The following is a 41,218-nucleotide window of genomic DNA, read 5'->3' on the forward strand; positions in this document are numbered from 1 at the left end:
TTCCACAGTAGCTCAGTGGTAGAGCTATCGGCTGTTAACCGATCGGTCGCAGGTTCGAATCCTGCCTGTGGAGCCATTTGGAGAGTTGTCCGAGTGGTCGAAGGAGCACGATTGGAAATCGTGTAGGCGGTTAACACTGTCTCAAGGGTTCAAATCCCTTACTCTCCGCCACTTGGTTTATAAAATATAAATATTTGTGAATGTCAATTGGCCCGTTGGTCAAGTGGTTAAGACACCGCCCTTTCACGGCGGTAACACGGGTTCGAATCCCGTACGGGTCACCACGGAGGATTAGCTCAGCTGGGAGAGCACTTGCCTTACAAGCAAGGGGTCGGCGGTTCGATCCCGTCATCCTCCACCATAAAAAACATCTAAAATTTATATTATCGCGGGGTGGAGCACGATCGAATTCTCTTCCTTGAGGTAGCAACAGCGTACCGATTTATAAGCATTAAGAATAAGCTTGAAGAAATCGGGACGGAGGCGCAAACAATGCGCATAGAAAAATTAGTTAACTTCCCATTATCGCGGGGTGGAGCAGTCTGGTAGCTCGTCGGGCTCATAACCCGAAGGTCGCAGGTTCAAATCCTGTCCCCGCAACCAATGAATAAATGTGGTCCCGTGGTGTAGCGGTTAACATGCCTGCCTGTCACGCAGGAGATCGCGGGTTCGATTCCCGTCGGGACCGCCATAATTTAAAAAAATGGCTCGGTAGCTCAGTCGGTAGAGCAAAGGACTGAAAATCCTTGTGTCGGCGGTTCGATTCCGTCCCGAGCCACCATTTGTAAGATATATGCTATACAAAAGAATTAAGCCGGTGTAGCTCAACTGGTAGAGCAACTGACTTGTAATCAGTAGGTTGGGGGTTCAAGTCCTCTCGCCGGCACCATCTATAAACATATGGAGGGGTAGCGAAGTGGCTAAACGCGGCGGACTGTAAATCCGCTCCCTGAGGGTTCGGCGGTTCGAATCCGTCCCCCTCCACCATTTATAATTATAGGGGCATAGTTTAACGGTAGAACAGAGGTCTCCAAAACCTCCAGTGTGGGTTCGATTCCTACTGCCCCTGCCATTTATTTATTTATTTATTTATGGCGGCTGTGGCGAAGTGGTTAACGCATTGGATTGTGGCTCCGACATTCGTGGGTTCGATTCCCATCAGTCGCCCCATTTAAAATGAACATATTTTTAAATAGTGCATATATTTTATAGTAGATGGTTCTTTATTGGGCTATAGCCAAGCGGTAAGGCAACGGACTTTGACTCCGTCATGCGCTGGTTCGAATCCAGCTAGCCCAGCCATTTGCGGAAGTAGTTCAGTGGTAGAACACCACCTTGCCAAGGTGGGGGTCGCGGGTTCGAATCCCGTCTTCCGCTCCAAGTTTGGCGGCATAGCCAAGTGGTAAGGCAGAGGTCTGCAAAACCTTTATCACCGGTTCAAATCCGGTTGCCGCCTTTTTCATCCAGTCGCCGGGGTGGTGGAATTGGCAGACACACAGGACTTAAAATCCTGCGGTAGGTGACTACCGTGCCGGTTCAAGTCCGGCCCTCGGCACCATTTATTATTTTAGTAGTATTTGCCGGTGTGGCGGAATTGGCAGACGCGCACGACTCAAAATGCGAAATTCAATTTCCGTTAGCCGTAACGCTGATATGACGGGCGATGTACGATAGTACGTCGCTTTTTTGTGTTCTCATTGCGCACGACTCGGTTGTTTTACCGCGTAAGATTAAAATAACTGAGGAGGCAACAGATATGGCACGTAGAAAGAACGTTATTAATACAGAGATATTTGCAGATAGTACGCCAAAAATCGAAGTGGAACCCGAGGATTTTGACACGTCCCTACATATGTATTTACGCGATTGTAAAATTCGTAATCTTAGCGAATATACAATACAGTATTATCACTATGAATTAATCGCCTTTCGCGGAATGCTCGAAAAACAAGGTTTATCAACACGCCCAAATAAAGTCACGCTAAAAATTCTCAGAGAAAACGTTATATTATATATGATGGAAGTGATGGGGCGAAAAGAAACGTCAATTAATACACGCTTGCGTGCGATAAGAGCGTTTTTTAACTATCTTGAGCGTGAAGGTATGATCGCAGAGTTGGACAACCCTGTAAGCAAGTTGAAACTCGTTAAAGCGAAAAAGGAGATCGTGCAAACGTTCAATCGAGAGCAAATACACGATTTATTACGCCAGCCTAACCAAAATACATTTACGGGGTTCCGAGATTACACGATATTACTATTATTACTCGAAACGGGCGTAAGAGCTCGGGAGTTGTCAGATATTCGCGTATCAGATATTATTTGGGAAGATTCTCAAATTCGAATTAATGGTAAAGGTTATAAGGAGCGTTTAGTACCGATTCAAACAACGATGAAACGTCAGCTTAAGAAGTATTTAGCAATACGTGGAGATATGAACACCGGTTTTTTGTTCGTTACAATCGATGATGAAATACTATCTTCGCGTCAATTGCAGTGTAGAATTGCGAAATACGGTCGTATGGCAAACATTAAAGGCGTAAGATGTTCTCCTCATACATTTCGCCATACATTCGCTAAAATGGCCGTACAGAATGGCGCTGATGTGTTTTCTTTGCAAAAAATACTCGGACATACATCGCTTGAAATGGTGCGTAACTATGTAAATCTATTCAGTAGTGATGTGTTCGACGCTCACAAAAGATTTTCGCCGTTAGAGAAATTGTTATAAATAACGTAAGGACTGCGGCAATAGCAACAGTCCTTTTTACATACTCCAAAAATCGTCGTTAAATTAAACGTTGAGGTTTCCGAAGAAGTTGCCGGTTTAAAGGCGATTCAACGAAGCGAAGAAAGCAGCGCAGACATTTCGAGAGTCAGAGGTGACGAAAAAACGTCGTGTAACTCTCGAATACATAACTATTAAAATAGTGAAAACATAATTAATCTATAAATTTATTAAAATAGGTATTTTAATAATATTAAATAACAAATAAAATTTAGGGGGATTAATATTATGGGTTACCGGAGGTCAGTGAATGATAAAGTAAGGTTTAAATCTGTAAGCGAATTAAAAAAATCTAATGAGTTTAAGAATATCCTATTTAATGAAGATCATATAAAAAAGGTGGATTATATCCTTGCGGTACTTCAATCGTTTATGTCATCAAGAGGGGAAGATGTAGTAATTACGACGTCATTAAAAGGTATAAATTTCAACCGAGAGAAATCACCTGGACAATTCAGACATAAGTTTTTTACAATTACTGCAGATGGTAATAAAGTTATTTTTCATGTTCCTATTACTGAAAGGAATCAGGTATTTGAACATTATGAGAGAATAGGGTTACTGGTCTATCGGAAAAATACGGAGGCGGATAAGGAAGAGGATAAAGAAAAAAATCAAATAAACCTCAAGCTAGATGATTTTCCAATGTATAGAGATGAGGATATTATACAAGAGTTACTCCTTTTTGCTTACGAAAATAGAAAATAAGAAACTACAAAAAAAAACCGTTGTATTAACGGTTTTTTTTTATTTTGTAACAACGGAGGTGTCAGCGATAACTAACATTCTAGTAATCGATCGTTCAACAGGCGAAGAAGTTACAGCTGATTACGTTGTAACCAATCGCCGTCAAGCTGCAGCATATCGCAAGCGCAAGGAAGCCGAGCAATACGATATAACTGACGTAGGCAAGCGTTGGGTCGCCAGTTATCACGACCCGATTCGAAATATAATAAAAGATTTATCGTTAATTGAGGCGGGAGCAATCGTTAAGTTGCTGCCGTTTTTGCGTTTTAAGGGCGAGGGCAAATTAGCGTTGAAGCAAACCGAGATTCAGCGAATATTCAAGCGAGGCAGGGACGCCACTCGAGATATATTAGACCGGTTACATTCGCTGGGCGTTATTTCGATTCAGAAGGAAGGACGCTCGAACGTGTTTTACATTAGCGCTAACTTTCATACGATCGGCGACGTTCGGGAAGGCGAGCGATTTACGAAGTTGTACCAGGTGAAAACTAGTGAAATAGTTGATGGACTGGACTTAAGTACGACCGGCTTATTGTATAAGGCGCTGCCGTTCTTTCATTATTCCGAGTACTATTTATGCGCCAATCCCAACGAAGAGAATCCGGAAGTGATCGAGCATTTAAACCGTGAACAGTTGGCGGAAGCTATCGGGCATGACGTTCATACCGTTAGGGATGCGATTAATAAACTGCAAAGAAAACGAGCAATACTGACGACTAAGAGCGGTAAGAACGTTCGATATTTGATTCATCCGGACTTGTTGTTCCGCCAAAAAATCGAGACAGATTGGACGAAATCAGTGCGTAAAATGTTTGCGCAACATAAAATTCGATAAAAACGTAGGGTGAAAACCCGCCCTATTGAAAGTTAGTCAAACCGTTGGGGCAGTAAGGGTGAGGTCGGTTTTAGGTGATTTTCTTCTCTTTATCTTGTTACAAGCGTAGAAGTACATGGGCTCTTTTGAGCCCGCGACTCATTCCGTTTCACTTCATTCGTCGCTATCCCCTTTATCGCTGGTTATTAAATTATCGGCGAGAAAAGGTATTAATGGACAGTGACGACTTGAGCGAAGCGAAAGGCGGCACAATGGTTTTGACTTTACTAAATCGGTATATAATCGCAAAGTATTGCGGAAAGGAGAGCGTTAAGAATGGCGAAAAGATTACACGAAAGACAACTCGCTGCTATTGCGTTATTAGCAATTCCACAACGAGGCGGACTAACTTACGAACAAATTGCAGAAAAAGTAGGCGTAACTGATCGGACGATAAGAGAATGGCGTAACAATGACGCTTTTAACGAGGAATTAAAGAAGCAAGTTATGCGCAACAGCGTTGAACACTTACCGGATATAATGTGGTCGGTACCAAAGCATATTATTGATGACGGTAATGCTGCGATGTTTAGGACGTTCATGCAAAGTCTTGGCTTATTAACGGAAAAAGTAGAGGTCGAATCTAAGGACGTTAATAAGGGAGTTAGTGTGTCGGATATGAAAGCGAAGATCGAACGGTTTAAGCAATCGGAAGATGATGCATAAGGGAATATATAATAAGAAGCGATTAGGTTCGGGGATTCCGTTCTTTTCCGAAGAAGGTGAATTACGTCCAATCACTGATAAGGTTTACGGTATATAATATCGTATTAAAACCTGATAACGGAGGTAGAACGATGAGTCAGTATAAGAAAGTAAGTACTTGTTGCGGAAGTACTATCAAAGAAGATAAAACGTGTGATTGTCCGTGTCAATTAATTATCGCCCTTTTCAACTTACTTTATCGTGTAGACGCAGGAGTTACGCGGGTGCTTTATAACGGTAGACCGGTCGGGTTACACGGGGCTGTAGATTACGAGGACGGAGGAACAGCAACTGTAAAATTCACTGAAAACGGAATTGAACAAACGATAATAGTTGATTCAGCTAATGATAACGTATTGTATTCATTTGAAAATGTAACGAAAATAGAAGTGACATGTGTGGGGGATACGTGTGTAGGCAGTGTTGGTGTAAACGGAATGACAGAACCATGTAGATAAATCATCTGCAAGCCTAACTTAACGCGCGGTACCTATAACACTTTCGCCTTAAAACGGAAGGTTACCGTATGCACTATTTTAGCGTAATAAAGCACAGGCAACACGCTAGAAACACCGTCATATCAACGATGTATAAAGTAGTGTATATCTGATAAATTTACATGCGTTAGGAACGCTGTCATATCAACGCATGTGATCGTATGTTGGTTCCTATAGTTGCTATTATGTAAACTAGAAACGAATGACGTATACAGCGATATGCAGAAATCGGAGTGTGGTCGCAAGGGGAAAACGGCTTACCCCCAAGCGCCCCCATCCAAAAGCTCTTATCAGACGGAAAAACAATGCGGATTCAAAAAATCACTTTGCCTTTAACTCGCATACAATGTAAGAAACGAATTTAAGGAGGCCGTACAATGGTACTGGCTTACGTAGTAAATAGAATTGACACAGTGTCGGTGATCGACACGAAAACACACTCGGTCAGTTCTACAATATCTGTTGGAGATCAACTAAATAATATAGCAATCACGCCCAACGGTAAATTAGCTTATGTTCTGAAAGGCGATATTGATTTTATGGGCACTGTATCTGTAATAGATATCAAAACACATTCAGTTATTGCTACAATACCGATAAATAACAATGGTAACGCCCAAAATTCAATCGTTTTTACTCCCGATGGAAAATTAGCATATGTCACGAACCTTGGATCAGGTAACGTATCAGTTATCGACACTAAGACACACTCGGTCATTGCTACTGTTGCTGTTGAAATAGGGGCACGAAGTATTGTTATTTCACCTGACGGGAAACTAGCTTATGTTGCTTTCAGCGGGGGTGAGGGTGGTGTGTCAGTCATTGATACAAAGACTCACAATGTGATTGCTACTGTTCCTGTTGGAGATTTTCCTACGCTTCTAGCTATTGTACCTGGTGAGAAACTAGTCTATGTTTCAAATAGTTCTTCAGGAAATATGTCCGTCATAGATACGAATACTCACTCGGTAGTTGCTACTGTGACTGTTGGGGTGGGACCAGGCGAGATCGTATTTACACCAAATGGGAAAACGGCATATTTAATAAACGGAAACCAAAACGGTGTTGGTTTCGTATCGGTAATCGATGTTAAAACGCATTCTGTAATCGCTACAATTCCGGTTGGTAACGTGAACGACAGACCAAATGATATTGCTATCACACCAGAAGGGAAATTAGTGTATGTAACTACTATATTCGGAGACACAGTGACAGTTATTGATACGAAAACGCAATCAACTATTGCGACAGTTCAAGTAGGAGATACCCCAAGAGGTGTCACGTTCACACCCGACGGAAAACTCGCCTACGTAGTAAATAATGGCGATGCAACCGTATCCGTAATTGACGTAAAAACCCATTCCGTTATCGGAACCGTTACCGTCGGTACTAATCCGGTCGCTATCGCATTTACAGAGAACTAATATAACGCTAATTTATATGTTCAAAAAGCTCGCCATCCACGGCGGGCTTTTTCGCGTGCACTAAAACGGAAAGGAGGACGATTTCATGGCGTGGGAAAATGGCGAATGGCTAGATTATGATGAGCGCCAGCACAAAATTGAAGAAATAAACGAAATTATCACGTAATTGACGCTGAGTATAATTCAGCCGAAGATATGCCGGTCGAAATTGCGCAAGACTACTTTGAATTAATCGAAAAGCTAGAGCGTTTTAACCGAATTCACCGTGGCGAACGTGATTTGCTCTACTTTGCATACGAATATTTCGGCGAAGACTTGAACCCGGAAAACTCCGGTAACTGGATTCCGAGTTACGATTTCGATGGGGAAAACGAACCACCGAGCAATGTATTAGCAAACGCACCATCGTTTCACCATGAAATTTGCGGGCTAATGGACGAAGTATCATACGTCAAGCGCAATGATAAGGTCGGAGTCGCAGCGCCCCGATCTCACGCTAAATCGTCGTTTCTTTCAAAGGCGTACCCAATTCATGAGGTCGTGTATCGATTACGCAAATATATCATCATTATTTCGGAAACGCCGGACGTATCGAGCGCCAATATGGATTGGATTTCGAATCAGTTGAAATACAACGAAAAACTGCGCGCCGACTTCGGCCCATTGCTCGACCCCAAATTGCAAGGGAACGAAAAGGACAATTCGAGTGAGTTTATCGCATGGCATCCGATCGTTGGCGAACAACACAGACTTGAGCGAGTAGCGTTAGTTCAAGCAGCATCGACCGGTCAGCGTTTGCGTGGTCGTAACTGGGACGGAAATCGCCCTGATTTAGTTATTTGCGATGACCTAGAGGACGCAAACACCAACGCATCAACGCCGGAACTTCGAAAGAAACTTCGCGAGTGGTTCGCATCGGTTGTTATGCCACTCGGCGACCCGAAAGGCGAGTTAACAGCGTATGTTTACATGGGAACGACCGTACATCACGACGCATTACTAATGAACATTCTACATAAACGGTCGGACTTCCGGACGAAGATTTATCGTGCGATGATCGAGCAACCGAAGAATATGGCGTTATGGGAACAATGTCGCGAAATCTATCAAGATCGCAACAACACCAATCGCCGAGTAGTCGCCTTTCTTTTTACCCATCGCGAACCGAGCCGACCACGCACTCGCATTTTACGAAACCAATCGTGAGGAAATGGACGAAGGTTCCGACGTGCTTTGGTCGGACGTTCAGCCGTTGTACAAGCTAATGAAATGGAAGTGGGACAACGGGTCGAAAGCGTTCAACACCGAGTATCAAAATTTATTGATTCCTGGGGCGAACGCGTTAAGCCCGACGTATTTATGAAAAAGATCGTTGAAATGACGCTAAAATATCAGCCCCACGGTATAGCAGCCGAGGCACAAATGGCGCAAGAGTTTTTCGTTGATAAGCTGAAAGAGGCGTTAAGAAATGCGAATTACCCGGCACATTCACGCGTTCATAAAATTCAGCAACGCCAACGAAAAGAGCTTCGAATCGAGGCGATGTTGCCCGATATTGAAAGCGGCGGAATACAGTTTTCAAATAATCACGCCTTGTTGCTCGAACAATTTGAACGATATGGAACGGGTGAGCATGACGACTTAATTGACGCAATGGAGCAGGCGATTTCAATATCGAAGAAGTGACCCGAAGTATCCGGAATTGCTAATTTCAATTATCGAAAGATACGAGTTATATAAATACGATAAAGGGGTGGCGGTAGCGATGAAACCACTATTAATTATTGACGCAGGGCATGGCGGCAAAGACCCCGGCGGCGGGTCGAATCAACACTGGCTCGAAAAAGACCTCGTATTAAAAATATCGCTTTATCAATATGAACGATTTAAGGCGCTAGGCGTGCCGGTTGCTTTGACGCGAGATAGTGACGTGTATTTGTCGCCAAGCGAGCGAACATCGATCGTTAAATCTAGCGGGGCTAAATATTGTATATCGAATCATATAAACGCAGGCGGTGGCGATGGTGTTGAGACAATTCATTCGATTTACGCCGAAGCCGACTTGGCGAAGTTATTGGCGCAGGAAATCGTAAACGAAGGGCAGAACATGCGTCGAGTATTCACGCGAACATTACCGTACAACAGTAAACGGGACTACTATTATTTGCACCGTGACACTGGCGCAGTTGATACGACGATTGTAGAGTACGGATTCGCCGATTCCAAACAGGATGATGTTGCGCAATTACTTAACGATTGGCAAGATTACGCAGAGGCGGTTGTGCGGGCATTTTGTCGGCATATTGGACATACGTATAAGCCAGTTGAAACGGAACCAGCGCAAATAACCTACGAACAAGAATTAGCGGAAGCTGTTGCGTGGGCGAAAGCGATGGGGATTTCGAATGGTGAACGGTTAGACGAGGCGTGTACAAGGGCGCAAGTGGTGACGATGTTGTATCGGGCGTTGTCGAATAATAAATAGGTTAGCGGAGAATACTACGGCCGACAGTCTGTAAAACCCTCCGCGAAAAAAAGCCCCGTTCAAATGAGCGGGGCTAATTTGGTGTGAAGGCTAAATTAATCGGACGAGAACCAACTGGGATGGAGGCGATGATAGAGTGGGTTTTAACATCAACGGCTGTTACTGTGCCTGGAGTAGTATTGTTTGTGAAATAAGCGAGTTTTTCATCGGGAGAGAATGCCAAAAATATAAAATTACCGCCCGACACACCTGTGTTAATATTTGAAATGATCGCGTGTGTTTTGGTATCTATAACAAAGATTGTAATAGTGCTATTACTGGTAACAGATACATAAGCGAGTTTCCCATCCGATGTTATTGCTACATCAGAGGGATTGCCTCCAACGTTTATAGTAGCGATTACAATATGCGTTTTTACATCTATGACAGAAACAGTACTACTCATTATATTCGTTACATAAGCAACTTTCCCATCAGGGGTAAAGGCTGTTCTATGAGCCTGAATTCCTACGGGAATAGTAGCGATAACAGAGTGTGTCTTTACATCAATTACAGAAACTGTAGAAGGGCGGTCACTAGTAGAATTAATTACATAAGCTAATTTTCCATCAGGGGTAAATTTGAAATTTTGCGCAATTGCAATGTTTGCGTCGTCTACCTGAACAGTGGCAATCTGGCTATGCGTTTTTACATCGATGACGAAAACTATATCATCTAAGCCATTTCTCACATAAGCGAGTTTTCCATCAGGGGTAATCGCAACAAAAAAAGGCTCATTCACCTGAATAGTAGCGATTACACTGTGCGTTTTAACGTCAATCACGGATACACTACCACCGCCCAATCGATTAATCACATAAGCGAGTTTTCCGTCGGGTGTGAAAGCGAGATTCATTGGACTGGATCCGACCTGAACAGTAGCGATTACATTATGCCTTTTAACATCGATGACAGAAATGGTCTCACTTACTACATTCGTAACATAAGCGTGCTTTCCGTCGGGTGTGAAAGCGACAAAATTTGGTTGGAGACCAACATCAACAGTAGAAGTCACGCTATGTGTTTTTGCATCGATGACAGAAACTGTGTTGTCACCGACACCGAAATTCGCAACATAAGCCAGTACCATTTTGTACCGACCTCCTTAATTCGTTTATAACAGTCTATGCGGTAATTCCTATCGTGAGTATTAAAAAAGCCCCGTTCATAATTAAACGGGGTAAATTACTAGTTCAGCAAGGCGAAGTTTTCCTTCGCTACATATTATGTATGTGCGTAGGCTTGCCGTTGTTTGGAATAATAACTAATCATCGCAAATTCATCGAAACTCCCTCCTGTAAACCACACTCGCCTTCTTTTTTCCGTGCTCAATCACGTCCTTAATCGCATTCTTCGCCCACTGTCTCGCCAAATCATCCGTACCACCGGCTTTAAAATGGAAGTCCGCGATTAATTATGGATTTATAACGCAAATGATATAAGCGTCATTTAGATAGGGGTCGGCTCCATTTTTTACAATTCGATAGTTTAGTAAATTATTACGCATATATAATATGAAGGAACTCGTCATATCTCGTCTCATAATTGCTCTTACAACAGTATGTGTAAATTCCCTTTCGCCTTTTTGCATGTGTACAACCTCCGTTAATTTTATTGATATATTAATTCTGAATATTTCGCTAATAATATTGTGACGAATCGAACAGCTGAATAACAAACAAATGTTCGGTTATAATATCGTTATGGAGGCGATTAATGATGGCGATAAAAGACCGAGGAATCATTAAATGGGCGCCAGCATTTCAGACGCCCGAACAAGGAAAATTTAAGCGCGAGGCTGAACGGGCGTATTACCACGTTGAAAGACCGACAGTTGACGAATATATGTTAACCGAATGGGAAGAACGAATTTGCTTAGCGATGGAGTATCATTATACCGTTAAGTTCAAGACGTGGCATGACGGTGTTATTTCGACAGTAATTGGAGAAGTACATTTTATTGATGATAAGGCGAGGCAGTACGTTGTTGAAACGAGTACGGGATTTAAGCGAGTTAAATTTAGCGAAGTGGTGGGCGTTGAAGTGGACGTATATGACGAATGAAAAAAATTATAGCGAAATATGTTGACGGAAATAGCCGACCGTGATAATATATTACTCAGACGCGCACGACCAAGGTCGTGACGCAATGGCGTGCGATGATCGCTAGTACGACGTGGTCGTGCGAACATAGATCGAATCATACGCACATTAAGAGGGGCTAAAGCCCGTCATCATGCCGGTGTGGCGGAATTGGCAGACGCGCACGACTCAAAATCGTGTTCCTTCGGGAGTGTCGGTTCGACCCCGACCACCGGTATTACAACTTCATATGCGGGTGTAGTTTAGTGGTAAAACCTCAGCCTTCCAAGCTGATGTCGTGAGTTCGATTCTCATCACCCGCTCCATACATACTAATCACAACGCAGTGTTTCGTTCAAAGAAAACGAAGCATTGCGTTTTTATTTTACAATAAGTTAGTATGGTGGTATTAGATTTGTTTATGTGTATGAACTGTTTTTAAAAATAAAGGGAATTATATATATATAACAATGGGGAAGGAGGTATTATTAATGAATATCCAAGCTTTAAAGGATGAAATAATAAATTATGCACATTCCATAGGAATAGACAAAATTGGTTTTGCAAGCTCCAACGTGTTTTCCCAATTAAAAGAACGATTACAAGAACAACAAATGCTTGGATACCAATCGGGATTTGAAGAGAGTGACATTGAAAAAAGGACGAATCCAAGAATATTATTATCAGAAGCAAATTCAATAATATCCATTGCGCTAGCGTACCCTTCAAAAATGACAAATGCACCTCGAAGTACGAAAGATGAACGTAGAGGAATTTTTTGTAGAGCTTCATGGGGCAAAGATTACCACCATATTTTAAGGGAGCGTTTGTTAAAGCTAGAAAACTTTATTAAAGAAAGGGTACCTAATGTAGAGTGTAAGTCTATGGTAGATACAGGAGAATTATCTGACCGTGCAGTAGCTGAGCGAGCTGGAATTGGCTGGAGTGGGAAGAACTGTGCAGTTATTACACCAGAGTTTGGTTCATTTGTTTATCTAGGTGAATTAATAACAAATATTCCATTTGTACCTGATCAACCAATAGAAGAACGTTGTGGATCTTGTAATAAGTGCGTAGAAGCATGCCCGACCGGAGCATTAGTTCAAGGTGGGCAGTTGGATTCATCAAAATGTATTGCCTTCTTAACCCAAACTAAAGGATTTTTAGATGATGAGTATCGCATGAAAATTGGTAATCGTCTATATGGATGTGATACATGTCAAATGGTTTGTCCAGAAAATAAAGGAAAGGACTCTCACTTTCATTTAGAAATGGAACCAGACCCAGAAATAGCAAAGCCACTATTAAAGCCCTTATTACAAATAAGTAACAGAGAGTTTAGAGAAAAATTCGGCCATGTATCTGGATCTTGGAGAGGGAAAAAACCAATTCAGAGAAATGCTATCATTGCGCTAGCACATTTTAAGGATGAATCTGCAATTCCGGATTTATTAAAGCTAGTTACTGATGATCCACGTCCTGTAATACGTGGGACTGCAGTATGGGCATTAGGAAAAATTGCAAAACATGATATTTTGTCACAACTTAATAAAACTAAAGAACAAGAGAATGATCCAGATGTTTTAAATGAATACGAAAAATTATTCTGTTCTCTTTCATAAAGTAATACAGTTATTTACTTTTTTGTTATCGGGCTAATAATTTATACTTCACCACATATGGTAGTAATGAAGGCTTATAGGTGGTGATTATTTGAAACAGAGCATTCATTTTTTAGTGAAAGATAGGATTGATTGCTATGTAAATAAAAGTAGCACGAAATTCAATGTTCTTAGTGAAAAAGAACAACAAGCTCTCATGAGAAAACAAGCTCTTTGTAATAAGCGATCAGTAGAAGTGTTAAAATGTAATGTCAAAGGAAAAGTACTTGGGAAGAAACAAATTGCTGGCAGTACGAGTATTAATTATGTCTTACATTATAGAAGTTTAATGAAACAGGGAGATTTTTTTTACATTGAAGAGATTTGTGAACATAGAATTGCTTCCTTTCTGTTAAATGATCTTATTAATGATTGTGAAGACAATAATTTTGTAAGTATGCAAGAACATGTACCTTTGGATAGGAATCAATCTGAAGCACCGAGAAAATCATTTCAATATGATCGGCTAGAAGCTGTTCGATATGCTGAGACTTGGTGGAACAGTTATAATGTAAAGTATAAAAAATTTGAAGTAGATTGTACAAATTTTGTATCACAATGTTTGCATGCAGGTGGTGCTCCTTTGGTTGGATATCCTAATCGTTCAAATGGGTGGTGGATGGCGGGGAATAGTTGGAGCTATAGTTGGTCTGTAGCACATTCATTAAGGTGGTATTTATCCGGTTCAAATGCAGATTTACGTGCAGTTGAGGTTGAATCTGCAAAGGCTTTATCACAAGGAGATATTATATGCTACGATTTTGAGGGTGATGGAAAATTCGATCATACGACGATAGTAGTTGCAAAAGACAAAGAAAGTTATCCTTTGGTCAATGCACATACGGAGAATAGTAGAATGAGATACTGGTCATATGAGGATTCTACTGCTTATACCCCTAACATTAAATATAAATTTTTTCATATTGTTGACGACAGCTGATTATACAAAAATTTGATATAATAATATAGAATTTTATGTTTGAGGTGAGATAATTTTGGGAATACATGTTGTACTATATCAACCAGAAATACCAGCTAATACAGGAAATATTGCTCGCACATGTGCTGCAACTGATACGACATTACATTTAATCCGCCCATTAGGGTTTTCAACTGATGATAAGATGCTTCGTCGGGCAGGACTAGACTATTGGCAATTTGTAAATATTCATTATTACGACTCATTACAAGAAATTTTTGATAAGCATGAGAATGGACACTTTTATTTTATTACAAAATTCGGTAAAAAGGCACATACAGACTTTGACTATAGTGGTCAAGATACTGATCATTTTTTCGTATTTGGTCGTGAAACGAATGGTTTACCAGATGACTTAATTAAAAACAACATGGACTATTGTTTACGTTTACCGATGAATGATAATGTGCGTTCTTTAAACTTATCAAATACAGCAGCAATTCTTGTGTATGAAGCATTACGTCAGCAAAAATATCCAGGATTGTCGTAACAAATAAAAAATGACCTTCACAGCTATGTTGTGGAGGTCATTTTTTAATTGGCTGCTATTACGAACAAAGACTTTAGTGCGTAAACATATAACATTCGATCGTATCTTTTCTAAAATACCTAGCTGTTCCAGTTAATTGAAAGCAGTAACTAAGTTTACGAAAAGAGCCTTTTAATTAATTTGAAAAGTATTATAAAATGTTCTTTCAAAAAAATTAATTTTTAGCACCTGGTTTATCGTCGTACCCCGATGTAAATATTGCTGATAAAAAAGCAACCATGACAAGTAAAATTAGAACTAAACGCATTGGTATATCCTCCTTCAGTACTATAAATGTGCCTATAAACTTACGATATTTTTATTATAACTTATCAGACAAGAAGTGTGAATGAAAAGTATGATTAATCAGTCCAATTTATAAAATGCTTTATAGAGGACTTCTTACTGATATATTAGCCTAATTATCGTTAATTAATCATGCTATAGGTTATCCTCGCATACAGTATATTAATCATGGTACATGAAATTTTGAGGAGGTCCTTTATGGATATTTTAAAGAAAATTGAAACGTACAGAGAGGAAGAACAGCGGCTAAAATGGGAAGGTACCTTCGCGGATTATTTAGATATTTTAAAAGAAAAACCATATGTAGCACAATCTGCTCACTCTAGAGTGTACAATATGATTAAAGATGCAGGAATAGAAGATGTAAATGGAAGTAAACATTATAGATTTTTTAGTCATAAACTATTCGGTTTAGAAGAAGCATTGGAGAGACTAGTAGAAGAGTATTTTCATCCTTCAGCAAAACGTCTAGATGTCCGTAAACGTATATTATTATTAATGGGTCCTGTAAGTGGAGGCAAATCAACACTAGTAACCATTTTGAAAAGAGGGCTTGAAGCATATTCTCATACTGACCGAGGGGCAATATATGCAATTAAAGGGTGCCCGATGCATGAAGACCCGTTACACCTGATTCCGCAGCATCTTAGAGAAGATTTTTTTGATGAATATGGAATTAGAGTCGAAGGGAACTTATCCCCCCTTAATATGATGAGATTGGAAGAAGAATACGGTGGGCAAATTGAAAATGTATTAGTGGAACGAATATTCTTTTCTGAAGATAAGCGTACTGGTATTGGAACATTTAGTCCTTCTGATCCTAAATCACAAGATATAGCTGATTTAACTGGAAGTATTGATTTTTCAACAATAGCTGAATTTGGCTCAGAATCAGATCCTCGCGCATATAGGTTTGATGGAGAGTTAAATAAAGCAAACAGAGGAATGATGGAGTTTCAAGAGATGCTGAAGTGTGATGAGAAATTTTTATGGCATTTATTATCTCTTACACAAGAAGGAAACTTCAAGGCTGGTCGCTTTGCACTAATAAGTGCAGATGAATTAATTGTTGCACATACAAACGAAACTGAATATAGGTCATTTATTTCTAATAAGAAAAATGAAGCCTTACATTCTCGTATTATTGTTATGCCTGTACCATACAATTTAAAGGTTTCTGAGGAAGAACATATTTATACAAAAATGATTAGAGAAAGTGATGTTGCTAACGTTCATATTGCACCACATACTTTACGTGTAGCTGCCATGTTTACAATCTTAACAAGGCTTAAGGACCCGAAAAAAAATGATATTGATTTAGTTAAAAAAATGCGGTTGTATGATGGAGAATCAGTGGAAGGCTTTAACCCTATTGACGTGGAAGAATTGAAGAAAGAGTATCCAGATGAAGGAATGAGTGGGATTGATCCGAGGTATGTAATCAATCGAATATCATCAACAATTATTAGAAAAGAAGTGCCAGCTATTAATGCATTGGATGTTCTTAGGTCCTTAAAAGAAGGTTTAGATCAGCATCCATCGATATCAAGCGAAGAACGTGAGAAGTTTTTAAATTATATCTCTATTGCTCGGAAAGAATATGACGAAATAGCCAAAAAAGAAGTACAAAAAGCCTTTGTTTACTCATATGAGGAATCAGCTAAGACGCTGATGGATAATTATTTAGATAATGTTGAAGCATATTGTAATAAAAATAAACTTCGAGACCCATTAACGGGTGAAGAAATGAATCCAGATGAAAAGCTAATGCGTTCAATTGAAGAGCAAATTGGTATTTCAGAAAATGCAAAAAAAGCGTTTAGAGAAGAAATTCTCATTCGAATTTCTGCCTATGCTCGTAAGGGGAAAAGATTTGAGTATAAATCTCATGAACGTTTACGTGAAGCTATACAGAAGAAATTATTTGCAGACTTAAAAGATGTAGTTAAAATAACAACATCAACGAAAACACCAGATGAACTACAACTGAAGAAGATTAACGAAGTTGTTGCAAGGTTAGTTGATGAACATGGCTATAATTCTACATCAGCAAATGAATTACTGCGATATGTTGGCAGCTTGTTAAATAGATAATTGACCAAAATAAAACGTAAAATTCAATTGAATTTTACGTTTTATTTTGAATAAAAAATCCATGAGTTTAGGTAGACAATAGTATTCACAAAGAGGAAAAAATGATATGAAGAGAAAAAAATATGAATATCGCATAGTAAGGGGAACTTGAAGGTATGTAAGCCTAAGTGCAGTTTCGTCAGTGAGATGACAAACTGTACTTAGGGTGTATGAAATCAGAAATGTTCTTGACATAAATTTTGACATGTTTTTAGGAAGGTGGCTTACCAACCCATCTTCTTATCTAAATTATAGTAAATAATAAGTTAATATGTACATGTAAAATTGGTGGATGAAAACACAATCATTTCCTTATAAAGTATATTTTCCTAGTACTACTCCAGAAACATTTTATCTAACCTGGTCATAAATATTAATATCATAACTGAATTACTACTTGTTTACTTATGATTTTGAATGGATCAATATCACCACTGACTATCATAAATTTACTGGATGTAATATATTGAACTTCTTTATAACAAAGTCAAGGTGAAAGCAAGTTTACTAACAAGAGTCCGCTAGAAATTCCTTTCAAACAAAATTAATGAAAAACGTAGTTAACGATTATCTCCATAGTAGAAATGATATGGTTAGACCTTAAGGATGGTTAGATAACCGTTAATTATGAATGATACAAATACATCAATGAAAATGACATAGCAGTATTGTAATAACATCTTAACCTAGCGGCCTGGCTGCTTGTTTAAAGCTAGATGTAGTGGGTTAGCGCCCTAATCAATAAATCAGATGAAATTGATTGTATTTAAGGTTATATGAACGAGTTGGTAGTCTGCTTAATAATTGAAGTAATTGTAATAGATTCATTGCTGGATGTTTTGCGGTGGATTTTGCTACTGGATAATCATAAAAAGGTGAGAGGGGGTTTACCCTACCACTCTCTATTTTAAACATGGAATGATCTACTCTATACGTACGAAATAATTATCAAACCTTTTGAAGTTAATAATTGTACACTTGCTTTGATAATTTCTTACCTGTTTGAAGCAGAAACTTGACCCTTTCTAAGCACCAGTCTATTGTTAACTTAGAACTTTTTCCATAGGAGTTTAGGTCTGCAATTATTTTAGAATCTATGATGCAAACAGGAACATAGTCACTTTTATTAACGAGTTCCTTTATTATTGAATGGTTAGAAGTAGCTACATAATGAAATTCTTTTTTGTGTTCTAAAAGCCAATGATCTTGAGTTGTGTCACAAACTAAAATAGCACGTACGACACCCTCGATAAATTCTATTTCTTCAACTAACTGTCTTATCTTTACCCCTTCTTTCTTGTATCTACACACCAATGGAAAATTATACATAACTAATAGGTATTTAGTCTTGGAATTAAATAAAATGTCATAAAATGTTCAAAAATTAGTAAGTATAAGTTTCTAGTTATTTTGATTATCTTTGAAAATTTGACAAATAATTTTATAAATAACAAAATTATTATTAAAAATATTATTATGAAATAAAAAATTAATTTTGTGAACAGAAATTCACTTCAATTTTTTTCTGTTTTATCAATGCTGTTTTCGTCATACTGAAATATAAGCACGTAATACAACTAGCGTTCGTGGCATCTTTTCATGTTGTTAAAATGATGGATAATACATATGTTGCCACCATGGGTTAATTAATCTCTCATTTTATCAAATTACTGTCCAAATAAAAAAACTTTAAGATTTGAGTGTCTAGACCCAAATCTTAAAGTTATTACATCATTTTATCATTTCACCTTTTTATTTACGCAGACAAACTTTGATCATGCGCAAGCTTTTTTGTACCAAATAAAAATGTACTTAATGCAAGCATTGAGAAAATCACAAAGTAAATGAGTAAAACTGAAGTATTTGACCACATGAAGCCAGTATCATTAAGTGAAATAATTGCCTTGAATCCAGCATTTGTATATGTTAATGGGAGGAATTCACTCAAGTTTCGTAAATTCTCTGGTAACATATCAATAGGTAGGTTAGCGCCAGTTATCGATAACTGAAGAACGATAAATACAAAGGCTAAGAAACGTCCAACATTTCCAGCAAGAGATACAAGGAAGAAGATAATCGTCATGAATGTTAAACTAACGGAGATAGTAAATAGTATGAATGAGACAACGTTTGCTACATTAAGCTGTAAGAATAGTATCGTAACGACGGAAACTAATAATCCCTGGACTACTGAAAATAATGTCAACGTCATAAATTTACTAGCAAACAAGCTTATGGCTGATGTTGGTAATTCTGGCTCAGAAGGCTTTTTAAAGTCAATGATGAAAGACATCATTAAGATGCCTACAAAAAGCGCAAGAGATATGATATATGGAGCAGTCGAATCACGATAGTATTCGAAACCGCTTACTTTCTCTTCAACAAGTTGGACAGGTGATGAAAACATTGCAATATTTTTATCCGAAGTATTGATGCTAGTCGTTTGTTGAGCACCTTCTTCAAGCCCTAACGCTAGCTCCATGCTGCCCTCTTCAATTTGGCCAGCACCCGCATCTAATTGTAATACACCATTTGTTAAATCTCCCCAACCTGATTGTACGCTTTGATTACCTTCATTAAGTAGTTGCATATTACTATTTATGATAGTTGTACCTTCTGTTAGTGTTTTCCATCCAGTATTTACATCATTATTGCCTATCCTAACCATTGAAGCCCCACTATGGATAGAAGATAAGTTATTTATTATTGAGTTCCAAGATGAACTTACAATAGCTGTTCCATCAGCAATTTGTTTAGCTCCTGTATCTAATTCTAAAACACCATTATTTACAGCTTCTTGACCAATGATTAATTCACCAAGCCCTGCCTCTAATTGTTTTACACTTGGTGCAGCTTCGTCTAGTCCTTGAGCAACTAGATCAGCTCCAGGCTTCAGCTTAGATTGGGTGTCATTCATCAATTGATTAACGCCTGCTGATATTCCGTTACTTAGTGCTAGTATAGTGGTGAAGTTTTCATCAGAATTAAGATTATGAGTGGCATTGTAAGCTTCTAGGAGAGTTAGTAGAGTTTGCATATTTTCTGCTAAATCATTAGTTCCTGTAATAATACCATTAATACCATTAGCAACTTCTTGACTTCCTGGTGCAAGTAGTTCCATACCACTATTTAAACTCACACTTCCATTATATGCATCATTTAATCCTTGGAGGATTTGAGGAGTATATTTTGCAAGTTCTTGACTACCATTTGCTAACTTTTCTCCACCCTCAGCTAATACATCGATCTGTTCGGAGCCTTGTTGAATTGTAGTTAGTAATAATCCAATTGCGGCTTCAAGGTCCTTTGATCCACTAGCTAATTCCTCAATACTTCCTTGTTTTGAAATTAATGATGTTAACAATTCTTGTGTACCTGCTTCAAGTTCTTGTGAACCAGCAGCTAGTGCATTAATTTCTGGAGCCTTTTGTTGTAGAGCAGATAGTATTGACCCTGTTCCTTCACGTAATTCTATTGAACCAGAGTATAATTGATCTGAGCCTTCTGCAGCCGATTCAAAACCACTTGAAATTTCACCAAGCTGCGCAAAAAGACTTTGTGTATAAATCTCGGTTATTTTATTTCCGAGTTGCTCCCGGATTTTTTCTGTAGCTCCACTTGTTACTTGTGCAGCTGTAAAGTTCAAGCCTTCATTTTGGTAATAACGGAGTTCAGGTACCTTAGGGCTCTCAGTTAGTACTGTTGTAATTTTTTGAGAGAAATCTTCAGGAATTTCGATAACCATGTAATAATCTTGATTTGTTAGACCTTGTTGGGCTGATTCTTCATTTACAAAGTGAAAGCCCAATGTCATGCTTTGCTTCATATCAGCGACTAATTCTTCACCAATATTAATAAGCTCATCACCTGACATGGCACCTTTGTCCTTATTGACGACAGCAACAGGTAAATTTGACATATAATCATATGGTCCCCAAGTAGATGAAAGTAGGATGGCTACATAAACAATAGGAACGAGAAGTACAAGGATGACAGATAATAACATCCCCTTTTTACTAGTTAACTTTCCAAGGTCAGTTACCAGTAATTTAAATGCATTCATTTAATCCCCCCTAAATATAAATGTATATATATAAAAAGAAACTGGATGTTAATTAATAACTGAATATTCAATCAGTTTCTAATGATTCATATATTCTTTGGATAAACTCATTAATCCTGCTAAATTATACAAGTTTAAACATTTTTTCTTCTCCTTTTACATTCAGTAATTATAAGCATGCAAGCTAAATTAACGTTATGCTCTTATTTCCTTCAAACACGATTTGCAGGACTTGTCTAATTTTAATAGATATGTACCTATTTAGCTGAAATATTTGTCAATAATTCATCCTTACTGCATATGATAGAGTAACCAACCTTTATAATAAGAAAAAAAGCACTATGATACGTTATGCAGGCAATGCCAATTTTGTGAATGGATTTTTCAGATTGTTAAAAAATTAAATAGGGGGATTAACAATGTCAGCAAAAAATGTGCGATCGTTTGTGGTTTCACGTGAAGATTGGTCCCTCCATCGTAAAGGACATGATGACCAGCAAAGGCATCAAGAAAAAGTACAAGAAGCAATTCGGAACAATTTGCCAGATTTAATAACAGAAGAAAGTATTGTCATGTCAAATGGACGGGAAGTAATAAAAATCCCAATTCGTTCATTAGATGAATATAAAATTCGATACAATTATGATAAGAATAAACATACTGGTCAAGGAGATGGAGAGAGTAAAATTGGTGATGTAATTGCACGTGATGGTACACCTTCCAAAAAAGGTGCAGGTAAAGGACAGGGGGCTGGTGATCAGCCGGGAGAGGATTATTACGAAGCAGAAGTTTCTTTAATGGAATTAGAGCAAGCGTTATTTAAAGAGTTAGAGCTTCCTAACTTAAAGCAAAAAGATCAAGATGAAATTGTTATTGATAAAATAGAATTTAATGACATAAGACGGACGGGTCTAACTGGAAATATTGATAAAAGAAGAACGATGCTTTCTGCCTATAAAAGAAATGCAATGCAAGGTAATCCAAGTTTTCATCCTATATATCGAGAAGATATAAAATATAAAACATGGAATGAAGTTATAAAACATGAATCAAAAGCGGTTGTCATTGCGATGATGGATACGAGCGGAAGTATGGGAATTTGGGAAAAGTATATGGCTCGTAGCTTTTTCTTCTGGATGACTCGTTTCTTGAGGACTAAATATGAAACAGTTGAATTAGTATTCATTGCCCACCATACAGAAGCAAAAGTAGTTTCTGAAGAGGATTTCTTTTCGAAAGGAGAAAGTGGAGGAACAATTTGTTCTTCGGTTTATCGTAAAGCACTTGAAGTAATTGATAATAAATATAACCCGGCTCTATACAACATTTATCCATTTCATTTTTCAGATGGAGATAATCTTACTTCCGATAACGCCAGATGTGTTAAGCACGTGAAAGAGCTTATGGAGATATCAAACATTTTCGGGTATGGTGAGGTGAATCAGTATAACCGTCACTCCACATTAATGTCAGCTTATAAAAATATAAAAGATGAAAAGTTCAGGTACTATATTTTAAAGCAAAAAGCTGATGTATTCCATGCGATGAAAAGTTTTTTTAGAAAAGAAGAGGAAAAGTTGTATGCATAAGTGTAAGAAGTCAGCTGTGAGGCTGGCTTTTTATATGGGGTTTAATACAGAAATAACATGATTAATGTAAACAGCCTCATTTACTTACCCTTTTTGAAATGTAGGGACATTGATGCATCGACACGTACTTGTGAGAATTAATAACGCAGGTTCACATTTATTTTCTAGAATAGATAATCGATACTTATGACAACCTATAGGTGGAGTATCACATACTATCGTTGGGAGGGAAGGTGAAATTTCCTTCTCTTTCATCTGACAGAGGGTAACTACATAGTGTAATAGCATTCCGGTCTGTTATGCGTTGAACTACGTACAGTTGCTTGTAAGTCTACCCATAGTATCAATCTTTGCAAACCCAACCCTTTTCTATCACTTAATTGTATCTGTTGTTAATATTATAGGGACTAGTACTGTCCCTTCCATACCATCACTTAATGTAAATTCTCCAAATTGACAATTACATAATATTTCATTGATTCCTTTCCCTTTGCACTGACAGTCACACATAGATTTTCCTTCCCTTCAAGTATTTAAAGATGTTATTAATTAGGGAATGCCTGACTACTTAAAAGTGCAACTGACAACTGTCTACATTATACAAATGTCCTTAGGAAACACAATGATTATTGAGGTTACTAAGGCTGAAGAAATTCAGTCTTTTTTGTTCTGATTAAAGGAGAAAAGGTCCACAAACTCTAGTTGTACTTTCACAGCTAACTTCGTCAATATGGGGATATCATAGTATAATTGGAATAGCGGATTCTAAGGGTAGTCGGCGTATGACGGTATTTGAAGCGTTGATGTTGGCAATTGCATTTTGCGGGCTAATCATTTCGATACCGTCTTTTAACAAGGCTGTTTTTGCATTGATTGTTTCTTTTCGTTCAAAGGTATAGGCACGTATACACTTAGCGTTCGTGGCATCTTTTTTACTTATACGATTATTGAGCTCTCATAAAACGCATCATACTGTCGAATTTTAGTGAAGATAGCAACAAAGTTTACGAAAAGAGCCTTTAACAAAAACGACAAATAGACCACCCTTAACTCTTTAGCAGGAGATAGGTGGTCTACTGAAACTTATAAAGCCGACTCTCTAGAGAATCGGCTATTGTATGACCGTAAGTGTTGGAGAACTTGCGGTTCTTCTTATTGTATGCAGTTAATGCTTGTCTATGATTAGAATATCATAATTGCTGGATAATATACAATTTACATAGACTTCTGCGCATTTTAGTCACATTATATATTTTAGTCCAACCTTCTATAGCAAATATCCATACGTATAAAGTAAAAACTATTATAGAAGGTGAAATAACTGATGAAAGATAAAGATTGTAAATGTAGAGTTGTACCACGACCACCTCAAGGACCACAGGGGCCACCAGGGAAACAAGGACCTCCAGGACCTTCAGGACCTCCAGGACCTTCAGGTATCTTATCTTATGGTGTTTTAAGAGATGATCAAGATCCATTTACTGTAATTTCGAATAGCCCAATAATTCCACCTATGAATGGATATAATATGCCAGGCCCTTCTAATATGACAACTCTTAACCCTGCAATGGGTTCCATCACTATACAAAATAGTGGCGACTATGAACTTTCATTTACTGTGAATGCATTTGACCAAAGTAGCAATGGTGGTCCTGCGTCTCTAGGTTTTATCGTTTTTTTAACAATTAATGGGGCAATGCAGTTTGATACACAGGTAGGAATAACAGATTCTAACCAATTTTTTCTTCACTATTCTCTCTCGAGAACTACCATACGCAGTTTGTCTGCAGGTAATGTAGTTTCTACTTTAGTGATAAGCGGAGATCCTGTAACTTTTGGGTTCCCTTCACTACAGGTCATTCAATTATCTTAGGTGTACAAAGAAGCTGTTGGTGAAACTTCAGCTTTGTGATCGATAACAAGAAAATACAAAGCTGAAGTCGTTTTTTATTTTACGAAGGCTGTTTTCTCATTAATTGTTGCTTTTCGTAATTAGAGCTAAATACGATACTAAATAACGTTCAGGGCATCTTTTCTTCTGTACAACGAAGAATAACATATAAAATCATAGCAACAAAGTTTATGAAAAAAAGAGCATTTATGAAAAAGTGGGTTGACTAACTGGTAACGTGGACATAAGAAAAGGAAAAAACAAAGAGAGAGTGTTTTTTTGTTTTCAAAAAAATGGACATTGATTGTACCATTAATTCATTATAATATTACAAAATAAGTACGTTGTAACCATTTTGTAATCCATTTTTGTAAAAATTTTAATAAAATATAGCCATCATAAGAATAACAAAATAATTGGAGGCTACACTTCATGATAAAAATCAAAATTGCTATTATTTTTACAATGTCATTATTTGGTGGGAAATTAGTACATCATGAAGATGATATTACAGTAAATGATAAAAAGGTTCAATTATTTCAAGTATCTGATTCAATAGATTACAGCAAAAATGAGAATCCAATATCTGATTCAATAGATTACAGCAATACAAATGAGAACCCCATATTAAGTGAAGAAAGTTTTATTAAAAAGATGAAGGAACAGATGGCAAAGTTTAAAGCTCTTAATAAGATTAGTTTATATGATTTATTAACTACTAGAATTAAAGATTCAGGTTGGACTTTTGTAAGTGATGATTATAATGTAATTCTGTTCGAAGGTAATGATCTTGATAATCAATATGTAATATACTTCGATATTAAAGAAGAATTTATAGATATGTATGTAGATGGGGAACAGAAAACGAGAGAAGAATTTGATGAATGGATAAATAAACTAGTATATAGAGATTATGAGATAAATGATAATGATATGCAAAAATTAGATAAACAGATGAAGGAGCAAATGAAAAAATTTAAAACTGAAAATGAAGAGAGTGTATATAATATATTAAATTATACATTCGAAAATGAAACTTGGTCCTTTGAAAGTGACGATAATAATATGATGCTCTTTCTAGGGGAACAGAATGATGAGCAATATATAATATTCTTTAACTATAAGAAGGAAACAATATATATGACTGTAGATGGTATGGTGAAATCGAGAGAAGAATTTGATAAATGGGTCAATAAATTAGGTGATAATTTGAAGACGCAAATGGCAAAGTTTAAAGCTCCAAATAACGAGAGTATATATGATTTGTTAAATGGTGCATTTGAAAACCTAGAGTGGTCCTTTGGAAATAATGGTTGTAATGTAATGTTCTTTGAAGGGGACCAGCAATATGTAATATATTTTTTCTATAATGATAACTCTATAGATATGTATATAAATGGCGAAAAGGAAACGGAAGAAGAGTTTGATAGATGGGTAAATAAATTAATTCAATAATTGTTGTTATAAGATAATATTTTAAACGACCTGCAACTAACTAAATATAATAATCAGTGAAGTGTATTATCATTATCTTCTTATCTTCGTTAACAATAAATGCAGAAATTTTAATAGTAACTAACGACTGGTTTATAAATCTTATGTAAGTTGATATTACAATAGGGGTAATAAAACTTAATTGAATTGATGAAAAAGAGCATGTCAGGATAGCCAATGACATGCTCTTATACTTATAAATGATAAAGATTAAGAAATATCTAGAACTAGTACACTTTGAGATTGTACAGCACTTGCAATAACGAGTATTAAAAAATTGCACACCTTTTTTGAAAAATAGGGACATAGATGGACAAGCAAGTACTTTCAAATGTTGCAGCATCGGTAGTTCCGTGTATCACAAATTGAGAACCGGTACAAATGACAATCGGTTGGTGGGTGATTACGGACTGTGTTGTTTGGGGAAATCAAAGCCCCTTTGATTAAATACTCTATAACTCATATTGTGGTGTTAGCTCAACGTTTTAATCGTTCAACTACAAAATTCACATCAAAGGGGGGATAAGTTTATATACGTATGTAAATGTAAAGTATTAAAAAACCACCCTTTACACCTTATTAGCTATGGTGGGTTTATTATATAAAATTTAAAAACTATCAGACGTTATTATTAAGTTTGCTTTTTCTCCATTTGTAAAAAGAGTATAAGAAAAATATCCAAATGAATATGCTATCTAACGATATACCAACATTTGACTCACCACCTAACATAGTTAAAAGGGCAATGAGAAATAAAAAGTAGGTGTTGACTAATAAAACGGTAAAATAGTTTCTTTGGTAGTCGCTATTTGATTTAAATAGATTAGCGATTAATACAAGTATAACAATGGTCAATAGAAGTATATTATTAAAAGTAGCTGTAGCAAAAGAAAGATTAGGGAAAAAATCAAATATTAAAAGCAACGTTAAACTTAAAACTAGTATAACGCCTATAGGGTTTAAGGGTTTCAAAGTACCTCGCCTCCTTTGAGATTAAATCTTGTTAGAAACATAATATGTTTGGTTACTTTACAAATTTTATCAAAAATACTAATTAAGTGTAATAACAGTTTTACAACATTTTAAATATTAATTTCACTAGAAAAATAATTGGGAAGACTAAAAGGGTATAAAAAAGACATAATAAAACATCTTTTATTCCTTTAAACGTACCTTTACTAACATTACCTAGAAGGAATAAGCATATTATTGCAGATGAAATAGTTGCCCATAGTAATAAGGATTGTTTTGCAACAATTAGCATATATATTCACCTTTCTTTTTAATCACAATGATATTGTGGATTATTGTACTCTAATAAAATTGTGTTTATGTTAAAAGTGATTTAAAATTATAAATATATGAAATATTAATAGAAAGTAGGGAATGTAAATGACAAAGAAAAGACAGCTGTTATTTCACTCCGTATTTATTCCTACCTTTGTATTAGTTTTTGTGGTAGTAAGTAATCTATTAGGATGATACTTGTAGTTAATATAGAGGCTGCCACGCATAGCTTGGTAGCCTTTTGTATTGTTGATTAATAACTGTAGTACTTCTCTAATAACTACTAAAATATTCTATCCTATATATCAGTGACTCAAATGTAAGTGAAAAAAGCAATAAAGTGTACGAAAAGAGCCTTAAAAAAGAAAATAACTGTGGTTAATACATAGTTTTGGGGGATATAATTATGAAAAAAATGATACTGAGTTTAATAGTAGGAACGGTTGTACTGTTCTTTGTATTTATCTTGATGACGGTTTCAGTCGGTACAAAAGTTGAAATTGAAGAAAACTCAAGTGTAGATTATTCTACTTTGGAATAGTCTATGAATCTGACTTATTATTTATTTGAGGTGACTAAGCGCTAAAACGAGTGATCTTAAAACTTGTGATTTAGCTTTTAGTGGTATTACATATAAGACAGAAAAGTTGAAGGGAAAGCACTAGTTGAAATGGTGCTGAACACTAGGATTCTTTTTGGTGAAATTGCACATATATTTATCATTACTCGTTAATATTCTAGAGTATATCTCTTTTAATTCTTCAATTGGTTACTACATAATGACATAAGTTATCGATCTGGTTATGTCTATGGGCATACTAAAGTAGTGGAATGAGCGAAAGAAAAGGTATTTCAAACAATGAAACACTGCGCGAAAGTTTAAAAAAACACGGATGATCATGTATACAGATACATCAAAATATAATCATCACATCATGACATCACTTTCATTAAAAAACAGCCCTGCAAAGTATATGGGGCTGTTAATTTTTTTGTACATTTATAATACTCTCAAATTTTAATTTATGAACATTTTCTAAATTATCTATCACCATTATATGTTTATTGAGTTTATCTACAAAATAGATGTGCCCCACACAAGGTCTAGAAAGTCCATTTTTAGTATACGTTATAGTTACTTCCGATTTAAATTCTAAAGCTTCTAGAATTTTACTTTTTATATCTTGTATTTCATCCTTATTTTGTAACTTGCTATAATCATCCCACTCATCTTTGAGCAACTTGATTTCTTCAGGTTGCATATAGGAAGGAGCCCCTTTCACCTTTTCACGACCTTTCAATAAAATCACCCCTATTATTATATTATATAAGAAAATACGTTCTGTTGTTAAATAAAAAGGTATAAAATTTTTGAGTCAAATTCACGCAAAATAGTGTGTTTTTTAGTAAATACATATGATAAGTTAAAGTTAGACGTTTTGAAGATGGAAGAGAATAACCAGTCAAGAAATATGTGATGTATTGATCCCATAAGTGAAGGTTGCTAAACATACAGGTTTCTCTCTTGGAACTGCATACAAAAAACATAATGAAAAAAGGTTAGAAGAATTGATTGGCTATTATATTTAAGGAGGGTGCGCAATGGCTCGAATCGGAATTTATGGGTCTTCGTATGACCCAGTGACCAATGTACACTTATGGACTGCAAGTACGGTTGCACACCGTTGTAAATTAGATTATGTAGTTTTCTTACCTTGTTCTAATAAACGAAAAGATAAGCGAATGAATATTAGTGATGAGCATCGCAAAGAAATGGTTAAAATGGCAATTGAAAACAATCCTATATTTATTTTCGATGATTATGAAATGAATCAAGATGCATGGAAAATTGATACCTATACGACGATGAAACATTTTGAGAACAAATATCCGGGTGATGAATTATTCTTCATCATGGGAGCGGATTTATTGGTTGATATAGGGGATGGAAAATGGTCTAACGGTGATAAATTGGTGTCAGAATTTAATTTCATTATAATGGCTCGTGATGGTATTGATATGTTAGCTACTATTGGAAAGTCAGGTATATTAAGAAATAATGATGACGGCAACACATTCCATTTAATTGATAAAGGTCTAGCTATGGAAATCAGTTCAACCTATATTCGTGATGAATTAAGTATGGGGGGAGAGCCGAGGTATCTGATGCCAGAAAATTGTTATCAGTATATTAAAAAACATAAGCTATATATGAAAAGAATAGGATAGCGAAGGCTACCCAGTGACAATAATTTCGTTATTAGGAAAATTTACTATTTATAGTCATCATCCCATTGTGGATAATGGTAAGACTTATGCAACAAATGAATCCATTTCCAGTAGGAAATTTACAACTAATAAGTTGGTGGAACCCAAAAATCGTTAGGGTGAATCTTATATAAAAGTTGTCCTTAAGGCTATAACTTCTAGAGAACTAAAAGACATGGGGATTTAGGGAGAAATATAAAAATCCTCAGAATGAGGTAACAGGCGAATTCAGGCTATGAAAAAAGCTGTTCGAGTATAGTATACTTAGCAGGTATAATGAAAAGAGTTCTTTCAACAGGGATGCTTTATTCGTGAAAGTTTGTCCTTCGGATTATTTATGGGGATGCAGGAAAAATGAATAAATAAAAACATGTTAAATAAATAGTTAATAAAAATTAGGGAGGAAGTTCTCGATGCACAAATATCAAAATGAAATTATAAAAGAAATGATGGTTCAACCAATTATTAATCCACAAGAAGAAATTCGAACAAGTGTAGATTTTATCAAGAACTACCTAAAGAAACATCCTTTTATTGATTCTTTAGTTTTAGGGTTATCAGGTGGTCAGGATTCTACTTTGACTGGTAAATTAGCTCAAATTGCCGTAAATGAGTTAAATGAAGAATGTGGTGATAGCAAGTATTCGTTTATTGCTGTTAGACTTCCTTATGGTGTTCAGAAGGATGAGGATGATTGTCAGATGGCAATTGAATTTATTCAACCAACAAAGGTATTTACAGTTAATATCAAGCCATCGGTAGATGCTAGTGTAGAGTCTTTAAAAGAAGCGGGGGTTGCAATCTCAGATTTCTTAAAAGGGAATGAAAAGGCAAGAGAGAGAATGAAAGTTCAGTATAGTATTGCTGGTACTAACAATGGTGTTGTTTTAGGTACAGACCATAGTGCAGAAGCTGTGACAGGGTTTTATACTAAGCATGGCGATGGGGCATGTGATTTAGTTCCAATCTTCCGCTTAAATAAAAGACAAGGTAAAATGCTTTTGAAAAATTTAGGTTGTCCAGAAAGATTGTACTTAAAAGCACCTACTGCTGATTTAGAAGATGGGAAACCTCAATTGCCAGATGAAATAGCTCTTGGTGTCACATATGATGAAATTGATGATTTCTTAGAAGGAAAAAAAGTATCGGAAGACGCATCGAAAAAAATTACATCCCATTGGTTAAAAACAAAACATAAACGCAATGCGCCTATTAGTGTTTTTGATGATTTTTGGAAATAACAGACAGCACGTATAAAGAAGCGGGTATAACAATTGTTATATCCTTTTTTTATTTCTTTAGTTATACCGTTGGCTTCAAGTGAACTTAGCTTCTTATTTATTTGATTGGCTCTGTAAATGATCATGACTAATTTAAGCCTGTAACAACACATTTTTTCTCTTTAATCTAAAAAGAATTTCTTTTGTATGTTGCAGTAAAAGTTGAAAAGGTCAAACTATTTGTAAGTACAGTAACCTAGCATTTAGATATATATGGAGGGGAATAGTGAGCATTTAACATATTTGCAAGACAGTAAAAAAAATAATGAGGCATTTTTTGAGTTGATCTTTTTACCATAAAAATGTTTGCGTGAATTTTGTTGTTATAGTTCTTAAACTAAAAGGTAATGATGTCGTTTTACAAAGTATTCATCGTTTTATAGAAGAAAAGATGCAGCAAATCTAGTTATACACTTTTTTATTTGTATGATAAACAACAATCTATGCGAAAACAGCTTTGAAAAATAAATCAGATGTTTTCGAAGCAATACAAGAAGTCACATAAAGATCTAATACATCAATAACTGTCAAATGGTTTTGTTAAAATTATGAATAGTTTGGTAGAATGATATCAATTAGGAGGGAAATTATGGAGAAATGGAAAACGTTAAAATCAGAGTACATACATAAAAGTCCATTCGGTAATATCAGAAGAGATCATTGTGAGCTTCCAAATGGCATAGAAATAGAAGATTATTATGTAAATGAATACACAGATTGGGTGAATGCGATAGTCATTACAAAAGAAAACGAGCTTGTATTAGTTGAACAATATCGTCATGGTGGTAACAATTTTTTTGTAGAAGTTCCTGCTGGAAGAAGAGAGGGAAATGAAACACACGAGCAAGGGTTAATAAGAGAGGTTAAGGAGGAAACAGGTTACACTTCTTTAAGAGAACCCATTTTATTAGGTGAATTTATGGTTAATCCGGGAACACAAAACAATAAAGTGAGAATCTATCTATTATTGGAAGCATTTAAAGGGGATAAGCAAGATTTAGATGATACCGAAGAGATAAAAGTTCGATTAGTAGATTTCGATAGTTTTGGGAATCAAATATTATCAAATAACATAAACACGCAGATGTTTACAGTCACTTCATATTTTTTGGCACAACAATTTCTTGTAGAAAAACAGAATACAAAATAATGGTCAGTTATGAAAAATATAACTTATTTAAAATAGCGTTTTGTAGTAAAAAGGGCATGTAGATAAAAAAAAGAAACTCCCTAAAACCATCATTTAAAAGATGCGTTAATTTTATAAAATCATCGAAGGAACTATATTAATAGGTAAGTTGTTAGTGAAGTATAGGCATTCACGGAGTGTATGTTTTTCCTATGAATAGTTGTTTTGTATTCATAAAAAGCTAATTTATTTCAGTAGAAATTGTAAGAATGTTTACCAAAAAGGGTCTGCAAAAGTAAGAATAGCGGGAGGTAGTTACTGTGTTAATTAAGCCCAAAAAATTACAAGCGGGAGATCGTGTTGCTACAGTAAGTCCTTCTTGGGGAGGAGCAGGCGACCCTGACCTTAGATGGCGTTATGAACAGGGCGTAAAGAGGTTAGAAGAGGTTTTTGGTCTTGTGGTTGTACCGATGCCATATAGCTTAAAAGGATCAGAGTATACTTATCATAATCCAGAAGCTCGTGCTATGGACCTAATGATGGCTTTTAAAGATAAAAGTATAAGAGGGATTTTTGCAAATATTGGTGGAGAAGATAGTATTCGCTTACTGCCATATATCGATTTTGATGTTATACGAGAAAATTCAAAGGTTTTTATAGGATATTCAGATGTGACTGTTTCTCACTTTTTTTGTTATAAAGCGGGTATTACGTCATTTTACGGTCCAGCAATTTTAACTGATTTTGCTGAAAACGTTGAAATGAACCCATATACAATTGAAATGGTAAACAGAACGCTATTTTCAAATGAGATTATTGGTGAAATTCAACCCGCCAATGAATGGACGAGTGAGCGTTTAGAATGGACAATTTCAAACAAATATCAACGACGTAGTATGAAACAGAATAATGGCTATGAGATACTTCAAGGTTCAGACATTAGACAGGGACATTTAATTGGAGGATGTATGGAAGTGCTGGAGTTTGTAAAAGGCACATCACTGTGGCCAAAGATGAAATATTGGGAGAATAGTATTCTTTTCTTTGAAACATCTGAAGAGCATCCAGAACCAAATTATATTAAGTATTGGTTGAGAAATTATGCAGCACAAGGGATTTTACAAAAAACAAGGGGTATCATTTTCGGTAAACCTAAAGATGAGAAATATTATGAAGAATATAAACATGAAATATTAAAGGTAATGAAAGAATACCATCTAGAAGACTTGCCGATTCTCTATAATTTAAGTTTTGGTCATACGGAGCCGAAGTTTATTTTGCCATACGGTGTGTTAGCAGAAATTGATTGTAAACAAGGCAAATTCTCAATTCTTGAAAGCGGAGTGGAATAGATCGGGCGTACTGAATTAAGTGAGAAAAATTGATTCATTAATAACTTATAGGGGGATATATAATGAGATTGTATTTTGATATTTTTGAAAATGACCAGCCTGCTATTCTTTCCTAAGTTGAGGGATGAATAGTTAAGTAAATTGTCATGCCTCATCTTAGGGGAAATATTTTTTTCAAATTTCCTATATAAAGATGGAGGTATTTATAAATATGAAACAAAACTTACTTGGAGCGACATGTTTATCTTTAGCCGCAAGTATTTGGGGTGGGATGTATGTTGTAAGCAAATATGTATTAGAATTTGTTCCACCATTCACCTTAATGTGGTTGCGATATATGATTGGCTTTGCTTTTTTAGTTACAATTTTAAAAACATGTAGAGTGAAAAAGAGAAATGAAGTAAAAATTAAGAAAAGGGATTGGTTATTACTAGGCTGGATTGGTTTTATAGGATATTTTGTATCTATTGCTTTTCAATTTATTGGTACAAAATTAGCTGATGCACATACAGGAGCACTAATTACTTCAGTTACACCTGCCTTTACTATCATCTTTGCAAAGTTTGTATTAAAAGAGAGGTTAACAATTGTAAAAGTTATGGCACTGCTTCTGGCAACCTGTGGAGTTGTTGTGGTTATTGGAATAGATATCACTTTCGATACCTATCTACTTGGTGTCATAATTTTAGTAGGAGCTGCAATTACATGGGCAGTACTTTCAGTTTATGTGAAAATTGCATCTCAACGCTATTCAACATTGTTTATTACAACTTATTCCATACTATTTGCATTTATTTTTACAACACCCGTCATGTTATGGGAACTTCAAGTATATGACGTATTTGTTCAAAGCAGTTTAATCATTTTGGGTATTACGTACCTTGGGTTAGTTTCAACAGCAGGAGCTTTTTTTCTTTGGAACAAAGGTATGGAAATCATGGATGCTGGGGTCGGTTCATTATTTTTCTTATTTCAACCAATAGTAGGTTCTTTATTAGGGTGGGTTTTATTAAGTGAAGAACTAAATATTAGTTTCTTTATTGGAGGAATCTTAATTTTAACCGGAGTTGTAGTAGGAAATTTTCAAAAGAGAAAATAACTATTAACTATTGCAGGGAGTTTTTTCTTTCTGCAATAGTATTTAAGCTATACCACCGGTACAATTTTGTTATATTGTCAAAAAATCGCTGACGCATTTCTGTAATGAAAAGCGTCTTTTTTGTTACCTTTAATTGCAGGCATTATTGTACACGCAAGGAATCATATCTAACCTCATTTGTAAGTGTATAATAGCGACCCCTATGTAAATGGTGACTGTTTATAAAAGTGTTGAATAATTTTTTTCCCACCTTATGTAATGATTCATAGGCGTATTCTAACAAAGTAAAAAAAGTGATTTTTCAAAAAATATGATAATATAAGTTTAATTCATATGATAAGAGGTGAGTTTAGTTGAGTAGAGTTGATCAGGGTACAAAGTTATATATAAGAAAATTGCTTTTATTGGGAGAAACTGCACTTTCCGTAAACAGACGAGAGGGAAGTCATTTTCTATTTTAATTAGATTTTCAATGTAAATTTGAAATTCTAAATGAATTTTTGAGGGTTATATTAGAGGAATTTCATAATTCCATTAGTAAATATGGAAGGTAATATACTTATGTGTTATTAGTCCCATATAAAATTCATAAAAATGTTAATTGATGTAAAAGTAATAAAAAGTGACAACGTTTGTCGTTGTAATAATAGTTTTAAAACAAGGAGAATGTGCAATGAATCCATCGATATTGGCATATACAAAGATTTTCTTAGCTATGGCAATTGTGGGAAGCTCAGTGGTTTTTGGGAAACTTATTATTTCAAGTTTTCCAGTTTTTTTAGCATCGGAATTACGATTTCTTGTTGCAACAATCATTCTGGTTCCATTTTTATTGCTACAAGAAAAACAATTTCCATCTATTAGATTAAAAGACTTATTCATTCTATTTTTTCAAGCATTTACAGGAGTATTTTTGTTTAATATTTTTATGCTATACGGTTTAAAATATACGACTGCAATTGAAGCAGGGATCATAACAAGCACTCTCCCAGCAGTGATAGGCTTAGTATCTTTTTTATTCTTAAAAGAAAGACTGTCAAGAACAAAAGGGTTGGGGATTATTTTTGCAGTATTAGGCGTATTGTTGATTAATCTTATAGATGGGGAATTAGGTACCGTCAATTCATTATTAGGAAACCTTTTAATATTTGGAACAGTATTGGGTGAAACATTGTTTATTACAATAGGGAAATCTGTATCTAATAGGTTCACACCCCTTACAATATCAACGTTGATGAGTATTTTTGGTCTTATGATGTTTTTACCATTTGCAATTTATGAAGCTAAAGAATTTGACTTTTCAAGTGTTGGTATAATGGATTGGATGAATATTTTATATTTTGGAATCGTTGTAACGGTACTTGCTTTTCTCTTAATGTATCAAGGTTTATCAACAGTTCCTGCAAGCTCAGCTGGAGTTTTAACAAGTGTAATTCCATTCAGTTCTGTAATCCTTTCCTTTCTAATTTTAAAAGAAGAGCTTTTAGTGTCACATTTGTTTGGGATGTTGTTTGTTTTAATTGCTATTTTCTTTATTTCAAAGGACTCATCCGGTGAGAAATTTGAAACAAAGTCTTCTATTTCTCAATCAAGATAAACTTCGTTTCTCTGAAATGAAGACTTTACTTGAACGTCACTTATGGACTCCATGTTTTCTTTTATCATCAATCTTTTTCACAGGATGTTTTCACATTGATTGATAATTTTCCTCTTAAGACATAAGTATATATCGCGTTCATGACTTTTTTATCATTAGATAAAGTTTTTATAAGGTTCAGTTGATCTTTTATTCATGACGAGGGGAAATAGACTCTTCTCGTTTGGTCCAGCAACAATCCATGGCTATATATAGATCATGGTGCTTAACTGTATTAATTCATAGAATTGTCTTTTTTTATTGTTAGTGTGGCACTATAATGAAAAGGAAATATTGGATAATATGTAAAAGGAGTGTATGTATGGAATTATTGGCAATTATTTTTGTTTTGATTGTAGCTTTTGAGCACATATATATCATGCTTCTTGAGATGTTTTTTTCGACAAGTAGAACAGCCCAAAAAGCTTTTGGAGTGACAAAAGATGTACTCGAAATTCCAAAGGTGAAAATTTTATTTGCTAATCAGGGTTTGTATAATGGGTTTCTAGCAGCTGGCTTGATCTGGGGACTATTTTTTGTTCCAGATTCAAGTAAAATTATGATTCAGCTTTTCTTCTTAATTTGTGTGATAATTGCTTCGATATTTGGAGCCCTGACAGCAAATAAAGGAATTTTTATTAAGCAAGGAACTCCTGCAATTTTAGCGGTTATTATCATTCTATTTTCAAAATAAAAGAAGAAGTAATTGTGATTCGAAACAGCACTGTTGTTTGAAATATAGTAGTGAATAGTTATAAAATTGTAGTTTAGCAGATGTTATATAACATGGAATTCTTTAAGAATAGCTGTTTTCTCATTGATTGATATTATTTACACGTCTTCATGAAGAGTTTACGGCTTCTGTTCTTCGCTATTAAACCTTAACAATGATTTAATAGTCATTATTAAGGTTTAATTTTGTGAAGAATACAGCAACAAAGTTTAGGGTAAGAATTTTATGAAAAAAGGTAGTAATTATATAGCATTAAATGAAAAAATGTAATAAAAGTATCTCTTTTAAAAACACTTTTTCTGTTCGCCCATGTTAAGATAAATAGTGGTGTTTCTTTAATGATAGATTTCTATTATTCCAGAGTCTATTAATAACTTTGAGAGGTGACATATGAAACGCAGTAAAAATCAATCATCAAAATTTCTAATAGCACTTCCTTTAATAATTATTGCCTTGATATCTTTACTTATTATAGTAAATAAAGAGAGTCAAAAACCTGGTAGTGATATGGCTTCACACCCACCTATTGAGAATCAACCTACTATAGGACATGCTGATGCACCAGTTTCTATTGTTGAGTTTGGAGATTTTTTGTGTCCGGCTTGTAAGAGCTGGGGAGAGTATATTTACCCAGAATTAAAGAAGGATTATATTGATACGGGTTTAGTAAAATTATCTTATGTAAATGTGTTATTCCATGGGGAAGAATCAATTCTAGCTTCACTTGCTGCCGAAGAAGTATATAAGAATGACCCACAAGCATACTGGGATTTTCATAAGAAATTGTTTAGTGAACAACCTGAAGAGCATGTAGGACAATGGGTTACGATAGAGAAAATTCTTGAAGTTGCCGAAGCCACAACAAATATCGACTTACAACAATTAGAGAATGATTTAATTGAAAAGTCAACAATGGATGAAGTAAGTATTGACGATAATTTAGTGAAAGAATATGAAGTTGAAATGACTCCATCGGTTATTATAAACGGGGTTATGATGGACAATCCTATGGATTATGATGCAATAAAGAAATTAATAGAACAACAACTAGAGGACAATTAAATGATGAAGGATTCCAGTAGAGAAGGTAGCGGTCAATTCTTCCTATATGGTGCATGGCTAGTTTCTTTAATAGCGACCTTTGGAAGTCTATATTTTAGTGAGATTAGAGAGTTTATTCCTTGTGAGCTGTGTTGGTATCAACGAATATTAATGTACCCACTAACTCTAATATTAGGTATCGGTACTTATCAAAATGATATAAGTGTAAAAAAATTTGTTCTTCCGATGTCAATTTTAGGATTTTGTATTTCTCTTCTACATTATTTAGAACAGAAGATACCTGGTTTTGGTGGAATAAAGCCATGTGTTAACGGTGTTCCTTGTAGTAATGAGTATATTAATTGGTTTGGCTTTATTACGATTCCTTTTTTAGCTTTAGTTGCTTTTACTTTAATCACATTATTGCTTTTGTTAGGGTCAAAAAAATATAAAAAATAGAGTAGCTGTAAGAAATAATTGCTAAAAATAATACTAGCAAGTTGAAGCTGTTTTTTAGGTCTATCTTTATTATGATAGGCTTTTTTTTATATATAATTACAATTTACACCATAAACGACTAGTTTGTATTTTTCTTAGCTGTTTTCGCATTTATTGGGGTTTTTCTTATTAATAAATAAACATGGATACAGCTTATGAAAATCACTTAGGACTTCTTTTTAATAACAAAATTTACGAAAAGAGCCTCTTCGGTTGGTTAAATCTAAACATAATATTATATATATTGATATAGTAAGAAAGTTTGATATTTATCAATAATAACTACATTTTTTGATAAAATAGCTCGTTTTTTTCGTAATTATGCCAAAATTATAGCTATATTGTCGTGTTTTTATTTGAATTATAGAAATTTTTAAGTTTTTGTAATATTATTAAATTTATAATATACAGAAAATAAAGGGGGGTAAATAAGGTCTAATCAAAAAATTATAGTTATTTTGATTGTATAATACCAACTATCTCTATCGGGTAACATCTATTTTGGAGTTGTTTGAGAGTAGCCATTAACAATTTGGCTTTCTTTACTACTTAATAAGTAAAAAGCAATATGAGGGGAACTTTGCTGTTGTGTTGCTGTGTATCTCTCATTTGTATATTAATAAACAAGGAGGAAAAATATGTTTAAAAAAATATCTTCACTCGTTTTATCAGCTACGCTAGTAGGTGGAACTTTAGCTGGAACTCATCTGCTTGAGTCACCAAAGGCAGACGTTGACAACGAATCTCTTAAAATTAATCTAGCAGAATATGTTTCTGTTGCACCTGAGCTCGCTGATCGTGCGAAAAAAAATGGAGTTAAGTTGGAGAAAATTGATCCAGCAAATAAAGAGTTAAACCGTGGAAATAAATTTGAACAACCTGGACATGAGGGCTTTGACTATCAATTTACAGATGATGAAATTCCTATGTTAGTCCTATTGGCTGAATTTCCAGATACAGCTTTGGGTGCGCCTGAAGACCGAGTACCTGCTAGTTACTTGAATGATTTAGTGTTTGGAGAGCAATACAATCCGTATGAGATCGATAGGTTTAAACAATACGAAGAGTTTGAAGGTATTAAAGCTCCTACAAACCGAACGATGGCAAATTTATATAAAGAAGCAAGCTATGGGAAAGTAACGTTAACAACGTACGATGACATGACAGATATCGGATGGATTACCCTCCCTAAAGAAGCTTCTTATTATTTGGAACAAAGTGATGCATTCGTACACGGGAATGTAAATGGAGATGCTAGAATTGGTGAGTTATTAATTGATTTATTGCAAACTGCTGATGAGAAAATTGATTTCTCTAAATATGCTGTAGATGGTGAAGTGCCGAATATCTTTGTCGTTCATGAAGGAACTGGAGCAGAATTTAGTACTGATCCTGCTCAAATTTGGTCTCATAAATGGAATGTGCTTTCAGCAGCTTACTGGGGTAAGTATTATGAAACTGGCTTTCCTGCAGCTGACGTAGATCAAGATGGAAATGTAACTGATGAAGAGATCGATCAATTCATGAATGACATTACTCCAAGTTTAGTTTACGATGGTGTCGTAGTAAATAACTACACAGTAGAACCAGAAATCGGTGGAAATGTTGCTGGGTACGATGAATCAACTGGAAGTTACAGTGAGGAGTTTGTTACTGGTCCATATCCTGCACAACCAGGTGTATTTGCCCATGAGTTCGGACATGCTTTAGGTTTACCAGATTTTTATGATACAGATTATACTTCAAGAGGTGCAGGACAGTTCACACTTATGGCAGGTGGATCTTGGAATAGATACCCTAATGCTCCGCAATACTCTGGTAACTCACCAGCACATTTTGATCCACTATCTAAAGTATTCTTAGGGTGGGTTGATCCAATTGAAGTAACACCAGAAGATGGCGTACAGGAAATTACTTTACAACCTATTAATGAGTCACCTGACGTAGTTAAAATGGCAGTTCCAGGTTCTAATGGAACAGAATATTTCTTAATTGAAAATGTACAGCAACAAGGGTTTAATGAAGGGTTTAATAGAATGGGTGAGGACGCTAGTGGTCTAGTTATATGGCATGTTGATGAAAATGTAATTAGGGAAGCAGATCCAGTAAACAGGCCAAATAACGTTGAAAACTGGAAGAATAAGCGTTTCCAAGAAAATCAAGTAGAGTTCATCGAAGGTGCACCAATTACGCATTATGGTTTATCAGTACTTCAAGCTGACGGAAAATATGATCTTGAGAAAGATAATAATAGTGGTGAAGCAGCTGATTTCTTTAAAACTGGTGATGAAATAACACCTAATTCTAAAAATGTACACACTGGTTCATATTACTTCTGGAAAGGATTTAATTCTACACCAGCAGATAGTGGCATTCATGTAACAGACATTGTGGAAAATGAAGATGGTTCAGTTACTGCAAAATTCTATTATGCTAATTAAGCTATAAAATAAAATCAGCGATGAAGCTGGAAAAAGATATATTGACCTACAAACAACTACTATAGAAGAAGATTTGCCGTATAAACAAAAGGAGGCTGGGACATAACTAGCCTCAAAAATAAAAAAGGTGAATTTGAGTGAGCTCAAATTCACCTTTTTTCTATTTAG

Annotated in this window: 36 protein-coding genes and 17 tRNA genes; 46 read left to right on the plus strand and 7 right to left on the minus strand. The window is 35.7% G+C overall.

Annotation, left to right across the window (positions count from 1 at the left end; translation table 11 throughout):
- Window position 1: 1 nt before the first annotated feature.
- The 24 genes from JM172_RS20860 (at window position 2) to JM172_RS20970 (ending at window position 9,520) form a co-directional block, all read left to right on the plus strand.
- Window positions 2–76 (plus strand) — tRNA-Asn (locus JM172_RS20860).
- Window positions 77–79: 3 nt separating this feature from the next.
- Window positions 80–171 (plus strand) — tRNA-Ser (locus JM172_RS20865).
- 38 nt (window positions 172–209) lie between these two features.
- Window positions 210–284, plus strand: a tRNA-Glu gene (locus JM172_RS20870).
- A gap of 1 nt (window position 285) precedes the next feature.
- Window positions 286–361, plus strand: a tRNA-Val gene (locus JM172_RS20875).
- 165 nt (window positions 362–526) lie between these two features.
- Window positions 527–603, plus strand: a tRNA-Met gene (locus tag JM172_RS20880).
- 12 nt (window positions 604–615) lie between these two features.
- Window positions 616–691: transfer RNA gene (locus tag JM172_RS20885), tRNA-Asp, on the plus strand.
- A gap of 14 nt (window positions 692–705) precedes the next feature.
- A tRNA-Phe gene (locus JM172_RS20890) sits at window positions 706–781 on the plus strand.
- 32 nt (window positions 782–813) lie between these two features.
- Window positions 814–889 (plus strand) — tRNA-Thr (locus JM172_RS20895).
- Between the two features lie 13 nt (window positions 890–902).
- Window positions 903–987, plus strand: a tRNA-Tyr gene (locus tag JM172_RS20900).
- Window positions 988–998: 11 nt separating this feature from the next.
- Window positions 999–1,072 (plus strand) — tRNA-Trp (locus JM172_RS20905).
- Window positions 1,073–1,094: 22 nt separating this feature from the next.
- Window positions 1,095–1,170 (plus strand) — tRNA-His (locus tag JM172_RS20910).
- Window positions 1,171–1,227: 57 nt separating this feature from the next.
- Window positions 1,228–1,302 (plus strand) — tRNA-Gln (locus tag JM172_RS20915).
- Window positions 1,303–1,305: 3 nt separating this feature from the next.
- A tRNA-Gly gene (locus JM172_RS20920) sits at window positions 1,306–1,380 on the plus strand.
- 5 nt (window positions 1,381–1,385) lie between these two features.
- Window positions 1,386–1,456 (plus strand) — tRNA-Cys (locus JM172_RS20925).
- Between the two features lie 13 nt (window positions 1,457–1,469).
- Window positions 1,470–1,558: transfer RNA gene (locus JM172_RS20930), tRNA-Leu, on the plus strand.
- 198 nt (window positions 1,559–1,756) lie between these two features.
- On the plus strand, window positions 1,757–2,731 hold the full coding sequence (locus JM172_RS20935; RefSeq protein WP_214484311.1) for a tyrosine-type recombinase/integrase: 975 nt from the start codon (window positions 1,757–1,759) through the stop codon (window positions 2,729–2,731).
- A 285-nt stretch (window positions 2,732–3,016) separates the two neighbouring features.
- Window positions 3,017–3,496 carry a hypothetical protein gene (locus tag JM172_RS20940; protein WP_214484312.1) on the plus strand — a complete coding sequence of 160 codons (480 nt, stop codon included), beginning with the start codon at window positions 3,017–3,019 and terminating at the stop codon, window positions 3,494–3,496.
- Window positions 3,474–4,370, plus strand: coding sequence for a hypothetical protein (locus JM172_RS20945; RefSeq protein ID WP_250886810.1), 897 nt, complete (start codon window positions 3,474–3,476; stop codon window positions 4,368–4,370). The genes JM172_RS20940 and JM172_RS20945 overlap by 23 nt, the downstream gene beginning before the upstream one ends.
- Before the next feature lie 315 nt (window positions 4,371–4,685).
- Complete coding sequence (locus tag JM172_RS20950) at window positions 4,686–5,075, plus strand: phBC6A51 family helix-turn-helix protein (RefSeq protein ID WP_214484313.1); 390 nt, start codon at window positions 4,686–4,688, stop codon at window positions 5,073–5,075.
- A gap of 131 nt (window positions 5,076–5,206) precedes the next feature.
- A complete protein-coding gene (locus JM172_RS20955) occupies window positions 5,207–5,572 on the plus strand; it encodes an H-type small acid-soluble spore protein (RefSeq protein ID WP_214484314.1) in 366 nt (121 codons plus the stop codon).
- 416 nt (window positions 5,573–5,988) lie between these two features.
- The gene (locus tag JM172_RS20960) at window positions 5,989–7,035 is read left to right on the plus strand and encodes a beta-propeller fold lactonase family protein (protein ID WP_214484315.1); all 1,047 of its coding nucleotides are present in this window, start codon (window positions 5,989–5,991) and stop codon (window positions 7,033–7,035) included.
- A gap of 195 nt (window positions 7,036–7,230) precedes the next feature.
- Complete coding sequence (locus JM172_RS24895) at window positions 7,231–8,241, plus strand: hypothetical protein (protein WP_250886811.1); 1,011 nt, start codon at window positions 7,231–7,233, stop codon at window positions 8,239–8,241.
- A 27-nt stretch (window positions 8,242–8,268) separates the two neighbouring features.
- A complete protein-coding gene (locus JM172_RS24900; protein ID WP_250886812.1) occupies window positions 8,269–8,721 on the plus strand; it encodes a phage terminase large subunit family protein in 453 nt (150 codons plus the stop codon).
- A gap of 79 nt (window positions 8,722–8,800) precedes the next feature.
- Complete coding sequence (locus JM172_RS20970; RefSeq protein ID WP_214484316.1) at window positions 8,801–9,520, plus strand: N-acetylmuramoyl-L-alanine amidase family protein; 720 nt, start codon at window positions 8,801–8,803, stop codon at window positions 9,518–9,520.
- Window positions 9,521–9,593: 73 nt separating this feature from the next.
- On the opposite strand, the gene JM172_RS20975 is transcribed toward JM172_RS20970, so the two are convergent.
- Both JM172_RS20975 and JM172_RS20980 read right to left on the minus strand, forming a co-directional pair.
- On the minus strand, window positions 9,594–10,649 hold the full coding sequence (locus JM172_RS20975; RefSeq protein ID WP_214484317.1) for a cytochrome D1 domain-containing protein: 1,056 nt from the start codon (window positions 10,647–10,649) through the stop codon (window positions 9,594–9,596).
- Window positions 10,650–10,973: 324 nt separating this feature from the next.
- Window positions 10,974–11,150, minus strand: coding sequence for a hypothetical protein (locus JM172_RS20980; protein WP_214484318.1), 177 nt, complete (start codon window positions 11,148–11,150; stop codon window positions 10,974–10,976).
- A 128-nt stretch (window positions 11,151–11,278) separates the two neighbouring features.
- Between JM172_RS20980 and JM172_RS20985 the strand changes: the two genes are divergently transcribed.
- From JM172_RS20985 to JM172_RS21015, 7 genes are all read left to right on the plus strand, one after another.
- On the plus strand, window positions 11,279–11,623 hold the full coding sequence (locus JM172_RS20985) for a YolD-like family protein (protein ID WP_214484319.1): 345 nt from the start codon (window positions 11,279–11,281) through the stop codon (window positions 11,621–11,623).
- 174 nt (window positions 11,624–11,797) lie between these two features.
- A tRNA-Leu gene (locus JM172_RS20990) sits at window positions 11,798–11,879 on the plus strand.
- Window positions 11,880–11,893: 14 nt separating this feature from the next.
- Window positions 11,894–11,967: transfer RNA gene (locus tag JM172_RS20995), tRNA-Gly, on the plus strand.
- A 165-nt stretch (window positions 11,968–12,132) separates the two neighbouring features.
- The gene (gene queG / locus JM172_RS21000; protein ID WP_214484320.1) at window positions 12,133–13,263 is read left to right on the plus strand and encodes a tRNA epoxyqueuosine(34) reductase QueG; all 1,131 of its coding nucleotides are present in this window, start codon (window positions 12,133–12,135) and stop codon (window positions 13,261–13,263) included.
- 115 nt (window positions 13,264–13,378) lie between these two features.
- Window positions 13,379–14,242: an amidase domain-containing protein gene (locus JM172_RS21005; RefSeq protein WP_352223948.1), complete on the plus strand. Its 864-nt coding sequence runs from the start codon at window positions 13,379–13,381 to the stop codon at window positions 14,240–14,242.
- 49 nt (window positions 14,243–14,291) lie between these two features.
- On the plus strand, window positions 14,292–14,771 hold the full coding sequence (gene trmL / locus JM172_RS21010; protein ID WP_352223955.1) for a tRNA (uridine(34)/cytosine(34)/5-carboxymethylaminomethyluridine(34)-2'-O)-methyltransferase TrmL: 480 nt from the start codon (window positions 14,292–14,294) through the stop codon (window positions 14,769–14,771).
- Window positions 14,772–15,314: 543 nt separating this feature from the next.
- The gene (locus tag JM172_RS21015) at window positions 15,315–17,210 is read left to right on the plus strand and encodes a PrkA family serine protein kinase (RefSeq protein WP_214484322.1); all 1,896 of its coding nucleotides are present in this window, start codon (window positions 15,315–15,317) and stop codon (window positions 17,208–17,210) included.
- A gap of 777 nt (window positions 17,211–17,987) precedes the next feature.
- On the opposite strand, the gene JM172_RS21020 is transcribed toward JM172_RS21015, so the two are convergent.
- The 3 genes from JM172_RS21020 to JM172_RS21030 all read right to left on the minus strand — a co-directional run bounded on the left by JM172_RS21020 (window position 17,988) and on the right by JM172_RS21030 (window position 21,312).
- On the minus strand, window positions 17,988–18,164 hold the full coding sequence (locus JM172_RS21020; RefSeq protein ID WP_214484323.1) for a hypothetical protein: 177 nt from the start codon (window positions 18,162–18,164) through the stop codon (window positions 17,988–17,990).
- Between the two features lie 48 nt (window positions 18,165–18,212).
- A complete protein-coding gene (locus JM172_RS21025) occupies window positions 18,213–18,560 on the minus strand; it encodes a hypothetical protein (protein ID WP_214484324.1) in 348 nt (115 codons plus the stop codon).
- A gap of 445 nt (window positions 18,561–19,005) precedes the next feature.
- The gene (locus JM172_RS21030; RefSeq protein ID WP_214484325.1) at window positions 19,006–21,312 is read right to left on the minus strand and encodes a YhgE/Pip domain-containing protein; all 2,307 of its coding nucleotides are present in this window, start codon (window positions 21,310–21,312) and stop codon (window positions 19,006–19,008) included.
- 419 nt (window positions 21,313–21,731) lie between these two features.
- On the opposite strand from JM172_RS21030, the gene yhbH reads away from it, so the two are divergent.
- Entirely contained in the window at window positions 21,732–22,901 is a 1,170-nt protein-coding gene (gene yhbH / locus JM172_RS21035; RefSeq protein ID WP_214484326.1) for a sporulation protein YhbH, read from the plus strand.
- 372 nt (window positions 22,902–23,273) lie between these two features.
- Here the strand turns inward: yhbH and JM172_RS21040 are convergent, their stop codons facing one another.
- Window positions 23,274–23,411: a hypothetical protein gene (locus JM172_RS21040; RefSeq protein ID WP_214484327.1), complete on the minus strand. Its 138-nt coding sequence runs from the start codon at window positions 23,409–23,411 to the stop codon at window positions 23,274–23,276.
- A gap of 272 nt (window positions 23,412–23,683) precedes the next feature.
- Between JM172_RS21040 and JM172_RS24905 the strand changes: the two genes are divergently transcribed.
- From JM172_RS24905 to JM172_RS25265, 4 genes are all read left to right on the plus strand, one after another.
- Window positions 23,684–23,800, plus strand: coding sequence for a putative holin-like toxin (locus JM172_RS24905; protein ID WP_250886814.1), 117 nt, complete (start codon window positions 23,684–23,686; stop codon window positions 23,798–23,800).
- A gap of 425 nt (window positions 23,801–24,225) precedes the next feature.
- The gene (locus JM172_RS21045; protein WP_214484328.1) at window positions 24,226–24,774 is read left to right on the plus strand and encodes a hypothetical protein; all 549 of its coding nucleotides are present in this window, start codon (window positions 24,226–24,228) and stop codon (window positions 24,772–24,774) included.
- Window positions 24,775–25,224: 450 nt separating this feature from the next.
- On the plus strand, window positions 25,225–26,247 hold the full coding sequence (locus JM172_RS21050; RefSeq protein WP_214484329.1) for a hypothetical protein: 1,023 nt from the start codon (window positions 25,225–25,227) through the stop codon (window positions 26,245–26,247).
- A 1,732-nt stretch (window positions 26,248–27,979) separates the two neighbouring features.
- Complete coding sequence (locus JM172_RS25265) at window positions 27,980–28,114, plus strand: hypothetical protein (protein WP_284730493.1); 135 nt, start codon at window positions 27,980–27,982, stop codon at window positions 28,112–28,114.
- Window positions 28,115–28,556: 442 nt separating this feature from the next.
- Here JM172_RS25265 and JM172_RS21055 read toward each other — a convergent pair whose 3' ends face one another.
- Window positions 28,557–28,874 carry a YolD-like family protein gene (locus JM172_RS21055; RefSeq protein WP_214484330.1) on the minus strand — a complete coding sequence of 106 codons (318 nt, stop codon included), beginning with the start codon at window positions 28,872–28,874 and terminating at the stop codon, window positions 28,557–28,559.
- Window positions 28,875–29,175: 301 nt separating this feature from the next.
- Between JM172_RS21055 and nadD the strand changes: the two genes are divergently transcribed.
- The 10 genes from nadD (at window position 29,176) to JM172_RS21105 (ending at window position 41,050) form a co-directional block, all read left to right on the plus strand.
- Complete coding sequence (nadD, locus tag JM172_RS21060; RefSeq protein WP_214484331.1) at window positions 29,176–29,802, plus strand: nicotinate (nicotinamide) nucleotide adenylyltransferase; 627 nt, start codon at window positions 29,176–29,178, stop codon at window positions 29,800–29,802.
- A gap of 452 nt (window positions 29,803–30,254) precedes the next feature.
- Window positions 30,255–31,082 carry an ammonia-dependent NAD(+) synthetase gene (gene nadE / locus JM172_RS21065; protein ID WP_214484332.1) on the plus strand — a complete coding sequence of 276 codons (828 nt, stop codon included), beginning with the start codon at window positions 30,255–30,257 and terminating at the stop codon, window positions 31,080–31,082.
- 628 nt (window positions 31,083–31,710) lie between these two features.
- Window positions 31,711–32,271, plus strand: coding sequence for an NUDIX hydrolase (locus tag JM172_RS21070; protein WP_214484333.1), 561 nt, complete (start codon window positions 31,711–31,713; stop codon window positions 32,269–32,271).
- 299 nt (window positions 32,272–32,570) lie between these two features.
- Window positions 32,571–33,602 (plus strand): S66 family peptidase, encoded by a 1,032-nt coding sequence (locus JM172_RS21075; protein WP_214484334.1) that lies wholly within the window; start codon window positions 32,571–32,573, stop codon window positions 33,600–33,602.
- Window positions 33,603–33,813: 211 nt separating this feature from the next.
- Window positions 33,814–34,701, plus strand: a complete 888-nt coding sequence (locus tag JM172_RS21080) for a DMT family transporter (RefSeq protein WP_214484335.1) — start codon at window positions 33,814–33,816, stop codon at window positions 34,699–34,701.
- A 673-nt stretch (window positions 34,702–35,374) separates the two neighbouring features.
- Window positions 35,375–36,298: a DMT family transporter gene (locus tag JM172_RS21085; RefSeq protein WP_214484336.1), complete on the plus strand. Its 924-nt coding sequence runs from the start codon at window positions 35,375–35,377 to the stop codon at window positions 36,296–36,298.
- Window positions 36,299–36,659: 361 nt separating this feature from the next.
- A complete protein-coding gene (locus JM172_RS21090) occupies window positions 36,660–37,031 on the plus strand; it encodes a DUF1304 domain-containing protein (protein WP_214484337.1) in 372 nt (123 codons plus the stop codon).
- Window positions 37,032–37,460: 429 nt separating this feature from the next.
- Entirely contained in the window at window positions 37,461–38,132 is a 672-nt protein-coding gene (locus JM172_RS21095) for a DsbA family protein (protein ID WP_214484338.1), read from the plus strand.
- A complete protein-coding gene (locus tag JM172_RS21100; RefSeq protein WP_483297272.1) occupies window positions 38,133–38,570 on the plus strand; it encodes a disulfide oxidoreductase in 438 nt (145 codons plus the stop codon). It abuts the gene before it with no gap.
- A gap of 677 nt (window positions 38,571–39,247) precedes the next feature.
- Complete coding sequence (locus JM172_RS21105; protein WP_214484339.1) at window positions 39,248–41,050, plus strand: M6 family metalloprotease domain-containing protein; 1,803 nt, start codon at window positions 39,248–39,250, stop codon at window positions 41,048–41,050.
- The last annotated feature ends 168 nt before the right edge of the window (window positions 41,051–41,218 follow it).

The organism is Bacillus sp. SM2101 (genome assembly GCF_018588585.1).
Lineage (GTDB): Bacteria > Bacillota > Bacilli > Bacillales > SM2101 > Nanhaiella > Nanhaiella sioensis.

Coding starts and splice junctions, on each gene's coding strand:
- JM172_RS21015 (WP_214484322.1), top strand. CDS start 15,315: ATGGATATTTTAAAGAAAATTGAAACGTACAGAGAGGAAGAACAGCGG.
- JM172_RS21080 (WP_214484335.1), top strand. CDS start 33,814: ATGAAACAAAACTTACTTGGAGCGACATGTTTATCTTTAGCCGCAAGT.
- JM172_RS21105 (WP_214484339.1), top strand. CDS start 39,248: ATGTTTAAAAAAATATCTTCACTCGTTTTATCAGCTACGCTAGTAGGT.
- JM172_RS20975 (WP_214484317.1), bottom strand. CDS start 10,649: ATGGTACTGGCTTATGTTGCGAATTTCGGTGTCGGTGACAACACAGTT.
- JM172_RS21090 (WP_214484337.1), top strand. CDS start 36,660: ATGGAATTATTGGCAATTATTTTTGTTTTGATTGTAGCTTTTGAGCAC.
- JM172_RS21095 (WP_214484338.1), top strand. CDS start 37,461: ATGAAACGCAGTAAAAATCAATCATCAAAATTTCTAATAGCACTTCCT.
- JM172_RS20935 (WP_214484311.1), top strand. CDS start 1,757: ATGGCACGTAGAAAGAACGTTATTAATACAGAGATATTTGCAGATAGT.
- JM172_RS21030 (WP_214484325.1), bottom strand. CDS start 21,312: ATGAATGCATTTAAATTACTGGTAACTGACCTTGGAAAGTTAACTAGT.
- JM172_RS24905 (WP_250886814.1), top strand. CDS start 23,684: ATGACGGTATTTGAAGCGTTGATGTTGGCAATTGCATTTTGCGGGCTA.
- queG (WP_214484320.1), top strand. CDS start 12,133: ATGAATATCCAAGCTTTAAAGGATGAAATAATAAATTATGCACATTCC.
- JM172_RS24895 (WP_250886811.1), top strand. CDS start 7,231: ATGCCGGTCGAAATTGCGCAAGACTACTTTGAATTAATCGAAAAGCTA.
- JM172_RS20970 (WP_214484316.1), top strand. CDS start 8,801: ATGAAACCACTATTAATTATTGACGCAGGGCATGGCGGCAAAGACCCC.
- JM172_RS21085 (WP_214484336.1), top strand. CDS start 35,375: ATGAATCCATCGATATTGGCATATACAAAGATTTTCTTAGCTATGGCA.
- JM172_RS21045 (WP_214484328.1), top strand. CDS start 24,226: ATGAAAGATAAAGATTGTAAATGTAGAGTTGTACCACGACCACCTCAA.
- JM172_RS20960 (WP_214484315.1), top strand. CDS start 5,989: ATGGTACTGGCTTACGTAGTAAATAGAATTGACACAGTGTCGGTGATC.
- nadD (WP_214484331.1), top strand. CDS start 29,176: ATGGCTCGAATCGGAATTTATGGGTCTTCGTATGACCCAGTGACCAAT.
- JM172_RS25265 (WP_284730493.1), top strand. CDS start 27,980: ATGAAAAAAATGATACTGAGTTTAATAGTAGGAACGGTTGTACTGTTC.
- JM172_RS21040 (WP_214484327.1), bottom strand. CDS start 23,411: ATGTGTGACTGTCAGTGCAAAGGGAAAGGAATCAATGAAATATTATGT.
- yhbH (WP_214484326.1), top strand. CDS start 21,732: ATGTCAGCAAAAAATGTGCGATCGTTTGTGGTTTCACGTGAAGATTGG.
- JM172_RS21100 (WP_483297272.1), top strand. CDS start 38,133: ATGATGAAGGATTCCAGTAGAGAAGGTAGCGGTCAATTCTTCCTATAT.
- JM172_RS20950 (WP_214484313.1), top strand. CDS start 4,686: ATGGCGAAAAGATTACACGAAAGACAACTCGCTGCTATTGCGTTATTA.
- JM172_RS20940 (WP_214484312.1), top strand. CDS start 3,017: ATGGGTTACCGGAGGTCAGTGAATGATAAAGTAAGGTTTAAATCTGTA.
- JM172_RS21070 (WP_214484333.1), top strand. CDS start 31,711: ATGGAGAAATGGAAAACGTTAAAATCAGAGTACATACATAAAAGTCCA.
- nadE (WP_214484332.1), top strand. CDS start 30,255: ATGCACAAATATCAAAATGAAATTATAAAAGAAATGATGGTTCAACCA.
- JM172_RS21020 (WP_214484323.1), bottom strand. CDS start 18,164: ATGTTTAAAATAGAGAGTGGTAGGGTAAACCCCCTCTCACCTTTTTAT.
- JM172_RS20980 (WP_214484318.1), bottom strand. CDS start 11,150: ATGCAAAAAGGCGAAAGGGAATTTACACATACTGTTGTAAGAGCAATT.
- JM172_RS20955 (WP_214484314.1), top strand. CDS start 5,207: ATGAGTCAGTATAAGAAAGTAAGTACTTGTTGCGGAAGTACTATCAAA.
- JM172_RS21050 (WP_214484329.1), top strand. CDS start 25,225: ATGATAAAAATCAAAATTGCTATTATTTTTACAATGTCATTATTTGGT.
- JM172_RS20985 (WP_214484319.1), top strand. CDS start 11,279: ATGGCGATAAAAGACCGAGGAATCATTAAATGGGCGCCAGCATTTCAG.